We start from the raw sequence: 57,671 nt of genomic DNA, 5'->3' as shown, positions 1-57,671 counted from the left end.
GATTGCACTGTCTTCCGCAAGACCTGTGAGCCCCGCATACTTTCCAAATGCAACCGCCAATATCCCAGCACAAACAACTCCAATTGAAGTTCCTATTATAGCTACTGTTGTCTTACTGCTCTTTCCAACTATTATGTATAATGTGCCTATTATTGAAACTATCGAAATAATTATCGAAGTCAATAGCGGTGGATAACCTTTTAAAATTAGTGGTATGTAAACTCCAAGTATCATCCCCAGTGTAAAAATCAAAGATAATAAAGTTTTAATTCCACTTAGCCCACCGAACACACAAAGTAAAATTATAAATAGCGCTACTATAGCTATGACTTGTCTGTCTCTAACTTTCTCTTGAATTTGAACAGTATCTATTATGCCATCTTCTTCAGTAACTCTTAGTAGTAGCTTGTCTCCTTCTTTAAAGATATAGTTCCCAGGCATTATTCTTTCGATTGTGTGCTTTATAGTGAGTTCTTCACCGCTATATTTTCCATTTAGAAGTCTAACTCTTAAATGCTGATATCTTATATCCGCCTCTAGTGGAATATCTCTCTTTTCCCTTGTGTCGTCATACTCTATCTCTTCAACCTTTGCTTTCACAATCAGATAGTCCGTCTCGTTTATCTTGTCTTCATAGTACTTTCTCATTTCAGAATCAGAAGACAATTTCTCTGCGCTCACAAGATTTGGGGAAATCATTAAAATCATTAAAATTAAAATAAATTTTTTCATATAATCCTCTTTATTTAAAAAGAGAAAAGCCCATTAAGGGCCTTCCTCAAATAAATTATAAACTTAATTAAGCTGCTTTTTTAACTTCGCTATTTTGACCTACAGCTTTGATATAGTCTATAGCCTTTGGAGTTATCTTCTTAGATTCTTTAATCTTTTCAACTAATACATCTCTTATTGGCACATAAGTTTCATCTACGTTAGTTGCTTTGCTAAAGTCGTATCCGTCTCCACCTGTGAACATGAAGTCATTTGTAACTACTCTATAAGTTTTTTCCATTTCTATAGGGGTTCCATCAGTTAGAGTTATCTTAGTGATTTTTTCTCCATAAGGTTTTGCTGGGTCATATTCTACAACTAAACCACTGAATGCACCATCAGTTGTCTTAGGCATATCAATTCCGTGGTCAATTGCCTTGATTAGGTCTGCTCCCTTTAGATCCATTACAACTAAATAGTTGTCAAATGGCATAATTTCATATAAATCACCCATTGTTATTTGACCTTTTTCCATAGTTCTTCTAAGTCCGCCGCCATTTTGGATAGCTATTTGAGCTTTGCCTTTTTCTGCCATAACTTCACATGCCCAGTATCCTAAAAGTGTGTTTGAACCTTTTGTCTTTCTGTCGTGAGTGAATTCGGCAGTTGCTTCTCCAAGAAGTTCTCCCTTGATAGGTTTTAATTCTTCTTGAAGTTCTGTATAGAATTTTTCTGTTGCTGTATCTTTAATTATGTTGCTCTTAATTCTATTTCCTTCTAATACTTGAGTGTTGATGCTTACTTTCTTATCAGCTTCAACTTTAATGTCAACGTGTCCGATTGCTCTACCATAGCAATAAGCTTGTAGAATTGCTACGTCATTTACTTTACCGCTAACTGTTCTGTGAGAGTGAGCTGATAGAACAGCATTAAGTCCCTTAACTTCGTTAGCTAATTTAGCTGCACTACCTGTTATAGCTTTAGATTCTGAATTTTGATCTGAATCCAAGTGAGTTAATGCGATTATTATATCAGGAGTTCCTTCTTTTGCCTTACCAGCTTTTAGATAGTCAACCCATTCCTGAGCTGATTTTACTGGATCTCTAAATTCATATCCAGCGATATATTCTGCTTTAGTAAGAGTTGCAGTTTCAGGGTGAGCAAGTCCAATCACACCAATTTTCAAATTATTCTTTTCAATAATCATATATGGTTTAGCCCAATCAACTGGTTTATTTGTTTTCTTATCATAGATGTTTGATGCAAGATAAGTGAAGTTACCTTCCTTGCCCCAATTACCTATCTTGTCAGCTCCCCAGTCAAATTCGTGGTTTCCTACAGCTGATGCAGATATTCCCATACCTTTCATCATTGCAGTAACTGGTTTACCAATAGTTAAGTTTGAGTCACTAGTTCCTTGGTAGTTATCTCCACCTGATAATACTATTGTATTAGGGTGTTTTTCTTTAAATTCATTAACATAACCTACCATCTTAGCCATACCCATATTTCTCTTCTTTCCTGTAACTTCTTCACTTATATTTCCGTGGAAGTCATTAAAGTATAGAATATGGACTCCATCTTTATCAACTGTTCCGAATACAACTCCGATTTCCTTAGCTTTTTCTTCAGAAATTACATTAGTCTTTACTAAGTATTCCCCTAAAGTATATCCAGTGTTGTCATTCATCTTTTGGTTTAAAGCTCCCATTATATACTTAGCAGCTTCTTGTTTTGTTATCTTTGAGTTTATATCATCGTCTTTTGCCAATAATCCAATTTCTTTTGAAATCTTGTCAGCATCTTTATATGCCTTGTTTGCATCATAAGACAAGCCTCTTAAAATAAATGCGATAAATTCTTGCTTGCTTAAATTAGAATCTGGATCATAAGATTTTTCTGATTTACCCTTAGTTAAATTTAAATCATAACCTAATCCCGCATAACCTTTAAACCATTCAGGAACATCTGTAAAAGGATTTAATTTTACATTCTTTTCAGTTTCAGCTACCTTTTGAGAATATCCCAATGCTTTAAGAACCATTGTAAGTCCTTCTGCTCTTGTTAAATCACCCTTTAATTTAGCTTCTGTATTATCTTTATCAAGTAATTCCACTTTTTGAAGCTTTTCAACATCTGTTGGTTGCGCTGCAGCTGCGAAAACGCTTTGGAAACTTGATGTTAATAATAAAACAGACAGCAATAGTGATAATAACACTTTTTTACTATTTTTCATAAAACTCCTCCTTTGTTTTTATAGTTATATATTATCATTATTATCTCATAAAGTATACGTTTTCAGACAGTTTTCTCAAGATAATTTATCATAACAAGTGCAACATAAATAAACTCATAGCTAATCAGCTGTGTTAATATGTAAGTGACCAAACAAAACATATTAAAAGGAGTGATTAACTATGAGCTATAACCATCTTACCATAGAAGAAAGATCTTGTATTTACCAATTTTTAAATTTAGGAATGAGTATAAGGAAAATTGCACAAGCACTTAAAAGGTCACCTAGTACAATATCTAGAGAAATTAAAAGAAATTCATCTAAGATAAAAGTTAGTAGGGGAAGTTACACTAAGTACTTTCCGATAAAGGCAAATGATAAATATATTGATAGAAGAAAAGACTGCCATAGAAAAAGTAAATTTTCTAAAGATGTTATTGATTATTTAACTGTAAAGATTAACGAACATTGGTCCCCTGAACAAATATCAAATAGAAACACAAATGAGATTCATGAATTACCATCTACATCAACGATATATAGAATGATACACGCCAAAAAGCTGCCAAAAACTAGTATGAAAAATTTGAGAAGAAAAGCTAAATTTAAAAGGCCAGCAGAAAAAAGAGGAAAATTCAATGATAAAGGTAGAACAATTAAGAAAAGACCTAAAGAGATATACAGAAGGCAAGAATTAGGCCACTGGGAAGCAGATACAGTGGAATCAGGCAGATTAGATCATAAAAGGAAAAGTAGATGTTGTTTCGTAACTTTAGCAGAAAGAAAATCTAGATATTATATAGCAATCCTAGTTGAAAATAGAAAGTCGGAAAGCGTAACACCAGCAATAATAAATGCATTAAAAGATTATCCAAAAGAATTAGTAAAAACAATAACCTTTGATAGAGGTAAAGAATTTTCAGAATTTGAGAAAATAGAAAAAGAATTAGGATGCAAAACTTATTTTTGTGATCCCTATTGTGCATGGCAAAAAGGTACAAATGAAAATAGTAACGGACTTTTGAGGGAGTTTTATCCTAAGGGTATGGATTTATCAGAAGTGAATATTGATGAATTAAATTATAACTTAAGTTTAATGAATAATAGACCTAGAAAATGTATAAAATATAAAACACCTAAAGAAGAACTTTTTGGTCTCTTACCATAGGTGTTGCATTTGATTTGACAATTCGTCTCAACAAAAAATGGACAGTCAAACTGTCCACTTAATTTAGTATCTTTCTTTTAGCGCTTGTTGAATTTTTCTATCTGCATCTTTTTTAGCCATGGTATCTCTCTTATCATAAAGTTTCTTACCTTTGGCAACTGCCAATTCCATCTTCACTCTACCATTTTTTAAATATAGTTTTAATGGAACTAATGTATTACCCTTTATAGTCAATTCTTTTTCAAGTTTTCTGATTTCAGTTCTATTTAAAAGAAGTTTTCTCTTTCTCATAGGGTCTACATTAAAAATATTTCCCTGTTCATAAGGTGATATATGCATACCTTCAACAAACACTTCTCCACCAGATATAGAAGCATAGGAATCTTTTAAGTTGGCCTTGCCTTGTCTTAGAGACTTGACTTCAGTTCCCACAAGCACTATTCCAACTTCAAGAGTATCTTGGATAAAATAATCATGCCTTGCCTTTCTATTGCTGGCAATTGTGTTATCACTCATCTTCTCCACTCCTATCTTCTTTAGGAAGATTTATGTCAATGTCTTTAATATCTTCTGTCACTATAAAATCAACTGTACCCTTTAGAGTGTTAGCTCCCACAACTTTTATCATAACTCTGTCGCCTATGTCGTATACTTTTCCCGTATCTCTTCCTATGGCTTTAAAGTTGTCCGCATCATATTCAAAATAATCGTCCATATCTTGGTATGAAATCAAGCCTTCTATAGTGTTTTCAAGTTGTGCAAACATTCCAAAACTTGTGATTGAAGTTATAATTGCCGGATATTCTTCGCCTATTCTCTCTTCCATATACTCTGCAAATTTAACAGACTCTACAGTTCTCTCTGCATCTTGAGCAAGTCTTTCCATTGCAGATACATGGTCAGCTATTTCAGGCAACACAACTTCTAAATATCTAAGTCTGCCGTCTGTCAGCTTGCCCTTTATAACGTCTTTCATTATTCTGTGAATTGTCAAATCAGCATAACGTCTTATTGGCGATGTGAAATGTGAGTAGTACTTAGCCGCAAGTCCAAAGTGTATATCATTAAGTTCTGAATACTTAGCTTTCATAAGACTTCTAAGTGCTATTGTTGAAACGAAAAGTTCTTCATCTTTTCCCTTAACACTCTCTATTAAATTTTGGAAATCCTTAGATTCCATATTTTGTGTGTTTAATTTTAATCCCAAGTGTCTCAAAATCTTGTTTAAATTTTCAACTCTCTCTGCATCTGGTTTTTCATGTATACGGTATAAGAAAGGAATCTCCATCCAGAAATATTCTTCTGCCACAACTTCGTTTGTTATCAGCATAAATTCTTCTATTAATTTATCTGCTGTTCTTCTCTCTCTCTTTCTCACATCAACTGGTTTACCATTTTCATCTACGTCGATATATGCTTCAGGGAAGTCGAAATCAATTGAGCCTCTTTCCATTCTCTTTTTTCTAAGTTTTAAAGCAAGCTCATTCATCTTAGTTAAGTCTTCTTCTAAGCCCTTAATAGATTCGTGAACTACTCCATTTTCCAAAAAGTCACTTACATTTGTATATACAAGTCTCTTATTTGAATTTATAACTGTGTTCATGACTTTATGGCCTACTAATTTTGCATTTTTATCAAAGTCCATGTATACAGAAAATGCTAATCTGTCCACATTTTCATTTAGTGAACAAATCCCGTTTGAAAGTTCTTCGGGAAGCATAGGTATTACTTTATCTACTAAATAATAAGAGTTTCCTCTCTTGTAAGCTTCTTTATCTATTTCATCTGATTCTTTCACATAGTGGCTCACGTCAGCTATGTGAACCCAAAGTCTCAACTTACCATCTATTTCTTCAATTGAAATAGCATCGTCAAAGTCTTTTGAATCTGCTCCATCAATGGTAAAAGTAGTCAACTCTCTTAAGTCTTTTCTTCCAGCCATATCTTTTACAGTAACTTTTTGAGGTATTTCTCTTGCTGCTGATTTGACTGCTTTAGAAAATTCTGTAGGTATCTCCATATCACGTGCGATACTTAGTATATCCACACCTTTTTCGCCCTTATATCCTAAGATTTCTACAATCATTCCCTCTGGTTTTTTACCTTCTTCAGGCCATTTTTTTATTTTAACTACTACTTTTTGATTGTCCTGAGCTCCGCCTGTGTCTTTTTTGGCAATGTATATATCAAAAGCTATCTTGTCATCATCAGGCACAACAAATCCAAATGTTTCTTTCTTTTGAAAAGTTCCGACAACAGTCTTATTCCCTCTATCAATTATTTGTATTACTTTACCTTCAAGAGAATGTCCTGTTGAACCTTCTAAAACTTTAACCAAAACCTCGTCGCCATTTAATGCTGAAGATAAATTCTTTTGAGATATGAATACATCCTCGTCAGCTTGAAGTAAAAATCCAAATCCTCTTTCATTGCCTTGAATTTTACCTCTTCTATATTTTTGCCCATCTATAGGGATGTATTTTTGTCCGTCAAAAAACACTCTTCCATCTTTTTCCAATGTCTTCAAAATTTTGTCAAATGCAGATCTCTCTTGCTTTCCTATTTCAAATACCTTGTAAATTTTGTCCTTCGTCATCGGACTTGAGTCTTTTAACCTGTCGTATACTTTATCAATTATCATTATAATTTTGCTCCATATGTCGTCTTCTTTAGAAGATCTGAATCGTAAGAAGTTATATTCTTTGCCTTTTGATTAAACCTCTTATATGCCAATTCAATTAATTTATTTATCTCTTCAGTAAAGCTCATTCCGCTCACTTCAAATAAGTAAAAAGAAATTGAACCTGGAAGTGTATTTATTTCGTTTACATAGACTTTATCGTTGTCTAGTAAGAAATCTATTCTTGCAACTCCCATACCGTCTATAGCTCTAAAAGCTACTTTTGCATAGTTTTGAATTTGATTTTTTATATCTTCTGTTACATCTGCAGGTAGTTTTTTAGATTGATTTGCCATACCATCCATTTTTGAACCACCTTTAGAACCTGATATATATTTTTCATCAAACTTCAAAAAGTCTTTCCAACCGATAGGTTCTTCAAGTTCTGAAACTTGTAAATCATTTTGATATCCAAGCACTGCAGCATTTATCTCACGTGGATTGTCCACTGCTTTTTCAATTATTATCTTTCTGTCGTATGAAGCTGCAACTTTTATAGCTTCAATTAATTCTTCTCTGTTCTTTACTTTTGAAATTCCTATTGATGAACCCAAATTAGCTGGCTTTACAAATAAGTTATACCCTATCTCTTCTGCTTTACTAATTATCTCATCTTGATTTTCAAAATCCTCTCTGTAGAAATAGAAGTATGGTGTCATAGGTATTCCCTCAGATTCGAAAACTTTCTTCATGATTACCTTGTCCATTCCAACTGCAGCACTCATAACTCCACAGCCAACGTATGGAACTGCTGTTGTTTCAAGCATACCTTGGAAGCATCCATCTTCTCCATAAGTGCCGTGTAGAGCCGGGAATACACAGTCTACTTTTAAGTATCTTTCAAGAGATGTAGTTTCTTTTCCAAACAATCCACCCTTTTGAGTTACCTCTCTGTATAAGTATTGGTCATTCGGTTTAAAGAATACTTCAAAAGTTTCGCTAAAGTCACCTTGTTTAAATGTCTTGAAATTCTTTAAGCTCTCTCCGCACAAGAATTTTCCTTCTTTTGTAACATAAAGAGGTACGGCATTGTACTTCTTATCCATATTTTCTACAACTTGCATTCCTGTTATAACTGACACTTCATGTTCAACAGATCTTCCACCAAAAACTACTACTATATTTTCCATTTTTTCCTCCTAATCAGCTTTCACTATAATTGTCCGGTAAGTCATTTTCAAATAATACAATGTCTCCTGGCTTAGTTAATCTGCCCAGCACTTCAGTAGCTTTTGTCAACGATTCAACTACAAATGTGTTTTCTTTATTAAACCCGGATTTTTCCAGACCTCTTTGAATAGGTTTAGTTCTATTTGGCCCAACTAAAATTACATAGTCACAAACTTTTGCAATTTCAGATGCCACTTTTTCATTCTCTTCTTCTTCAATATCTCCAAGCTCGACCATACCCGGAGTTATAATTATCTTTCTTCCGCTCTTAAATTCATTTAAAACATCAAGCGCCGCTCTGAACCCAACAGGGTTGGAGTTAAAAGCATCGTCAATTACTATTACACCAGTTCCGCTGTCCACTATGTTTAGTCTGTGCTCAACCGGTTCAACCTTTTTAATTCCTCTGCTAAGTTGTTCTAAGCTAAGTCCAAGGACATATCCCGCACAAGCTGAAGCAAGTAGATTTGATATGTTGTGAACTCCCAAAAGTTTACTTTCGCACTCTATCTCTCCGACTTCTCTTATCCCAAGTATAAACTTAGAGCCATTTTCATCAACTGTTATATTCTTTGCATAGACATCTAATTTTTCTATATCTTTTATTCCATAGTTGATAGTTCTTATTTTTGTCTTATCAGATAGTGGCTTTACATAGTCGTTGTCATAATTGAATATAGCAACTCCGTCTTCAGGCAAATTTTCTATCAACTCATACTTTGTCTTTTGTATTGTCTCTATTGTTTTAAAAAGGTGCATGTGAGTAGGCCCGATTGCTGTTATTATTCCAATATCAGGTTGAACAAGCTTTGCAACCTCGTCTATCTCGCCCTTTTTCTTCGCTCCAAGCTCCGCAATAAACACTTCGTAGCTCTTGTCTAAGTCATTATTGATAACTTTTGAAAGACCCATAGGAGTATTGTAAGATGATGGAGTGTTTTTAACTCTAAGTCCCTCTGAAAGAACTGTATCAGAAATAAACTTTACAGAAGTCTTTCCAAAAGAACCTGTTATCCCCAAGACCTTTAGCCCGTCTTTTTTCAATTCTCTTATCTTTCCTTGGGCATTGGTATAAAATCCCATATTGATTTTTTCTTCCACAGGAACTTGCTTGTTGTTTGAAATTTCAAGCACCTTGTATTGGTAGTAATATAAAATAATATTAACTAAAACTAAGAAAGCAAAACCTAATATTGGATTTATTAGAAAAGCAACAAACCCGACAATTAATATAACCGCTATAAATATTATATTTGTAGCTTGGTGTCTCTTTAAAAGTCTCTTAGCTCTATCAGTCCAAACAAGTGGTGATTTAACTTCTGTTGCCTGTTCATATACAAACTTATTCATCTTAGCTTTGTTTTCAGCAACCCACTTTATATATTCTTCTGTCTCATATCCTTCAAGTTGAAGCATGTGAATTGGAAATTCACTTCTCTTTGTAATCAATTTATAATTTAATGCAGAAACCACTATCCCTATTACAAAGTATATAATCGTCCCTATCATCATATTTTCAAAAATATTCATAACTCTCCTATCCTAAAAATGATTTTAAAACTGCGCTAAACGTTCCATAATCATCTATATAGCTAAAATGACCGCCATCCAACACAACCAATCCAGAATCTTTTATCTTCTGTTCAAATATCTTTGCCATATAAAGTGGCGTTGCATCATCTGTCTCGCCCCAAACTAAAAGTGTAGGAGCTTCTATCTTTTCAAAATACTCTTCAGTCGACTCATTTACAACTTTCACAAAAGTCTTTCTCATTATTCCCTGAGACGCTTGATAGTCATCTGAACCGTATTTTTTATAGAACTTTTCAAGTCTCTCGTCCTTATCTCCACTTAAAAAAGTAGTATATATCTTTCTCAAAAGTTTAAAAGAGTATACCTTAAAATAATATTTTAAACTTCTCTTAGGTAGCACTCCCGAAGCATCTATCAAAACTAATTTTTCTACCATCTCCGGATGTTTAGCTGCGAAGATACTAAGAGTTTTCCCTCCAAAAGAATGTCCTATAAAAGTTGCTTTTTTTATATCCATAGCCTTTAAGAAACGCACCAAGAGCTCCTCATAGTCATGAGTGCCCCAAACTTCCCTCGGCTCTTCTGAATTTCCAAAGCCGGCTGAATCATAAGCGTATATATGGTACTGTTGACTTACTGCATTTATTATCGGAACTACAGATTCTATATTAGCCCCCCAACCATGTAATAGTACTAAAGGTTTTTCTCCTGCTCTTTCAAAATATGCCACCCTAGTTCCCAAATCTATATATTTTTTTTCCAAAATTATTCCTTCTCATTACTTAAAAATTTATCTTCTTTTATTATCGTTCCAGAATTAGAATCAGAAAAAGACTTAACATACTCATATTTGCTCTTAATTGCCTCAACCCTTGCTAAAACCATATCAATTTCTTCTATAATCTCTTCAAAAGCAAATTCAGCATCATATCCCTTTTCAACCCTATACTTTTGCTCCCCCAACTTTTTATAAAGTGAATTTAACTTGTTCTCTTCCTTTGCAAGTTCAACTCTTAGTTGAGTTTGGTCTTTTAGCTGTTTTGAGTTCTTTTCAATTTTACTCACTATTCTCTGTAGATTATCTTTTAAATCTGAAACATTTTCGCTAAGATCATTAAATAACATGATTCTCACCTCTACTCGATTAATTATACCAAAAAATACACACTGTGCACTTAACTATGCTTAAAAATATGTAAAAATAAGCTTTTTATAACTAAATATTCAGATTTAATTTTGAAATTTATAAAATTATTTCTCTCTGTACTTAATTTCCAAATAACTCACAATGGCAATTGAAAAAATTAGCAGCCTTCTTATTAAATAATTGATAATGCTATTTATAACAATCCCAAAATACTCAAAATAAAACATTGCAAAAATATATATTCCAATATGAATAATTACGTTTTTTATGATTATATTTGTCCTGTCCATAATCTCTCCTAACTTTATTCAATTATACCATTTCAATCATTTAATCTATCTTCTAAATACTTTTTGTTTAATATCTATTTCTCAGGGTAAATAAATTAAAAGAGGTGACTTATAAAATGGAAAATTTAAGATTATTTGTTGGAACAATATGTCCTTTTTGTAAAAGGGTTGAAAAATTTATAGAAGATAATAAAATTGAAGGCGTTGAATTTGTAAATATTGATGAAGATGTTCAAGCAAGAGACGAACTTATTGAAAAAGGTGGCAAAAAGCAAGTACCTGCTCTTGATTTAGGTGATAAAATTATGTACGAATCTCTCGACATAATGAACTACCTTAAAACAAAAGGAGAGTAAAATGAAAAATCTAAAACTATATTATAAACCAACATGCCCTTATTGCGTAAAAGTATTAAACTATATGGGCGAAAATAACATTGAAACTATCGAACTTTTAAACGTCGATGAAATTGATGGCCTTCGTGCAGAACTTAATGAACGAGGTGGCAAAACTCAAGTTCCCGCTCTTGATATTGACGGCAAAATCATGTATGAATCTGATGATATTGTTGAATATTTAAAGGCAAATTTTTAAGAGAGTGTAATTACACTCTCTTAATTTTTTGTTATTGTTGATTGTTTCTAATTTTTATTGTCGCTTCTAACTACATCTTCTCCAGTAGTTATTTCTATTTTCGTATCTATATTTTTTATCTGTTCAGACTCTTCTTTTAAGTACTTATCTATTAAAAACTTACCCTCATCAGTTACGCCCACTTCCCCAGATTTTATTTTATCCATATTTTCATCTATATACGATTTAAAATCATCAATTGTAACTTCTTCAAGTTCAGTTTTACCATTTACAAAATACTCTCCAACTACCTTATCATTCTCTATGTAGGTTAAAATTGGATTTGAAAAAAGTTTTAAATCCTCTTTTTCAAATGTATTGCTTGTCTTTTTACAGCCATAGATAAATATAAAACAACTAATGAGCAATATTAGTTTATATCTTTTCATTTTTAGCCTTTCGCATTAAATATTCCCATTTTACAATATACTTACTTTAGTAATTCATGTACATCGGTATCACTCCTTTTTCCTTTTATACCCACAAAAAACTATATATAACACTCTTTAAAAAATTTTTTACTCATATAATTCACAGACTAAAATTTTACCCTTACCTGTTACTTCCGCCTCCTCTCCTATGTATGCACTCATTTTAGAATATTCCTCTCCATTTACTCTCATTCCACTTTCATAGAAAAATATTAAATTTCTATCTTCAATTCTCGCTGTTCCATCTACATCTAAAGAATACATTTTATTAGTAAAATCTTCTCTCACTATTAAATTAAAATCTCTTACCTTAGAATATGAAATTACCTCATCTGAACCAGAAAACTTATATACTTCAAATGGTTTTAAAATAACCTCTTTCCCATTTACCACCATCTTCAAATCTCCATCAAGTGGTGTTATGTATCTTGTAAAGCCATTATATGGAGTAAAACTAGAGCTGTCTAATTCACAAGTTGCCGTTGAAATTCTTAAATCAAAATTCTTGTCTTTAACACTTGCTGTAACTGGAGTTATTAAAATTTCTGAAGTTTCTCCTCCAGACCAATTAGTAGTTTTAAATTCTTCTTTTGTTAGTTTCATAATACCTCCTAATTAATTTCATATTACCACAATAATCATACTCAAATAAATACTTTTATGATAAAATAGCAACCGAGGTGTTTTATGGAATCTATTTTATCAATTTCTATAATTGGAGTTGGTCTTGCAATGGATGCTTTTGCAGCAAGTATATGCAAGGGGCTTACTCTTACTAAAAGAGATTTTTCTAAGATAGTTAAAGTCGGAGTGTGTTTTGGATTTTTCCAAGCTATAATGCCCGTACTAGGCTTTCTTTTGGCCAGTACATTCGCCGATAAAATAAAGAGTTTAGACCACTGGATTGCATTCTTATTACTTTCATATATAGGTATCAATATGATTAAAGAGTCAAGAATTGTCACTTGCGATATTGAATCTGGGTTTGATTTTAAATCTTTAACCTTAATTGGAATCGCAACTTCCATTGACGCAATGGCTGTTGGAATAAGTTTTGCATTTTTAAATGTTGAAATCTATTCTGCATCTATACTTATAGGTCTTATAACTTTTATAATATCTATGCTTGGTGTAACTCTTGGGAATATTTTTGGAATTAAATATAAACAAGCTGCGGAATTTGCCGGCGGAATTATATTGATTGCAATGGGTATTAAAATCTTAATAGAGCATTTATTTTTCTTAAAATAAATACTTTAAAGGCGAGAATTTCTCGTCTTTTTTATTTTTATTTTTAGCCTTATTTCTAACTTCAGCTCAACTAAATAATACCTACACATTGTTTGATAAAATTTATTTTTCTTAATATATTCCATCTCTATTTTTGGGTATAAGTAATCGTAAAAAGGAGGTTCAAATGGACTACAATAAACAATTAGAACGTATTATAAATTATTTTAAAAATGGTGAAACCAAGCATGAAGATTATACTGTTGGTTTAGAATTTGAACATTTTGTTCTAAATAAAGATACTCTTGAGTCTATTTCTTACTATGGTGAAGATGGCTTAGGAGAAACCATGCATGAAATCTGCGATAGTTTAAATGCCAAACCTTATTATAACAACGAATCCATACTTGGTTGCGACACGGATAAGTTTTCCATTTCTATTGAACCTGGTGCTCAGTTTGAAATCAGCATAAAGTCTCAACTTTCAATAGAAAAGTTGTACCAAGACTATATCGAAACACTAAATCTTATTTTGCCAATTTTCGCTAAGAGAAATCAAATTTTAGTTCCTTTGGGATATAACCCTGTGTCTAAGATTGAAGATATAAAATTAATTCCTAAAATTAGATATAAGCATATGTTTGAACATTTTAATTCACTTAATAAAGAGAACAATATGGGTTGGAATATGATGAAAGGTACTTCTTCTGTGCAAGTTACTATAGACTATTCTGATGAAGCGGATTGCATAAGAAAATATTTCTTGGCAAGTGCCATAGCTCCAATTTTGTATGCGGCTTTTGACAATGCATATATTTTTGAAAAAGAACCTTATGCAAACTACAATGTCAGACAAAGAGTTTGGGAGAAAACCGACAAGTCTCGTTCAGGGCTATTGGATTTTGCCTTTGAGGATATGTCTTATGAAAGATATGCTAAATTCATTTTAGACACCACTCCTATATTTGTTGAAGAAAATGGCGAGATTATAAATGTAAATAAAAAGCTCTTTAAGGAACTTTTTGATCCTGAAAACGGAACTGACGATGAAATCTTCCATGCAATCTCAATAGTGTTCCCTGATGTGAGATTGAAAACTTATTTAGAATTCAGAATGATGGATGGAGTAAACTATCCGACTAACTTTGCCATAATCTCACTTATAAAAGGTCTTTTCTATTCAGAAGAAAGTTTGAGTGAGTTGGAAAAGATATTTAGAAGTACAACTTATGAAGAAGTTATGCAAACTAAATCAGACACTCTTCTACACGGTTTAAAAGCCAATTACAAGGGAATAACTATTTTAGACCATCTTAAAAAGCTATATGAATTAGCTTACAATGCTTTAGGTGATGAGGCTCACTTCCTCGCTCCTATAAAAGAAATCATAGATAGTGGCAAATCTCCTAAGGATGTCTTTGAAGATATTTACAAATCTGAAGGCCTTAGAAGTGCAATAGAATACAATAGGATTGATAAAAATGTTTAATAAAAAATATGCAGAAGAATATATCTCACTTGTAAAAAAAGATAGAGAAAAATATTATAAAGATTATTTAAAACTCCTTGATGATGTTGCTCATTCAAATGCAATATACAAGGAAAAACCTGTGCCAGTGACTTACCAAGGTCTATTTTATGACCAAGCTGATAGAGAAAGCTTTTCTCATCTCTCATCAGTGCTGATGAACATCACTCAAAAAGTAACTAAAGAGTATTTGAAAAATCCAGAGTATAGAAAACTCTTTGGTTTCTCTAAAGAGTTAGAGGAATTGATTTTACACGACCCTGGCTATGACATAACAGTTCCTATCGCAAGATATGATGTGTTTTACAATGGCCCTGATAAGTTTAAATTTATAGAATTCAATACCGATGGTTCAAGCGCCATGAACAAGGATAACACTGTTGGGGATATTTTAATCGACACTCTTGCCATGAAAGAGTTTAGAAAAAAATATGATATCGAATGTGTAGATATGTTCCGCCCTTGGATTGAAGAATCAACTAAAATCTATGAACAAATTCACAATAGAAAACCCAACATTGCAATTGTCGATTTCTTAGACATCGGTGCAACTTATGAATTTAAAAAATTTAGACAGCTATTCATAGAAGCTGGCTACAATTGTGAAATGTTTGATATAAGAGATTTAACTTATCGAGATGGCAAGTTGATGGGAGACAATTTTGAAATTGATATGGTCTACAGAAGAGCCGTGACCGTAGAATATATGAAGCACTATTCTGAAATGAAAGAATTCACTAATGCCTATATGGACAATGCTTTTATGATGATAGGTTCTTTTAGAAGCCAAATAATGCACACAAAATTAATTTTCAAAATCCTACTTGACCCATTCACTCAAAATATCTTGACTGATTATGAAAATAAATTTTTAGAGGAACATATTCCTTTTACAGATTATTTTAGCCAAGATGTCTATGCAGAAGTTTTAAACAACAAAGATGAATATATTATAAAGCCTGTAGATGACTATGCTAGCCATGGTGTATACGCTGGAAGAGGTTTCCCTGTTGAAGAATGGAAAAAACTCTTAGACGAAGCTTTAGTTTCTGACTATATTTACCAAAAATATTATGAAATGGATCCGCTACCTTTCTTGGAGTTTGACGACTCTGGAGAAATTAGCGTTGGAGGATTTACAGCTGTGCTTGGTATGTTCATATACAACGGAAAGTTTATAGCCCCTTACACTCGTATAGGTCAAAACTCTACCGTTGGCGGAGCTGACAAACACTATGTAGCACCAAATATGTTTATAAAAAATTAAATTAAAACCCAGGAGATTTTTCCCCTGGGCTTTTTTTATTAAAGGACTTTTAAAAGTTCTTTTTTATTTGTTAATTATAGTAATTGTGTTACAAATCCACCAACCACTATTAAAGGTAATCCTATAAATATAATCTGTGGTATACAAGTGTCTCTGATGTGGTCATGTTGCTTGTCTACACCAAGTCCGGCTGTAGGTCCTAAAGTTGTATCTGATGCTGGTGAACCCGCATCTCCACAAACTGCAGCTATTGTAACTAAAAGTATAGTTGCCTGTGGTGAGAAACCTAACTTCATTGCCAACGGAACGTAAATTGCTGATATTATAGGAACTGTACCAAATGATGTACCAATTCCAAGAGTAATTAATAAGCCAAGTAATATCATTATATACGCTGACACTAGTTTTGAACCGCCAAGCACTCCCGCAGCTGATTCAACTATCTTATCTATTGCACCCGAATTTGTAATTACATTTGCATATCCAGCTGCTAATAGCATTACAAATGCTATGAATCCCATCATGTGAATTCCGCCATCAAGCATGTCTTGAATTTCATTGAATTTAATAACTCCTGTTGCAACTATAAATACAAGTCCGCAAAGAGCTCCTAAAGGTAATGAATTAGTCATGATTTGCACAGCAACTGTAATCACACCAGCGATTAGAATAAGCCAATGGTTTTTGTCAGACTTTACTTCTTTGGATTCATCCGCTCCAACTACAACTCCTGAAACTGTGGCATACTCTCTGTCTCTTGAGAAGATAATTACACCCACTGTTACACCTATTCCCATTATAAGGGCTATAATCCAGTTAGTTGAGATTATCATATTTCCATTTATTGCAAGTCCTGCTTTTTTAAATGAAGTTATTATAAGATCGTGGAATATTGCTCCATATGCTATTGGAAGAGTTATATATGGTGCTTTAAGTCCAAATCCAAAACTTATGGCGAGCATTCTTCTATCAACTTTCATCTTGTTCATAAGACCAAGTAGTGGTGGAATTAATATAGGAATAAACGCTATGTGTATAGGTATAAAAGTTTCTGCCACTACTGCAAACAACATTACTATTATTGCTAATATAAATTTATTCCCTCTTATTAACTTACCAATTTGTCTAGCCATAACTTCAGCTGCTCCACTCTTATTAATACAATAAGCAAGAGCTCCAAGTAAAATGTAACTAAGGGCTGTATCAGAATTCGCTCCCATACCGCCAACTAAAAGCTTCATAGTTTCGCCAATCGGTATACCCGAGGTTACTCCGGCTACTATAGCCGCTACTATAAGTGAAAAAATACAGGAATCTTAACAAGACAGAGTCCTGCAAGTACTATTACAGATAGTACCACTGGGTTTAATAAAATCATCTTCTTTCTTTTCTCCTTTTTCTGTTCTTCGATTTATCAAGATAAATCGATACCGCTATATGTTTAATGTTTATTATATCTTTATTATACCCAGTTTTTTATACAAACTCTATTCTTATTGTTCTTTATGTGTTTTACTTTTTAATTTTTTATATGCTATCATAGTCTAAGGTGATGTTTTGGAAAATATAGTTTACTTTTTAACTGAGCAAATTCCAATTGAGCTTGCCGTATTTTTTATATCAATGGTGCCATTTATCGAAGTTAGAGGAGCTATTCCAATTGGTGTTGGACTTGGAATTCCACCAGTTGAAGTGCTTGCAATAACTTTTTTTGGTTCTATAATACCAATGCCATTTTTGATAAAATTTATAAGACCTTTATTCAATTGGTTAAAAAAGAAAAATTTACTTTTAAAGTTTGTGCATAAAATGGAGATGAAATCAGATTACAAATGGGAGCAAATTAAAAAATATGAAATTTTTGCGCTGTTTATATTTACAGCCTTACCTCTTCCTGGCACTGGCGTTTGGTCTGCCAGTTTGATGGCTTCTCTGATGAATCTACGCCTTAAAAACGCAATCCCTACCATTATATTGGGTAATGGTGTAACAACCATTTTAATAGCCGTTTTAAGCCATGTGATTATAAATTAAAAAGCTTTATTATAGATTTGAAATAAGTTTCTATAATAAATCTTTCTTTTTATCTATTTAATTTTTTACACTCATATAGATTGTATGTCCTAAAATTTTAATCTCCAGTCCATCTATATATCCTATTTTAGAATTTAAATCCAGAGTATGAAGCCTCGTCACCTCATAGATAGCTGCTCTATATCTAACGCTGCCTCCGTCTTTAAGATTAATTGGAATTGGAATTAACATTGCGAGCAAAAAAAGTTCTATAATAAATTTATTTAACTTCATTTACTTCATGAAGCGTTTTGTCAAGTATCTTTTTATATTTATGGACGTTCTTTCTATAAAGAATTTTAACTTTTAGACAAGACGAATTGTCAAATCAAATGCAACACCTATGGTAAGAGACCAAAAAGTTCTTCTTTAGGTGTTTTATATTTTATACATTTTCTAGGTCTATTATTCATTAAACTTAAGTTATAATTTAATTCATCAATATTCACTTCTGATAAATCCATACCCTTAGGATAAAACTCCCTCAAAAGTCCGTTACTATTTTCATTTGTACCTTTTTGCCATGCACAATAGGGATCACAAAAATAAGTTTTGCATCCTAATTCTTTTTCTATTTTCTCAAATTCTGAAAATTCTTTACCTCTATCAAAGGTTATTGTTTTTACTAATTCTTTTGGATAATCTTTTAATGCATTTATTATTGCTGGTGTTACGCTTTCCGACTTTCTATTTTCAACTAGGATTGCTATATAATATCTAGATTTTCTTTCTGCTAAAGTTACGAAACAACATCTACTTTTCCTTTTATGATCTAATCTGCCTGATTCCACTGTATCTGCTTCCCAGTGGCCTAATTCTTGCCTTCTGTATATCTCTTTAGGTCTTTTCTTAATTGTTCTACCTTTATCATTGAATTTTCCTCTTTTTTCTGCTGGCCTTTTAAATTTAGCTTTTCTTCTCAAATTTTTCATACTAGTTTTTGGCAGCTTTTTGGCGTGTATCATTCTATATATCGTTGATGTAGATGGTAATTCATGAATCTCATTTGTGTTTCTATTTGATATTTGTTCAGGGGACCAATGTTCGTTAATCTTTACAGTTAAATAATCAATAACATCTTTAGAAAATTTACTTTTTCTATGGCAGTCTTTTCTTCTATCAATATATTTATCATTTGCCTTTATCGGAAAGTACTTAGTGTAACTTCCCCTACTAACTTTTATCTTAGATGAATTTCTTTTAATTTCTCTAGATATTGTACTAGGTGACCTTTTAAGTGCTTGTGCAATTTTCCTTATACTCATTCCTAAATTTAAAAATTGGTAAATACAAGATCTTTCTTCTATGGTAAGATGGTTATAGCTCATAGTTAATCACTCCTTTTAATATGTTTTGTTTGGTCACTTACATATTAACACAGCTGATTAGCTATGAGTTTATTTATGTTGCACTTGTTATGATAAATTATCACAAGAAAAAAACAGTAAACCTTTTTTGATTTACTGTTTTCCTGTTAGCTTTATTAAAATTTATTAGTTAGCTATTGGGTTAGAAACTCAAATGTATAATTTTTGTTCTGTTTAACTTATCCGCAAAATACATATATATTCTTGTTTTTAATTTCAATCCCTTACAATGCTTTAATGCTCCATCAAAAAAGCCTGTAACTTCTACTAACCCTGTATTCGTGCAGCTTGCAAATTCTTTTGGGTCATCTACGCTAAAATACATTTGTGCGTCTTCATTTCCCGTTTGTTTTACATATTTATTAGCAAGCTCTAATCCCTTGTAATTTGTTGCGTCAAATATCAATTCTCCGTTAGGAATCAATGATTTCATGCCCTTAATCATATCTACAATTTTTTCTTTATGAAAATATTGATATACTCCTGCAACTACAATCATTGTCGGCAAAGAAGTATCTATTTCTTTTATCCAATCAAGAGTAAACATATCCACTGCTATCAATCTTTCATTATCGGCATTTCCTAATACTTTTTTTCTTAGTATTATGACATCCGGCAAATCGATTTGATAGAAATTAACTTTAACATTTTTTATGCGATTATATGCTGTTTCCAATCCTGCCCCTAAAAAGACAATATTACATTCATTGTTTTTTTCGATGAAACTAATAATTTTTTTGTCCATCGTTTGTTGTCTGCAAACACTTGCCATATAAAAATATTCAGTAGTATTACTTTCTATACTGTTTGTGGGTATATGTTGTTTTAAGGATAATGCTTTTTCATCATAGAAAAAATCAGGAAATTTTTCAGACGCATAAATTCTTGCTATAAGAGGAATATATAGAGTATCTGCAACACCGCTAAGCAACTCATTTTTGTTCATCTCCATTTTCCTCCTTTCTCATTTTATTTTGCAAGTTATGTGAAACTAATTATTTTCATAATACCACTTTCCCACTTAGTTGTATATCTCTAACTCATTCTGTTTTATCTGCGATAGTCGCTTTTCTTGTACCTGTAATTGCTCTATACAAACCTTAACTTTTTCTGCCTGTTCTACTTCTTCTCGTATTTCTAATATTTGACTGTATAGGTTCTTTTTCTCTTTCTTCAAAGTAGCAAGTTCTGATTTCCATTTGCTGATGGCTAAGGTCTTGCTTTCTGTAAATATACTTTCAAAGACTGCTCCTTTTTCATATATCCTTTTATCTCTCTTTTTTCTTTCTTCCTGTTTCTGCTGACTGATGAGCTTTTTTCTTTTGTTTTGTAACTGCTTCATTTCTTCATCTGCCACTAAAATTTTTTCATCTATATTTTTCATATTCCGTTTTCCTCTCTTTCTAAATTTGAGCAAATAAAAAACAGTAAACCGATTTGATTTACTGTTCCTGTGTTAGTTTTTATTAAATTGTTAATTCAGCAAGTTAGGATTTGTCTACTTTAATATTTTTATTCAATAATTTCACAAACGCTAAAAACATCATTAGATTCAATCAATATACTTTTTTCATCCTATTTAAATATTTTTGCCCCTATTGGATAAATGTTGCTCGTGAAATTTTCATCTTCATCATTTAAAGTTTTTGATAAAGAGCCTTTCGAGCCTTTGATTTCTCCTAAAAATTCCATATCACCTAATTTAACTGCTCCCAAATCTCTAACCCAACCATAAATTTCATCGTTTATTTTAACCATAGGTTTATAAGTTGCTTCTGTTCCAGCTTTTATATTATCGCTTTCACTAATCAACCCTATAATATTATTAAAGATTTCTTCTTTTAAATCCCAAATCCCCTGATATGGCTGTTCAACATAACTATTACCATTTTTCTGATATATATATGCTACACTTGGACTTTTTTCTGCACCTTTGTGATAAAATTTTACTATAATATAGTTTTCAATGTTCGTAGGTTGGTCATTTACACTCTTAGCATTAGTACCTTTTGAATTATCTTTTATATCACTAATCAGCTTTGATATTTCTTTTTCATCAATAATTTTGTTAGCAGTCTCAGAAGCATTACCCATGATTTCAATTTCTGGTATATTTTTAGCTTCTGGTAACACTATTTCTTTTTTATTTCCACAAGCAGTTAAAGCTAATATACAACTCAAAACTAAAACTATTCTAATATATTTTTTCAATTTTTGTCCTCCTCCCACTTCTATATTATTTAGTATAATAGCATATTTTAAGTATTTTTCCCACTGTCCAATTTCCTACTCACTCGCTACTATTTCCTCTTAGAATGAATTACCTTAAACAGTTTATCTTGAAAAGTTTTTTTGCTCTTTTTGTCAAAATATATCTCTGTTACAAAAGTCTTTCCATTTATCTTCTTTGTAAGAATCCCATCGGGCTTTTGATGTTGTAGTTGTTCTTCTGTCTGTATTTCTTTAATATCTATTTTTTCATTTTCTCGTTTCCTCCCTTTCTAATTTTGAGTAAAGAAAAACAGTAAACCTTTTTTTGATTTACTGTTCCTGTGTTGGTTTTTATTAAATTGTTAGTTCAACAAACTGGGGCGGTTAATTTCGTTGTTCAATAATTTTGGCGATAAACATCTCTAAAAATTCTTTTGAATTTCTCCATCCAGCACCATCATTTTCCCCAGAGAAATCAAACCCAGATATTTCAGTTAATGCTTTACTACAAACCCATTCATACATTCCAGCCTTTTCGCTTTTATATATTATTAGAAACAATGGTTTCATCGCCTTTTTACCCAATGATATGACATTATTATATTGTTTTGAACTCATCACATCGTCATACCATTGTCCTGTCAGCCAATAATTTTTATCCTTTTGCCCTTTTTCATCGATTTCTTTACATACATCTTGTAATTGTTGAGCTATATATGTGAGAGTCTCTTCATCTATGTTTTTTATCAGCAAATCTTCATTCACGCCATTTTTATTCACTTCTATCCAAACAACCTCTTCTTGTTCTTCTGAGTTTTTTTCAAAACTAATGGAATTATGATTTTCTGTTTTAGTTTCATCCTTATTATTGCTTGAGGTATTCAAATTATTGCAAGCTGAAAGAAACATCACAAAACAAACTATTACAATCATAAAAGTATAATGTTTAATGTGAATCATCTATATCCTCCACAAACTCTAATTCTGTTTGTTAATATTAACTTATATAATAGCCTTTTTAAGGCTTTTTTTCTACCCCAGATTTCCCACTTACTCGCTATTATTTTCCTTAGATTGTATTACCTTAAACAGCTTATCTTGAAATGTTTCCTTGCTCTTTTTGTCAAAATATATCTCTGTTACAAAGGTCTTTCCGTTTATCTTCTTTGTAAGAATCCCATCTGGTTTTTGGTGTTCTTCTGTCTGTATTTCTTTAATATCTGTTTTCTCATTTTCTGCCATTTAGTTCCTTCTCTCGACTTGCACAAAAAAAGATTTCCTGCGATTAGGAAACCTCTTTTGCTTGGGTGATATTTGATGTTAGTTGTTATTGTAGTTTCTTTTTTGCTCTATACTCTCTTGCTAATTTTGAACCTAAGAAAAGAACAGTAAGTCTTTTGTGGTTTACTGTTCTTTACATTTGTCTTTTTTATCGTTTTTTTATTTGAAGCTATTTTCTATTAAAAATTGCACTTGTCCTAATGGGATATTAAATATTATACCGTAAATAGACATTCCAAGTAGCAATATTGCAACAACTATGCCTATTTTATAAATACACTTGTTACTAACTTTAGATTTTTTTACTTTTATATTGATATAGCTATATACGAGAAACACCGTAAACATAAAAGTCAAAATATAATTTGGTAACATACTCATTATACTTTACCTTTTATTTGCAAAATTTATTCCAAAACTCAACCCAGTCACTGTGTTCTTCTCTTTGGTCAATGTAAGTGAATGTTTCTTCGTCATACCAATCGTGATTTACTATATCGTCAATAGTCTTAGGAACAAAAAAGTTGAAAAATTCTTTCTTGAATGAGTTTCCGTATTGTAGATAATAGGAACCTATCATCTTGGTGAAATTAGTTTTCTTTACATCTTGTGGTCTATAAAGAAGCGCTTCACCAACCTGAGTTAAATCAGGGCTTACCTCAAGAAAAACTAAACTTAAATCGCTTTTTTTATAGCCAAGTATAAAACTTCTGTACTTATAGGAAACAGTACGAAGTACCGCAAAATTAGCTCCACCTATATCTTCTGAATAAGCATAGATTATTTTATATTCGGAGCCATTATCTACTTTCCTATCAAAGATTTCTCTCATCAACGACTTGTTTCCATCACTTTTTGCTTTATCTAGTTCAACTTCTTTTTTTCCTCCAAACAGTCCGAATAGCGCCATTTTTTGTTCCTCCGTTCATTTTGTTTTTGAATATAATTGTATTTTATTGTACTACTTTTTAGTTATTTTTTCTATCACTTTTTATCGGGCATCAATTATTTTTTCGTTTTTCATATTGTAGTAGTGGTCAACCTATTTATTGTTTATTAATTCTTTTTAGAATGTGTCACATTAAACACTTTATCTTGAAAAGGTTCCGTGTTCTGTTTGTTAAGAGATATCACTGTTACAAATGTTTTCCCATTTATTTTTTGGTAAGAATGCCATCAGGCTTTAGGCATTTTGACTTTTCTTCCAGTTGTATTTTTTATTCACTGAACAACATATATTAAATTGTTCGTTTGATAAACAGAGATTTATTTAATTAGTTTTTAGTTTAGGTAATTCTGATTCATTTGCTTGTTCTGTAATAAGTTCTTTATTTAGATTAGACCAAAGCCATCCAATATTAGCTCTTGTAAAGTAATTTTCTTTCTCTAAGTTTGAACATAGTGTTCCGTTTTTAACACTAGATTCTGTATAAATCAGTTCATAACTTGTTCCATCAGAGAGGTTAAAACGAAAACTTAAAACCGAAGCATCAGCATTTTTATCAAGTTCTTTTTTTCACACTCTAATCCTTGGAATACATCATGTATATGCTGTATATCTTTTTTCTTTGTAACAATTTTCTTTCTCGCATTTTGTGGAACACCTTCATAATTAAACATTTCAATATTTTTGATATCAGAAGATTCAAATGGCAATTCTAAATTTTTTTTATCATCTTTCATACAACCGAAAAGATACAAAACACAAACAAACGTTAATACAATTATAGATAATCCTTTCATAAAATCACCTCGTTAACTTCAAATTTATGTATCTGTATTACTACTAATAGTATCCCATATTTATACTCTTTCTCACAGCTTTAAATAGGAACTCTTTCTTTTTGTTATCCTTTTTTCTTTTCCCTGTAACTGCTCTGTGTAGGTCTTAACTTTTTTTGTAAGAGTGTTGTAGGGGAGTCATATGCCCTACGATACGCTCGTGCTTTTTCTTTCTTTGCTTCTTCTATTTCTTCCCTCATCTGTAGCATTTCTTCTTTTGTCGGCTCTATCTGTTTTGTCAGTTCATTTTCAAATTTTCCGATATAGTTAAAATAAACCTCTATTCGCTGAACAACATATTTTGCTCTTTTTACATCTCTTTCATGGACTACGATTTTACTGATAAACTCATTGATAATGGTTGGGGTAAGTTCTTCAAAGTTGGAATAGCTTTCTGCAAGTCTGATAAATCTCTTTGCTCTTTTGTTTGCATTTTCACATTCGGATAAGCGTTCTTTGATTTCTTCTTTTTCTGCTTTTAAGGTGTAATATTCTTCTGCATACTTTCTTGATAACTGTTCATAGCGTTCTGTATCCATATTTCCAAGTGCATTATCCTCATAGAGCTTATTCATCACTCTTTCTATCTGTTCCATTCGGTCTGTGATTTGGGGCATACGCTTTTGATTTTTCTTAACTTCTTCGGTCTGCTCTTTATACAGACTCTCTTTTACAAGTTTCTCAAATTCTGCTTTGTTTTCCAAAGAATACTGTGCTATCTTTCGCAAGACTTCTGCGATATTTTCCATAACCTCATCAACATCAATGCGGTGTGGGGAGTTGCATTTGGGGTGCTTTGCTTTCCCTTTGGCATATTCACTGCAATAGGTTACATGCTGTACTCTTCCATTTTTGTGTATGGTGCGAATGTGCATTTTTGTTCCGCAATCTTTACAGTACATCAAGCCTGAAAGTGCGTGAATTTCTCCATCTCCATTTGGTCTTTTTACAGGTGCATTTTTTAACATACGCTCTACATTTTCAAAGGTAGTTCTATCTATTATCGGCTCATGGACATTTTCCGTTATTTGCCATTTGCTTTTATCTACATAATGGTTTCTCTTATCTCTGTAATGCTTTTCGGTCTTGAAGTTGACTACATCACCACAATACTCTTGTCTTTTCAGTATGCGTGTTATGGTTGCTTTGTTCCAGTTATATCTGTTTTCTTGGTTTAGTGGTTTGTTTTTTGCTGTTCCTCTGTTTTGCTGTTTCATATAAAAGGTTGGAGTTAGTATTTCTTTTTCTTTCAGGTAAACAGCTATCTGATTTCTGTTTTTCCCCTCCATAAATAGCCTAAAAATGAGTTTTACAACTTCGGCAGCTTCTTTATCGACGATCCAATAATCTTTGTTCTCAGGGTCTTTTATATAGCCGTATGGGGCTTCTGTTGCGACAGGCTTTCCGTCTGCTCCTTTGGTCTTTATTCCTGTCTTTACTTTCTTGCTGATGTCTCTTGCATACCACTCTGACTGTTGATAAAGGGGGCAAATTCCAATGTGTTTTGGTCAATGCTATCTATTCCATTATTGATAGCGATAAAGCGTACATTGTTTCTTCTAAATATCTCCATCGCATTTCCTACTTGAAGATAATCTCTTCCCCATCTTGTCATGTATTTCATGATGACAATACCGATTTTACCTTGTTCTACATCGCTTATCATCTGTGTGTAAGCGGAACGGTCAAAGAACCTACCGCTTTCGTCATCGTCGATATAGTGGCGAATGTTTATCAGCTTTTTATCTCTTGCATATCTTTCTAAAAATGCTTTTTGATTTACAATACTATTACTCTCGCCACCGTCTCTATCTTCGTCACCAACTGAAAGGCGGGAGTATAGTGCTGTGATTTTGTTATGATATTCTATCATGGTATTATCCTCCTTTTCTCGTGTCTATATATCACTCCTGTTCAGTTAATATTATGCAACCCACCTTACTTTAAACGATTCTGTTTAAAATTGCATTCTCTTTGACTCTTGATAAACTTTCATGGAAAGTTCTTCTTCATCTACTCCAACAAGCTCTCCCTTGTCTACCAATACCTTTCCATTTACAACTGTGTAATCCACAGGAGCTTTTATTCCAACAGTTCCAAGCATACTCTTTACATCAAATGTCGCTCCGGCTATTTCCAATCTGTTTTTATCTACTGCAAAGAAGTCTGCAGCCATACCTTCTGCTAAATAGCCTATGTCTTTTCTTCCAAGTAGCCTTGCACTTCCACGAGTTGCCATTTTTAAAATATCATATCCTGTTGGAGCTTTATCGTGGTATGTCAATCTGTGTAATAAATATGCAACTCTTATCTCTTCAAGCATACTTGAACCATCATTGCTTGCACTTCCATCTACTGCAAGCCCAAGTGGCACATCTAAATTTAGCATTTCCGGTACACGCGCCACACCTGAAGACAATTTCATATTTGAACAAGGGCAATGAGCCACACCTGTCTTAGTTTCCGTCAACACTTTTAGTTCTTCATTGTTAAAGTGTATGCCATGTGCAAACCAAACATCATCTCCAAGCCAGCCCAACTGTCTCATATATTCTAAAGGTCTAACCCCTCTTTGAGATAGTGTAAAATTCTCTTCATCCTTAGTTTCAGCAAGGTGAGTATGAAGTCTAACTCCCAAATCCCTCGCCAACTTTGCAGATTCTATCATCAAATCCGCTGTTACACTAAAAGGTGAACAAGGTGCCAACACAACTTGATTCATAGAATACTTCTCTGGATTGTGGAACTTTTTAACTATTCTTTCCGAATCTCTCATTATTGCATCTATACTTTGAACTACCGAATCCGGAGGTAGCCCCCCATCTTTTTTGCTAAGATCCATGCTCCCCCTTGAAGACACCATACGTATTCCCAAATCCTCGGCAGCTTCAAATTGTCTTTCTATAAAATTCTCGCTATTTTCCGGAAAAACATAGTGGTGATCAAATACAGTTGTGCAACCATATTTTGCAAGTTCAGAAAGCCCTGACATCGAACTGTAGTATATTGAATCTTCTGTTAGATTTTTCCAAATTTCATATAGTACATTAAGCCAATCAAATAACTCTAAATTTTGCACCTGCGGTAAATTTCTAGTTAAAATTTGGTACAAATGGTGATGTGTGTTGATAAGTCCTGGATAAACTATCAAATCTTTACCATCTACCACCACATCGGCACTATTTTCTTCACTATTTAAAGATTTTATAACCCCATCTTCCACAAACATATTCACATTTTCTAAAACTGCATCGCTATTGTTGCAAGTTACTATTTTATGTACATTTTTAAACAATAAAGTTCCCATAACACAACTCCCTTATCATAAAATATTTATACTTATCTTTATACTTTTCTTACCTAATTGCAAGCACAAAAAAAGAGACAACCTTTAAAGATTGTCTCTTTGGTGCCCAGAGCCGGAATCGAACCAGCGACACGAGGATTTTCAGTCCTCTGCTCTACCGACTGAGCTATCTGGGCAAATGGTTTGGGTATATTATATTTTAAAAATATAATGGTGGGCCTTCGGGGACTCGAACCCAGGACCTACCGGTTATGAGCCGGGCGCTCTAACCAACTGAGCTAAAGGCCCAAACCATTGGCGGAGAAGGAGGGATTTGAACCCTCGCGGCCCTTTCGAACCCTACTCCCTTAGCAGGGGAGCCTCTTCAGCCACTTGAGTACTTCTCCAATCCATCGTTATCGACGAACTACTTTATTTATTATAAGGGAGACCCCCTACCTTGTCAACACTTTTTCAAAACTTTTTTTAATTTAGTTTTTTATTATCGTTCCCTCATCATCTGGCGAGTTTGTATTTAGTATTCTTATAGTTATATTCTTGCTCTTAACCGGCTCTATTGCATCCTTCTGATACACTTGTGCCCCGGAGTTCACTATATCCACCAACTCTTGATAGTTCATGTTCCTTATAGTCTTTGCATCTTTATTTAACTTAGGATCTCCTGTCATTATACCATCAACGTCCGTCCAATTCTCATAAATTTCTGAATTTAATGCACTAGCTATTATAGAACCTGTATAGTCAGAACCCCCACGCTTAAATGTCCTTATGTTTCCAAACTCATCACTTCCATAAAATCCTGGCACCACAACTTTTGACTTACAACTTATCACCTCGACTATCTTTGAATAGCTCTTTTCATAGTCCACATTTCCATCTGCATTAAATACGATTAAATCCTTAGCGTCTACAAACTCATAATTCAAATAATCCGCCATTAACTTTGCATTTAGATATTCACCCCTACTAACTATAAATTCTTTCGATACAGAGGCTTTTATAGATTTAAAAACACAATCTATTTCATCAAAGCAGATTTCACTTTTAAGTTCTTTTGCTATATTATAAAATCTTTTCTTAACATCATTTAAATTACTTTTAAGTTCACTTCTCTTTTCTGCTAATTCTATTTCCATTTTCCTTATCAAATTAGATAAATCTCTTGTCTCTAAATTTAAATTTGCAATGTCTATTAGACTATCCGTAACCTTTGTGTCCTCTCTGTTCCTCTTACCGGGAGCAGAAACTACAACCACATCACTCTCACTCTTTAACTCAATTATATTTTTTACTTTTGAAAATTGACTTGCATCACTAAGTGACGAGCCACCAAACTTAGCAACTTTTTTATTTTTTATCTCCTCTATGTTATATGGTGTCTCTTGATACACGCAGTAATTCAACCAATTTGAAAAGAATAAATTTCCAGCAGCTTTCCAGCTCACCTTTATTCCCTTAGCTACATCATCTCCTCGGTAGTAATTTACAGGCAATTTTATATCCAAGTTCTTGTTTAAGTCTCTAACATATTCATCATTTAAGGTTTCTCTATCATATTCCCAATGCCCAAAATTAAAAATAAATCTATAGTCCTCACTAACTATAATTCCCACTCCAGCATCTTCTCTCTTTGCCAAAATTTTTAATTCACTTATATCTTTTACTTGTTCAGGTTTTACATAGGTATATCTTGACGTCGGCACACTGAATTCATCGTCAATTCCCTTTAAAATTTTGTCATCTATTTCCTTTTCAAATTCAAAAACCCCAAATATTTTTTCTTCTGACACATTATGTTTAATTCCATAGTAATGATAAAGAGCAGCTTGAGCTGACCAACATATAAACATAGTTGAAAATACATTTTCTTTTGCATAGTCCAAAATTTGTTTTAACTCATCCCAATAGATAATCTTTTCATACTCCAACTTTTCTACAGGAGCTCCGGTTATAATCATCGCATCGTATTTAGAATTTTTTATTTCATCAAATGTTTTATAAAATTTATTTAAGTGTTCAGCTTCAGTATTCTTAGGTTCATAAGAGCCCATTTTTATAAGATCTATATTTATTTGCAATGATGTATTAGACAACATCTTTATAAGTTGCAATTCAGTTTCCTTTTTCTTTGGCATTAAATTTACAATAGCAACTTTTAGAGGTCTTATATCTTGCGTAGATGCTCTTTGTTCATCCATCGTAAAAATCTTTTCTCTGCTAAGTACATCTTCTCCAATTAAATCTTTAGGTATTATTAACGGCATACTATCCCTCCAATATTTCAGTTCTACTTTAGATAATAAAAAAGAGCTCTCGTATAAGGACGAAAGCTCGTGTAACCACCTTAATTTTTTATTAGCTCACACTAATAAACTCAATAGGTATCTATCAATACCCTTTGCTGTAACGGGCAATCCCGTACTTGCCTAACTATTTAGCAAGTCCATAAGAAGGCCATGTTCCCGATTTCAAACTCCACTTCTTTCACCACAACGAAGCTCTCTTTGCTCATTCTCAAAAGGTACTCTTCTTCTTATTCGTTTAAATTTATTATTTGTTTTAAGTATGGTAGCATTTTATTTTTTTCGAGTCAACGATTTGGAAAATGGTTTTAATAGGCTCTATAATATCTGTTGGGGAGTAAATCCCTAACAGATATTTTTATGCAGACGAATTGTCAAATCAAATGCAACACCTATGGTAAGAGACCAAAAAGTTCTTCTTTAGGTGTTTTATATTTTATACATTTTCTAGGTCTATTATTCATTAAACTTAAGTTATAATTTAATTCATCAATATTCACTTCTGATAAATCCATACCCTTAGGATAAAACTCCCTCAAAAGTCCGTTACTATTTTCATTTGTACCTTTTTGCCATGCACAATAGGGATCACAAAAATAAGTTTTGCATCCTAATTCTTTTTCTATTTTCTCAAATTCTGAAAATTCTTTACCTCTATCAAAGGTTATTGTTTTTACTAATTCTTTTGGATAATCTTTTAATGCATTTATTATTGCTGGTGTTACGCTTTCCGACTTTCTATTTTCAACTAGGATTGCTATATAATATCTAGATTTTCTTTCTGCTAAAGTTACGAAACAACATCTACTTTTCCTTTTATGATCTAATCTGCCTGATTCCACTGTATCTGCTTCCCAGTGGCCTAATTCTTGCCTTCTGTATATCTCTTTAGGTCTTTTCTTAATTGTTCTACCTTTATCATTGAATTTTCCTCTTTTTTCTGCTGGCCTTTTAAATTTAGCTTTTCTTCTCAAATTTTTCATACTAGTTTTTGGCAGCTTTTTGGCGTGTATCATTCTATATATCGTTGATGTAGATGGTAATTCATGAATCTCATTTGTGTTTCTATTTGATATTTGTTCAGGGGACCAATGTTCGTTAATCTTTACAGTTAAATAATCAATAACATCTTTAGAAAATTTACTTTTTCTATGGCAGTCTTTTCTTCTATCAATATATTTATCATTTGCCCTTATCGGAAAGTACTTAGTGTAACTTCCCCTACTAACTTTTATCTTAGATGAATTTCTTTTAATTTCTCTAGATATTGTACTAGGTGACCTTTTAAGTGCTTGTGCAATTTTCCTTATACTCATTCCTAAATTTAAAAATTGGTAAATACAAGATCTTTCTTCTATGGTAAGATGGTTATAGCTCATAGTTAATCACTCCTTTTAATATGTTTTGTTTGGTCACTTACATATTAACACAGCTGATTAGCTATGAGTTTATTTATGTTGCACTTGTTATGATAAATTATCTGCAAAAAAATTGCACTTATACGCTTTTAGTCCTAAACTTTAAGTAATCAACAACAAAGCTTGGAGGTGCATATAAGTGCAAAATAATAATATCATGAATTTGTTTGGTTTTAAAGATGTAGTTTTTGATAGTGTTGATGAGAGTAATAATTTTGTTAATGTTCACGCTTCTGTTTCTAAGATGTCTATTTGTCCTCATTGTGGTTCTAAAAAGATTTGGGTTCATGATCATAGAATTCAAAAGATTAGGGATACTCACATCCGAGGTAAGAAATCTTTGATTTTCTTAAAGAAAACTAGATATGATTGTAAGTCTTGTGGTTCTCGTTTTGAGAGGAATCTTGATTTTATTGCCAAAGGTCATACTATGACCAATAGACTTGTTTTTGCTATTGTTTCTGAGTTTGATGAGGTGTATTCTATATCTTCTATTGCTAATAGGTATAATGTTTCTTCAAACACAGTATTAAGAATTTTAAATTGTTTAAGTGCTTCTAGAGATAGGCTATCAGAAGTATTATGTATAGACGAATTTAAAGGTGATAGTGGTAATAACAGGTATCAGACTTCTCTTCTTAATGGTGATACTCATAAAATTATTGATATTTTACCTTCAAGGGATAAAAGTTCTTTAGCTGAATATTTTAAAAGGATTCCTAGTATAGAAAAGAGAAATGTTAAATTTTTTGTAAGTGATATGTCTAAAGCATTTAAATCAGTTAAGAAATCATTCTTTAAAAACGCAATACATATCATAGATAGGTACCACTTCATAAGACAAGTATCCTGGGCATTAGAAAATGTTAGAAAGAGAATACAAAAGGATGTATCATCAAAGCTTAGGAAATATTTTAAAAGAAGTAAGAGTTTAATTACAAAACCTGCCTCTAAGCTAACTTCAGAACAAGCTAATGAAGTATCACTTATGATTGAACTTAACAAGGAATTAAAAGAAGCATACAAGTTAAAAGAATTGTTCTACTGTGTGCCCTGTGGGTACCAGTATGTACTTAGTCAGCCAAACAAAACTAGAGCTAAAAAAGCTTTAAGAGAATGGATAAAAAGAGCAGATGAATCAAAATTAAAAGAATTTAAATCTTGTATCACTTCTTTTAATAACTGGTTTGAAGAAATATGTAATTCATTTGATTACTCTTGGTCAAATGGACCTCTTGAAGGAACTCATGCAAAGATAAAAACATTAAAAAGAAATTGTTTTGGTATGAGAAATTTTGACTTGTTTAGAAAAAGAATTATGTTTTCATGTAAGTATAGATTAGGAAAACGGGAAAATTTGCAAAACCCCTAGGGGTTTTATTTGCTATGCTTATTTTTAGTTGTTTTTTGCTATTTTAGTTTTGATATCTTTATTAGCGTCTATGTGCCCATTTTTACATAAAGAAAGAGACTCGAGTTAACGAGTCTCCCCAATATTTGACATAGAGCCATAAAAAATACTTCCTAGAATTCTAGGAAGTATAATTATAAACTTAATTATTTAATGTCAAGAGCTACTTTTTCTTCTACAGCTTTAACTATAGATTCATTTACAAGAGCTTCTGTCATTTTTTCAAGTTCATCATAGATTTCGATGTCTTTATCATTTTCAATAAAGCTTACAGCTTTTCTTACTGCATCATAAGCTGCTTGAGTTCCAACACCAAGTTTGAATCCTTCTTCTTTTCTGAAGTCGATAGCTTGAACTGCTGCCATGATTTCAGTAGCAACGATACGTCTTGAGTTAGCAACGATATCTCTTGCTTTTCTTGCAGCTATTGTTCCCATAGATACGAAGTCTTCTTGGTTTTCACAAGATGGGATTGAGTCAACACTTGCTGGATGAGCTAATACTTTGTTTTCTGATGCAAGAGCTGCTGCTGCGTATTGAGTGATCATGAATCCTGAGTTTAGACCAGGGTATTTTACTAAGAATGAAGGGAAATCAGATAGTTGTGCGTTTACTAATCTTTCAACTCTTCTTTCAGATACGTTACCAATTTCAGATGCTCCAATTCCTAGGAAATCAAATGGTTGTGCCATTGGTTCTCCGTGGAAGTTACCACCAGAAATTACTTCTGTGTCAGAAATGATGATTGGGTTGTCAGTTGCTGCATTGATTTCGATTTCAACTTTTTCTTTTACATAAGCTATTGTATCTTTACTTGCTCCGTGGATTTGTGGGATACATCTTAATGTATAAGGGTCTTGTACTCTTATATCAGCTGTGTGAGTTAGGTAAGTTGAACCCTCAGTTAATGCTCTCATGTTTTTAGCTGTTGCTAAACATCCATTGTGAGGTCTGATTGTGTGAAGTTTTTCATAGAATGCATCTATAATACCTCTGTGAGCTTCTAATGAAAGTGCTCCAGCGATGTCTGATAATTTTAGAAGTTGGATTGCATCATGTGTTGCAAGAGCTCCGATAGCTGTAAGAACTGTTGTACCATTGATTAGTGCAAGACCTTCTTTTGCTTGAAGTGCTATAACTTCAACACCAGCTTTTTCCATAGCTTCTTTACCTGACATAAGTTCTCCATTGAAGTATGCTCTTCCAAGTCCAAGCATAGGAAGTACCATGTGAGCTAAAGGTGCTAAGTCTCCACTTGCTCCTAAAGAACCTTTTTCAGGAATATGAGGAACTACTCCCTTGTTTAACATATCAAGAATTGTGTGAACTGTTTCAAGTCTGATTCCAGAAACTCCCTTTACTAGTGAGTTGATTCTGATAAGCATGATAGCTTTAACTTCATCTTCTTTTAATGGTTCACCAAAACCACTTGAGTGAGTTCTGATTAAGTTTTCTTGAAGTTGAGAAGAATCTTCTTTAGAGATACTTACTTTACAAAGAGAACCGAAACCAGTTGTAACTCCGTAAACTACTCTTTCTTCTTCTACAATACCGTCAACTATTGCACGAGATGCTTTTACAGCTTCTTCTTGTTCAGGTGCTATTTCAACTTTAGCGCCGTGTCTTGCAACTGCTACTACTTCTTCAAGAGTTAAATCTCTACCATTTAAAATTACTTTTTCCATTTTTTCCTCCTAAAATACTTTATCTTATTAAAATAATACTTTCTTAATTTGATAAATTTGTTTATAAATTGATTAAGATGCAGTCCTCTTTTGAAAACTACATCTTAATTTCAATTATCCAAGTATAATTGTAGCTATAACCCCACCTATGATTAGGAATATGTCATAAGCTATGAATGTAGGAACACAAGTGTCCCAAATGTGATTGTGTTGTCCATCTGCATTAAGTCCTGATGTAGGTCCTAAAGTTGAGTCAGATGCTGGAGAACCTGCATCTCCTAGAGCTGCTGCTATACCAATTAAAAGTATAATTGAGCCAGTTGATAGCCCTATTTGAAGTCCCAAAGGAACATATATAGCTGTTACAATCGGAACAGTTCCGAATGATGTACCTATACCCATTGTAATTAATAAACCAACAAGTAACATAATAAATGCTGCTACTGCTTTTGAACCTGACATATAAACTGCTGCTGCGTCAACAAGTTCTTGAACTGCACCGCTTGTTCTTAGTACGTTTGCATAACCAGATGCAACTAACATTACGAATGCGATGAATCCCATCATGCCTATACCACCGTTAATTATGTCGTCTAAGTTTCTTAGTTTGATACAACCAGTTAAAAGCATTACTAGAAGTCCGCCAAGTGCTCCAAGTGGAAGTGATTCTGTAACTGCTGATATAACAGCTGTAACTACACATCCTGCAAGAGCTCCCCAAGATTCACGAGACATAACAGCTTCTCCTGTATCTTCTTCAGCTCCTACTATTGGAAGATCTTCATATTCACGTTCTTTTCTGTATAAGAATAGAACACAGAATATAAGACCAACTAACATTGAAAGACCGCCTATCCACATTACTCTCTTTGTATCTGAAACAGCAATTGGTAGACCAGCTTGAGTTATATTATCTACTAAGTTTTGGTGGAAAATTAAACCGAATCCAAGAGGTAATGTAATGTATGGTGCTTTAAGACCAAATGTAAGAGCACAAGCTATTGCACGTCTATCAATTTTAAGTTTATTGAATAGAGTTAGTAGTGGTGGAATTAATATAGGTATGAATGCAATGTGTACAGGTACTAAGTTTTGTGAAAAACATGAAATAACTGCTAATGCAAAAATTAAGAACATCTTCTTACCTGATAAAACCTTTGCAATCTTTTGAGATAAAATCTTTCCTAAACCACTTCTTGCAAGACCAACTGCAAAAGATCCAAGTAATATGTAACTAAGCGCTGTGGCTGAGTTACCACCCATTCCTCCGATCAATAAGTTCATTATTGATTCGTCGCCATTTACTAGTGGCATTCCAGCAGAAAATCCTGCTACCATTGCTGCTACTATGATTGATAAAAGTACGTTGAATTTTAGCAAGCAAAGAGCGCACATTACTAAAACTGATATAACTACGGGATTAAATAATATCATATAAGTTCCTCCTTTTTTTATTTACTCGTTTCCCATGGTGTAAGTATACTTGATATCCATCAATTAGATGTCAACGGATATAAACTTTGACCACTTATATTTTATCACTTTTCGTTTTATTCTGTTATAACGTTATAAGATATTCTTATGCAATCTATATGAAAATAAGCATTTTTTGTTTAAATCGTCTAATTAACGTCTGTAAAAACATTTTCCAAACCCATTTTTCTCGTTAAACTATAATTTTCTATATTTTTACTAATTATTTTTATTTATTTAATCCATCAAATTTCTTCATATTATACGCTAAATTTTTGTTTAACTTCATTTTACGTCTAAAAATTACTTTTTGTTAGTTATTTATTTGACTTAAATGTTTTCATAGAATAAAATTGACTTGAGAGGTGAAAAAATGGATAAAATCTACTTACAATTATTTGGAGTTCCTCAGTTTTATTTAAATGGAGAACAAATATTATTTCCTTATAGTAAGATAAACGCTCTAATTTACTATTTAATTTTAAATAAATTTATTACTAGAGATGAAATTGCAAATCTACTTTGGCCGGATGAAAACGAAAAAACAGCAAAAAAGAATCTCAGAAATGCTATCTATCAAGCAAAGAAATGCGTCGGAATTGATTTTATAATATCACCTAAAAAATCCGTTTTGGAAATAGATAAAAATTTAGATATTCAATGCGATGCAGACCTCTTTAACCAAAATCCAATAGAAAATTTAGACTTATATAAAGGTGAATTCCTACAAGGTTTTTTTATTAAAGAAGCTGAATCGTACGAATACTGGGTTACTAAAATGCGTAACTATTTCGAAGAAAAGTTCATTTCAACTTCTTATGATAAACTTGAAAAAGACATTGCAGAAGAAAAATATGAAAATGTCGAAAAAGAAATAAACAAATTGACTCAAATAGATGAATATGATGAGAGAAATTTTAGACTTCTTATGAAGTTCTATCAAAAAACAGGTCGAAACGGTAAAGTTATAGAAACCTATTACAACCTAACCAAGTTATTACAAGATGAACTTGGTGTTAGCCCAGATTTAGAAACCAAAGAGATATATGAAGAGTCAATTAAACGTATAAATTTGAATAATAAAAGACCTAAATCACACGACGAATATTTCTTCGGCAGATTTGATGAATTAGCTGCAATTCAAGAAAATTTAAAATCTTTAAACACCAAGACAGCTAAGTCCATAGTCTTGTATGGTGAAGCCGGAATCGGAAAGAGCGCTCTTAAGCGAAAGGCTTTTGAACAAATTGACGTAGATACTACTATAGTAGAATCTTTTTGTTATCAAGCTGAAGAAAATTATGCACTCCGCCCTATCGGAGTGATGATTGAAAAGATAGGCAAACTGTTAAAAGAATTTAAAATTCCTTTGCCTACTTTTTGGGATATTACAATTAAAAAATTATTCCCAGCATTTGAAGACTCAGCTAAAGACATAATTATATTAGAAAACAAGCATCCGCTAAATTTTGATTTACTTACACAAGTCATAGTAGAAGCAATAAAGAAAATTTCTGCAAAACAAAATCTAATACTAATCTTTGAAGATATTCAATGGATGGATCAAACATCTATTAAATTATTGACTTCTGTTATCTTAAGACTTAACAAAGAAGCTATGTTCTTTATGACATCAAGAAGGCAATTCAACAGAGATGTCGAAGATATGGTCAGCACTTTGATAAAATACGATCTACTTGAAAAAATAGAGTTAGATAGATTTTCAAGAGATGATACTGCAGAGTTCATTTCTAAAGCACTGCCTGAAGTATCTCTCGAAGATAAATTAATAGATAAAATATATTCCGAAACTGAAGGAAACTCTTTCTTCTTGTCCGAATATATCAATCTGCTAAAATCTTCTGATGCGCCAAATCTTATGACCCCCGAAATGATGGACTCAATGAAATCAAGATTTGCCTATCTTTCAAAACCGGAAAGAGATTTACTGGACATAGTCAGTTATTTCTATGACGAAGCTCCTCTTTCTCAAGTAACAGAGATAAGTGGTCAAGGTGAATTCGACATCATAGGACTTTTGGAAAATCTTGAAAATGCAAATATTCTAACTGAAAGAGAACATAAAGACGATACTGGCATTATGTTTACTCACTCAAAACTTAGAGAATATATCTACATGACTCAGGCTAATTCAAAGAAAAAAGTTATACACAAGCGAATTGGTCAACTCTTAGAAGCTAATTTAAAAAACGACAAGAGTCTATACACCTATTCAAAATTGGTTTACCACTATTCAAGTGCCGGAGAAAATTTAAAGAGTATAAAATATAAGTTAGAAACTCTAAATTACTATTTGAATTTCTCTCATGAATTGTTCCCTATCTTAAACGTTTCAGAATTAGACGAAGACGCCAAGATATATATTTCAAGAGATAAAATTCAAGAAATGTTTGATAAATTAGAAGAAAACTTTTCAAGCATTAAGAAAGCTGAAAGCGAAGAAGACGCTAAACAACTTGAAATTGAATTCTATTATATGAAGGGTCGCTACTTGATAAGAGATGGTTCTTACCAAGAAGGTCTTGAAGATATAAAATACGTCATAGAAAAAGCCAAAGAAATCGGAAACAAAGATTACATCTTAGATGGATACAAACAGATGATTTTCTACAATATTCAAACAAACAACTCAAAAGATATGCTTGAATATATTGAATCAGCTTTAGATTTGGCTGTAATATGCAACTACCACAAAGAAATCGGTATACTTTTAAGACTTAAAGGTCTTTACAATATGATGATAGGAAACACATTCCTTGCAGAAAAATTATTTACCGAATCTATAAATACATTCACCGTTACAGACGAAGTCGCAAATAGATATGCAATCAATATAGCAGCGGCTTACAACTATATTGGTGAAATTAGATTCCAAGATTTAGAATTCAAAGAAGCCATTGGCAAGTTTGAAAAAGCGATTGAACTTTCTAAAAACAAAAGTGCACTTTCATCCCTATCTATATTCTATATAAACAAGGGAAAAGCCCACTTTGCAAACAACGAACTGGAACTTGCAAAAGAGGAATTCAACAAAGCTTACACACTTTACGGCCAATTTGATTCCTTCTGGAAGAGACCTGTGCTCGACTCATATATGGCACTTTGCGAAGTTGAAGATAAAAATTATAAAAATGCTTCAGCACACCTTAGAAATGCATTTGAATTCGCAGCCACTATGGAAGACCCAAGAGCTCTCGGTACAGTTTACTTTGCCGGCTACAGAATTTTCAAAGAACTTGACCAAGATATCTTAAACGATGAATTTGTTGGACTGTTTACTGAAAAAGAAGAATTTTATAGAGAAAAAGCTATTGAAAATTTAGACGCAAATCGTGATAAATTTGAAATAAGTAATTTATAAAAAAGGGGGCTGTTGTAAAATAGCCCCTTTATAATTTTTGTATGCAATTTTTCATTATGCTAAGTGCCGAATCTTTGTCCTGTGTTGCCAAAAGTCCCATTGCTGATAAAATATATTCCCTATCTAAATATTGAATTGGCTTTTCCGGATAAAGAGAATCCTTTTTTGTTTCCAAAATAAATTTTGGATCCTCTGAATGAACTAATACTCCACCTGTTCCTATAATTGTGTTGAACTCAGATAAGTCTTTGCCACTTTGATAGTATATATATCTTCCATTTGAATATTCTTTTCTAAGTTTTCCAACGTGTCTTTCTATTGAGTGGTTTACACATGCTTTGGCAATTGATGCTTCAATTTTCTTGTCTTCTTCTGTCTTTGGAACCATCATTATGTCTTCGCTTCTCTTTTTACATTCAGCTAAGTAATCTGCTTCAAAATATCCTCTGAGTTCCTCTTCCCCAACTGACTCATACAAACTTATTGCAGAATATCTCATTCCAAGATCTCCCTCGACAGTTCTCTTGTCAAAAGCTTCTTTAAGTCCTTCAAATCTAACTTCATTGTTGGTTGGAAGACCATGTCCTATAGAATGGACATCTGTTGTCGCTCCCCCAACATCCACTAAAATTAAATTTCCAAGACCTGCTTCGTTTTCTGTCCCAACCGATAATAGTCTTGCCGCTTGAAGTACTGAATCTGGAGTTGGCATCAATACTTCTCCAACTTTTTCTCTATATTCAGACAATCCCTTAGCTAAAATTATCCTACGCATAAATATATCTCTGATAATTCTTCTTGTTGGGTCAGCATTTAATTCATTTACCGTTGGCATTACATTTTCTGTAGTGTATGTTTCAAAATCACAGAGAATTTCCGCTACTTCTTCAGCAACTTGTTCATTTCCTGCTATTACAATCGGCGCTTTTATATTTAAATTCGCAAGCATATTTGCATTGTGGATTATGTTAAATTTATTTCCATTGTTAGTCCCGCCTGAAAGCAAAATTATATCAGGGTCTAACTCTTCTATTTCTCTAACTTTTGATAAGTCCAACTCATAAGAAAAAGTTTTTAACATTCTTGCTCCCGCCCCAAGTGCTGATCTCTTAGCTGCTTCTGCTGTCAAATTTTTCCCAAGTCCTACAGCCACCATCTTAAGACCACCGGCTGCTGATGAACAAGTTATGGCTTTATCGTATTCCACTTTGCCAATTTTATTTTCCATTTTGCCAAGAGCATTTTTAAATCCATCCATCACAGATGTTTTTATAGTGGTTATGTCTTTTTCTTTAGCTATTATTTCTCTTTTTTCTGCATCCACGAGTGTTAGCTTTGTATATGTTGAACCTATATCTACAAGTAAATATTTCATACTTCACCTTTAAAAATCTTTAAACAAAAAGAGGGGATATACCCCTCTTATTTATTGCTTTTTATTATTCTATTGCAGCTTCTATTTTTTCAAGTAGAGGTGCTGTAGCTACTTCAACTTTTTCAAGAGCTTCAGCCATTTGCTTTTTAGTTTCTGCGATGAATTCTTCATCCTTGATTGAACCAAGGTTGATTTTTACATTGTAGAAAGCTCCTCTGATAGCAAGCTTTAAGTTTAATAGACCAACTCCTACGTCAGTGATTGCGTTAGAGTTTCCTTTTTCAACTAAAACTTCTGCATAGTCTAATATTTTAAGAGTTTTTAGACCTACGTTTAGAGGTACACTTGCTGCTTTTTTGTATTCTTCTTGAATAGTTTTTGATCTGATAGCTTTTTCTTCTTCAGTTTCTTTTGGAAGTTTGAATGCTGCCATAACGCCGTTGAAAGAATTTGAGTCTCTGTCAATGTCTTCTACAAAATCTAATTCAAGTTCTTTTAATTCTTCAGCGTATTTTTGCATTTCTTCATGAACTTCTTCATATTTTTTGCTCTTTACAGTTAAGTTAGCAACCATTCCTAGAAGAGCTGCTGCTTGTGCTGCTGCAAGAGCTGAAACTGATCCACCGCCTGGAGCTGGAGAATCTGAAGATGTTTCTGCTACGAATCCTGCTACTGTTAGTTCTTTTAACATGTTTCCTCCTTAGAATAGACCTTCCATTTTACCGTTTTCATCAACGTCCATCTTGTTAGCTGCTGGAACTTTTGGAAGACCAGGCATAACCATGATGTCACCAGTTTCACAAACGATGAATCCTGCACCTGCAGAAACTCTTACGTTTTGAACTGTGATTTCAAATCCTTCTGGTGCGTTTACTGCATTCTTATCATCTGAGAATGAGAATTGAGTTTTAGCCATACAGATTGGCATTTTGTCTAATCCAAGTTCTTCTAATTTCTTAACTTGTTTTTTAGCTGCTGCTGTAAGAGTAACTTTAGCTCCTCTGTAGATTTCTTTAACAATAGTGTTAAGTTTTTCAGGGATTGAAGCTTCTACATCATATAGGTAGTGGAAGTTGTTTTCTTGTTCACAAGCTCTAACAACTTTTTCAGCTAAGTCTAAAGTACCTTCTCCACCTTTTGCCCATCCGTCAGAAAGTGAAACTTCTACTCCGTATTCAGCACATTTTTCGATTAATTTATTAACTTCAGCTTCTGTATCGAATGCAAATTTGTTAACTGCAACAACTACAGGAAGACCGAATTTCTTTACGTTTTCAATATGACGTCCAAGATTTGCAAATCCTGCTTCTAACGCTTCTACATTTTCTTCTTTTAGGTTCTTCTTATCTACGCCACCGTGCATCTTAAGTGCTTTGATAGTAGCTACGATTACTACTGCATCTGGTTTAAGGTTACCAAGTCTACATTTGATATCGAAGAATTTTTCTGCTCCAAGGTCAGCACCGAAACCAGCTTCTGTTACAAGGTAATCAGAAAGTTTAAGTCCTAATTTTGTAGCGATTAATGAGTTACATCCGTGAGCGATGTTAGCGAATGGTCCACCGTGGATAAGAGCTGGAGTATGTTCAAGAGTTTGAACAATGTTTGGTTTAATAGCATCTTTAAGAAGCATAGCCATAGCTCCTTGAGCTTCTAATTGTCCTGCTGTTACAGGTTCTCCATCTAGGTTGTAAGCTACGATCATTCTAGCAAGTCTTTCTTTAAGGTCAGTTAAACCACTAGCTAAACAAAGAGCTGCCATGATTTCAGAAGCTACAGTAATCATGAAGTGATCTTCTCTTGTAAATCCGCAAGCTTTTCCACCCATTCCGATTACAATGTTTCTGATAGATCTATCATTCATGTCGATAACTCTCTTCCAAGTAATGTTTCTAGCGTCTATTCTTAGAGCATTACCTTGGTGAATGTGGTTGTCAATAAGAGCTGATAATAAGTTGTTAGCAGCTGTCATTGCGTGAAGGTCTCCAGTGAAGTGAAGGTTGATATCTTCCATAGGAACTACTTGTGAATATCCACCACCTGCTGCTCCACCTTTAACGCCAAATACAGGTCCTAGAGATGGTTCTCTTAGAGCTACAACTGAGTTTTTACCCATTTTGTTAAGTCCTTGAGAAAGACCAATTGATACAGTTGACTTTCCTTCTCCTGCTGGAGTTGGAGTTATAGCTGTTACAAGGACTAATTTACCATCTTCTTTTTTGTCTAATTCGTGAATAGCATCAAGAGATATTTTAGCTTTATATTTTCCATAAAGTTCTAAATCATCAGCTTTAAGACCAGCTCTTTCAGCTACGTCAACTATTGGTTCCATTTCAATGGAATTTGCTATCTCTATATCTGTTAAAAATTCTGTCATCTTTTTATTACTCCTCAATTAATAGTGTTTCTATAACTTGTTCAGCACTAAATTCTTCAACTTGCATGTAGTATGCTGCTGAATCTATTAGAGCTTGTAGTGGAACCATACCGATTATTTCTGTTCCGTATACAGTTACGCCATATCTCTTAGCTTCAGATTTTACCATTTCAAGCGCTTGGTAAATTCTTGTTTTTTCGAAGTTTACAAGGTTCATAGATACTTGAACTTGTCCTCTTTCTTCAAGTGGAAGTCCTATTGCCTTAGCAAATCTAAGTCCACCACCGATGTGTCTTACTTTTTTAGCAATTGCATCAGCAATTTCTACTTTATCTGTATTTAAGTTTACGTTAAATGCTACAAGGTGGAATCTTGCTCCAACTGCAGTAGCACCACTCTTTGCGTTCATTTCTTGTGGTCCAAAATCAGGTTTCCATTCTTCTTCTTTAATTTTTTCGAAGAATCCTTCATATTGTCCTTTACGAACTTTTGCAAGGTTTTGTCTTCCAGGAGTTGTAGCTGCATCTTCATATAGGTAAACTGGAATTCCTAGTTCTCCTATTGCCTTACCAACTTCTTTAGCATATTCTACACAGTCTTCTGTAGTAACTTCTGTAATTGGAACGAAAGGAACAACGTCAACAGCTCCCATTCTTGGGTGAGCTCCTTCGTGTTGAGTCATGTCTATAACTTCTTGAGCTACTTTTACAGATTCAATAACTGCTTTGATTACAGCTTCAGGTTCACCAATAACTTCAACAACTGTTCTGTTGTGATCCTTGTCTGCTTGGTAATCTACTAGCTTTACATTTTCTTTCGCTCTAAAACATTCTACGATTTTATCTACTTTTTCTAAGTCTCTTCCTTCTGAATAATTAGGAATACACATTACTCTTTTCATAATTTAGTCATACCTCCTAGACCTGTCTAGACTTCTTCTAGACTTTTACAATGCGAGTCTAACATTTTCCTATCTATAAAACGTCTAAAGATATTCTATTTTGAAAATTTATTTTGACTTATTTTTTAATTATGAATATATTTGGTCAACTGAGAACTCTTTTGAGATTCTTAAATAGAAATCAAGCACATCTCTTATCGCATAAACAGGCACTGGTCCTACCAATTCTGTATCTACTATATTTACATTGTATCTGCTTGCTTCTGATTTAATGGTTTCGAACACTCTGTGGATAGGAGTCTTTTCATAGTTAATCATATTCATGGAAACTTGAACTTGCTTCTTTTCTTCAAGGCTAAGTGCTATAGCTCTTACATAAGTGTATCCACCAGCAGCTGCTCTTACAGATTTTACTATTTCTTTTCCTATCTCAAGGTCTTCAGTATCTAAGTTGATGTTGAATGCAACTAATGGGAATCTCGCTCCTGTAACAGTTGCCCCAGCTTTTGGATTGAATTCTTTAGGTCCTTCATCTGGATACCATTCTTCATCTTTCATTCTTTCTTCTAAAGCTTCATATTGTCCTTTTCTAATCTTTGGTAGAGCTTTTCTATATTCTCTTTCTTGAGCATCTTCATAGAAGTAAACTGGCACTCCTAGGCTTCCTAAGTATTTTCCAAATTCTTTAGCTATTACTACAGCTTCTTCTGTTGTGATTTCTCTTACTGGAATAAAAGGAACTACGTCTACTGCACCTATTCTTGGATGTGAACCCTTGTGTTTTGTCATGTCGATTAATTCAACAGCTTTTGCAGCTAATTTTTTAGTTGCTTCTAAAACATTTTCCGGTTCACCTTTATAAGTGAAAACTGTTCTGTTGTGGTCTGCGTTAGAATCTATATCTATTACTTCTATTCCATCAACTGATAAAAAAGCTTCTTTTACTTTTTCTACAACGCTAAGGTCTGTACCTTCACTTATATTTACTTCTGCCATCAATACTTTGCTCATGATTCTCTCCTTTACTTTAATTCTCCAACAACTGCTTCTACTCTATCTAATAATTCGCCTGATTTAACTACTTCAAATGATTTGTCCATGTCAGGATAGAATATTCTATCATTTTCCATAAATGTTACATTTTCTCTAAGCACTTTGTAAGCTTCTCTTGCTCCTAAACCTAACTTATCAGCTGCTCCAAAGTCTGCTGCTTGTGCTGCACACATAAGCTCGATGCTAATTACATGTTGTGCATGGTCTACTATTTGTCTTGCTTTTCTAGCTCCAATAGTACCCATACTTACGTGGTCTTCTTGGTTTGCAGAAGTTGGAATTGAGTCAACAGATGCAGGGTGAGCTAATACTTTGTTTTCAGAAACTAAAGCTGCTGCTACATATTGAGGAATCATAAATCCATCATTTATTCCGCCGTGTTTTACTAAGAAAGCTGGTAGTCCGTGAGAAAGTGCAGGGTTTACCATTTTTTCTATTCTTCTTTCAGATACGTTAGCTATTTCAGACACTAATATTCCAAGAGTATCCATTGCTATAGCTATTGGTTGACCGTGGAAGTTTCCACCTGATATACAAGCTCCATTTTCTCCTGGGAAAATTAGTGGGTTATCTGTTACTGAGTTGATTTCAACTTCAACTGCTTTTTTTACATATTCAAAAGCTATTCTAGATGCCCCGTGAATTTGTGGTATACATCTTAAACTATAAGAATCTTGCATTCTAACTTCACCTTGTTTAGTTACGTTTTTAGATTCTGCTAAAAGTCTTCTCATATTTTCAGCTGTGTCTATTTGTCCTTGATGAGGTCTGATTAAATTTATTCTTTCATCAAATACATCTATTATTCCGCCCAATGCATCTACAGTTAGAGAACTTACGATGTCCGCTTGTTTAAGTAATTTTTCAGCATCATATGTAGCCATTACTGCATTACCCATTATAGCTTGAGTTCCGTTTATAAGAGCCAAACCTTCTTTAGCTTTTAAAGTAATTGGTTTTAATCCAGCTCTTCTCATAGCTTCCGCTCCGCTAAGAACTTCACCTTTATATTCTGCTTCGCCTTCACCTATCATAGGTAGAACCATGTGAGCTAGTGGACACAAGTCTCCAGAAGAACCTACAGAACCCTTAGATCTAACTATTGGATGAACTCCTTCATTCAACATATTTACCAAGCATTCTACAGTTGTCATTAAAACTCCGGAGAATCCCTTACAAATTGAGTTAGCTCTTAAAACCATCATAGCTCTTACGATTTCTGTGTCGAATGGATCGCCAACTCCACAAGCATCTGAATAAATTAAGTTCTTTTGTAATAAATCTAATTCTTCTTCTGATATAGACACTGTTGAGAATTTTCCAAATCCTGTATTGATTCCGTATATAGCTTGTCCACTTGCTAAAGCTGCTTCAACATATTCTCTTGATTTTAATATTTCTTGTTTTTGAGCTTCATCTATTTCAACTTTTGCACCGAATCTTGCAATTTGAACCACATCTTCTATCGTTAAATCATTCCCATTAATTTTTATTACTTTTCCCATTTTAAATCCTCCTTCAAATTAAGCATCTTTAATTATTTATAATTCGATTAAATAATATTACGTTTCTAATTTTTAATATATAAATAATATTTTATAGACTTTCTAAATCTTTTTTAAATCTTGCAATAACTTCTTCGTCTTTTATAAGTGGTAAATTAACTTCTACATTTTCTTTACCTGCTTTGATTCCCATCTTTGCAAATTCAACGCCAGCGTTTAAATCAGTTCCACAAGCTGGGTTTGAGTTTGTAAGAAGTCCTTCTCCTATTTCTAAAAGTCTCTTATTTAGTTTTGCATTTGACATAGGAACTTCAGCCGCTCTTATACCTGCATTTTGTATCGCTGCTTTTCTTGCAGTTTTTTCTTCGTCTGTTGCTTTTGGTAGCTTGTAAGCATTTACAATTAGCATATATGCTTCATTGTCATTAACTGCTCCCTGTAAGAATTTAGCTTTTAATTCTTTTAGTTCTGCTGCAAGTTCGTCATATTTTTCATCTGAATATCCATAATCTTTTCCTTTAGATAGATTTATTACCATTCCCATTAAACCGCATCCAAAAGCCCCCGCTATAGCTGATGATGATCCCCCACCTACTGTAAAGTCATTTTCATCTAAAATAAGTTCAATAATATCTTTATAGTCCATTTGATATCCTCCTAATTTTCAAAAACAATTTTTCCTTTTTTAATTACTTTATCAACTTCATTTACGCCTATCTTATAGATACAATTTTTATAGCTATCTGATTCAAGTATTTGAATATCTGCAAATTTACCTTCCTCAATTGAGCCATAATCTTTTTCTATCTTAAGAGCTTTAGCTCCACCAAGTGTCGCCGCTCTTATGGCTTCTTCCGGTGTCATTCCATGATTTCTACAAGCCATTGCCATTGCCAAAGGCATTGATTCTATCCAATTTCCCGGATTTAGATTTGTAGCTATAGCAATTGTTAGTCCCTTATCTATCATAGGTCTAGGATTAAAAGGTCTGTGGTGTTTAACAGAAAAATCTGTTCCCGGAATCAATATTCCAACAACTCCATTATCTCTTAAAACATCTATATCTTCATCTTCTAAATAATTTAAATGTCCTACATTAGCTGCCTTTAGTTCTGCCCCAACTCTCGCTCCACCAATTGCAGAATAGCATTCAGTATGTAGTGTAGGAAGCATTCCAAATTCTAGACCTGCTGATAAAATCTTCCTTGAGTCCTCCGCTGTATAATATCCATCATCACACCACACGTCACAAAACTCAGCTAAGTTTTCTTCTTTTACTACAGGCATAACCTCATCTATCATGTATTGGATATAGTTTTCTTTTCCCATTTCCACGTCAAAATAATGAGCTCCAAGGTATGTACTTAGTATTGTTTGAGGAGTATGTTTTTTTATTTCTTTTATAATCCTCAATTGTCTTAGCTCATTTTCTTTATCTATGCCATATCCAGACTTTATTTCAACTGTAGTTGTACCTGTTTTAAGCATTCTATTAAGTTTTTTTAATGAAGTTTGTAATAGCTCTTCATCTGTAGCATTCTTTGTTGAGTACATTGATGAAGCTAAGCCAACTAAACCAACTGCTTTTTTTACATCTTCAGCAGACATAGTCAAAGATGCAGCATACTCATCAACTCTACTCTTGCCAAATATCAAGTGTGTATGACTATCCACATATCCCGGCATAACTATTTTATTGCTACAATCTATAACTTCTATTTTAGAATCTACGTCTAATTTAGAGTAGTCAGCTATTCTTTTTATTCTTTCGTCTTCAATTAATATAGACTTATTAGAGATGATGCCGATTAAATCATCGGCATCTTCCCTAATTGTCAATATACTTTTGCAGTCTTTTAAAAGTAAGTTTTTCATTTTCTAGTCCTTAAATAAATAATGGCCAAATTATACCAACAATTAACAATGGAATATCGTAGCAAACAAATTGTGGAACGCATGTATCCCAAATGTGTTCGTGTTGACCGTCAGCATTTAGTCCGGCTGTTGGTCCAAGAGTTGTGTCAGAAGCTGGAGATCCTGCATCTCCTAAAGCTGCTGCAACTGCTATCATAAATATTATAGCGGCTGGAGAGAAACCGAGTTTTACAGCTAAAGGTACATATATAGCCGCTATAACTGGTACTGTACCAAAAGAAGTACCTATACCCATAGTTATTATTAAACCTAATGTTATCATTGTGAATGAACCAGCTAATTTTGAACCGCCTAATAGAGCAAATGCACTTTCTACTAAACTGTCTACTGCTCCACTCTCTCTGATTACTGTTGCATATCCTGATGCTATTAACATTACAAAGGCTATGAATCCCATTAACTTAATTCCGCCTTCTAACATTTCTTGTATGTCATTCCATTTTATAACTCTAGTAGCAATTAAAAGTGTAAGTGCTGCTAAAGCTCCTAATGGTAAAGACTCTGTCATAAGTTGAACAACTAAAGCAACAACTCCTGCTGCCAATGTCAACCAGTGTTTTGTCTCTACTACTATCGCTTTTTCTAATCCTTCGTTATTTTCTTCGTCTTTGTCTACATAAGTTCTGTCTTTAGAGAAGTAAATAAGTCCTAGCACCAATCCAACAAACATAGCTAAACCTGCCATCCAAGTTGATTTCCAAATGTCAGATAATCCAATATTAAGTCCCGCTGCATTAACTGAGTCCTTAATAATTCCATGGAATATTGCTCCGTATGCTATTGGAATAGTTATGTATGGTGCTTTTAATCCAAATCCAAAACATATTGCAAGCATTCTTCTATCCATCTTCATCTTGTTCATTAAAGATAGTAGCGGTGGAATTAAAATTGGTATAAAGGCAATATGTATAGGTATAATAGTCCCTGAAGCCATTGCTGTTAGAGTTATTATAATTGCCAATGTGAATTTATTTCCCTTTACTACTGATGCGATCTTTCTAGCTAATATATCAGCTGCTCCAGTCTTATTTATTGTGTATGCTAATGCTCCAAGTAGAATATAACTAAGAGCTGTGTTAGCGTTTCCACCCATACCACCAACAAATATTCCAATAGAGTCTGTCAAACTTATTCCCGCTGACAATCCTGCAATTAATGCAGATACCAATAGAGCCAATAAAACTGGCAGTTTAAGTAAACACAAAACAGATAGTACAATTACCGATATGATTACCGGATTCAACAAAATTTCCATACTTACCCTCCTTATTATAATTTGATTTGATTTATTTGTTTTAATTTATTCACAGTATAATAAAGCAGAATAGCCAAAGGCTATTCTACTTTTTGCTACAGTCTTATCTATACATTCCTTCTGGTCCAAATGTTACTTGGTCAGCTGATTTCCACCATAGTGGCACTTTAATTGAATCTGTAGTGTAAAGACCTTTTCCGTTTGCAACTGCTTTAGCTGTTTCATATCCAGCTTGAGCGTGACGTATTACACCAATACCAGAGTCAACTGTAAGAGCTGCTGCAAGTCTTCTGTCAGCTTCTTCAGTACCATCAGCTATCATAGTAACACCAGTGTGAACTGCTTCACCCATTGAGTAGTTACTTTGAATTGCTATCAAGTCACATCCTGCTGCACAGTTTAATAGACCGTTTAGATATGGCCAGTCAGAGATGTAATCTCCACCATCTGGCATGTTTTCAGATTCAAATGTTGGGTTAACGATTGAACCAGAGTCTAAGTTATCTCTTGAGAAAGCAACTGTACCTTTAATTCTTCCTTCTTTAATAGCTTGGTTAATTGCTAGACCGAATTTCTTTCTTTCACCAAATCCCATGTAGCAAACTCTTGCTGGCATACCTTCTATTGGTAAGTTCTTTCTTGCAAGTGTAATCCATCTTTCAACAAGTTTATCGCCTTTGCAAATTTCAAGTGCTATATCATCAGTTTCAATTAAGTCTTGAGGGTCACGAGATAGACAAGTCCATCTGAAAGGTCCTCTTCCTTCGCAGAATAGTGGTCTTAAGTATGCAGCTACGAATCCTTCGATCTTCATTGCTTCTTCTCTTGGGAATCCAGCATCCATACATTCTTTTCTAATAGATGTACCATATTCAAATACTTCTACGCCATCTGCTTTTAAAGCGATCATTGCTGCTAATTGACGTTTCATTGTTTCTCTTGCTAATTCAAGATATTTTTCTCTGTCATCAATTCTTAGTTGGTCAGCTTCTTCTGGAGTATATCCTGATGGGATATAAGAGATAGGATCATGGCATGGACACATTTCTGAACATATGTCAGGTCTGAAGTCGCTCTTTAGAACTTCTTCGTATGCATCTGCTGCATTGCCTACAAATCCAATTGAGATAGGTTCTTTTCTTGCTGCGTAATCTTTTGCCATTTCGATAGCTTCTGTCATTGATGGAGCAATTACATCAAGATAGTCTTTTTCAATTCTCTTTTCAAGAGTTTTCTTATTAGCATCTACTATTAAGCAAACTCCGCCATGCATCTTCATAGCCCATGTTTGGTTTGTTCCCATACCACCAACACCAGCTGTCATGTAAATCTTTCCTGATAAATCATCATTGAAAGCTTTGATTGCGATTGCTGATAGAGTTTCGAATGTTCCTTCGATAACACCTTGTGTTCCTATGTATTCCCATGGAGCTGCTGTGTATTGAGCGAATATAGTTAAGTTCTTGTCTTGTAAATCGTAGAATCTTTCCCAAGTAGCTTGCATGATGTTTGTAGTTGCCATTACTACTGTTGGAGATTCTTTATGTGTTTTAAATATTGCAACAGGCATACCTGATTGAACAACTAAAGTTTCGTCATCTTCTAAGTTCTTTAGTGCGTCAACTATTGCCCAGTAAGATTCCCAGTTTCTTGCTCCTTTACCATTACCACCGTAGATAACAAGTAGTTCAGGAATTTCAGCATTTTCCATATTAAACTCTAACATTCTAAGAATTGTTTCTTGTCTCCATCCTTTACATCTTAGAGTGTCAGTATCTTTTAATCCACCGCCTTGAGCAGTTACTTTGTAAAGTATCTCAGGGTTTTCTCTGTAATATAATCCGTGTTCTCCGTTCATTTTTGTATCCTCCTTAAATTTCAATTAATTTGTTTTACAAATTTGCTTTAGCTTGTAACCATATTATATAGACGCAACGTTAATATAACGTTTACATTAATTTCGATTTCAAAAATTTTTAAAAAATTTTTTCTTTAAAATAAATAACAGTTTATATCAAATAAAAAGAGATAATAACTCAGTTTTAAGCCATTATCTCTTGCGTTATTGCATATATAGTTTTTAATTTAAGCATTAATATTTTCAAGCATTATTTTTAACGCTAACTCACTATCTACTGTACTAAGTAGTCCCATTGCAGATAAAATATACCTTTTATCTATCAATACACCGGGATTTTTAGGTGTTAATTTATTTTTTTCCTCTATTATACATGACGAAATTATATTTTTATAGTTAACAGAATTTATTATAACTCCACCTGTACCTACAATATATTTTATATTTCTTAAATCTTTTCCGTTTTGAATAGTTATATCTTGACCATTCATATAGCCTCTTCTAGTAGTTCCGGCATGTCTTTTAACAGCTATAGAAACGCATTCAGAAGCAATTAATTCGTCAAATTTCTTTTCATCTTCACTCTCCGGTAAATAAGATGTCTGTGCGAATCTCTTTATGCATCTCTCTTCTGCATTAGGTTGACTTAATAATCTTTCACTTGCAGACTGGTAAACCCCAACAGCAGAATATCTCATCCCAAGATCTCCTTCAACAGTTCTCTTCTCCACCGTCTCTTCAAGTCCATCTTGTTTATAAGTCCTATCCACTATAGGATCAGAAATAGAATGTATATCAGTAGTCGCTCCTCCAACATCCACTACCATAAGTTCCCCAAGCCCTTTAGTCTCTTGTGTCCCCAACGATAATAGACTAGCTGCCTTTAATACAGCCGTAGGAGTTGGCATAAGTATCTCGCCAATATTTTCAGCTACCAAATCCATCCCCTTAGCTCTTATTATTAGAGCCATAAAAATTTCACGAATTACTTCTTTTGCTACATAAGGATTTATCTTATCTGTATCCGGCATAATGTTTTCAGTGTAAACAGCTTTTAACCCATATTCTTTAAATATTGCTTCAACTTCATCCCTTGCATAGGAGTTCCCCGCCACTATCACAGGTTTCTCAACCTTGTGCTGCGCTAGCTTCTGTGCATTTTTTAAAATATAAGATTTGTTTCCGCCTTCCGTCCCTCCGGAAAGTAAAATTATGTCGTGATTTATTTTTTTTATTTCCTCAACATCTTCATCCGTTAAATAGTAACTAAAACTGCCTACAATTCTTCCTCCTGCTCCCATGACCACTCTCTTTGTAGCCTCTACTGTGTAGCTTGGAGTTATTCCTATTGTTACAATTTTAAGACCTCCACCTGCTGAAGAACAGCATAAAGTCTTTACAATATTTATATCTTCGAAAGATAAATCTCTAAACATTTCACTTTTAGCTTTTTCATAACCTTCTATTACGGAAGTTTCTACAGTTGTATATGATTTTGATTTAGCTATTATTTCTGCTTTATTCTTAGATACAAGCGTCAACTTTGTAAAAGTGCTACCAAAGTCCACTAATAGATAACAATCCACTTTCCTCTCCTTAGTCAAATTTAATGTTAGCTTTTAAGTATTCTATCTCCGCTGCATCTCTATACTTATCCAAATATTTAATCGCATTATAATAGTATATGTCGTAAGACTCTACTAATATACTTTCCATATCTTTATCAAATCCTGCTTCATCTCTTTTTATTATGTAGCATATTATTGTCTGTATAAAGTATATGTATCCGATATCTCTAGAATTGTTTATAGTTTTAACTTCTTGCAATGCATTCTTCAATAATTTAGCTGATTCATTAAATCTTTCATCTAAGAAATTAACTAATGCCAAGTATGCCTCTAAAACAGGTTTTTTCCAATATGAGTCAAATCTCTTTATTATACTCTCAGCTTTGTAGAATAAATCTTTCATTGCAAACACTTCTCCCTTTAAGAAAAGTGTTTTGCCTGCATTTATATAGAAGATTGATAGGCAAGATGCTTCAGTATTTTCACACAATTCAATTGATTTTTCAAAATATTCCAGTGCCTCATCCAATTTTCCTTGAGTACGTCTTATTTCTCCAATGTAATTGTAATTTGCAGCTGTACTGATAGAATTTGTTCCTTCCAATATTCCTTCATATTCAAATGTGTCTATTGAATGCATAAACAATTCTTCTGCTTTTTCAAAATCTCCATTGTTCATGTGATAGACACCATACAATCTATAAAATATCCCAAGTTCTAAATTATCACCTATAGCTTTTGCAACTTCTATTCCGGCAATAAGGTGCTTTAACATAAGCTCTTGATTTATTATCTGGATTGAATAAATCGCCATTTGCTTATGTCCGTTAAGGGCTATTTTATAATCCTTCATCTGTTCTGCAAACTGGATAACTCTGTTCATGATTTTTACACCATTTACATAGTTTCCTTCTCTGATAAAATATCTTCCTTTACAGTACAAAAACAACAGCTCAGATTTTAAAATATCTTTCAAATCCTCTTTGCTATTTTCCTTTGCCTTTATCTCATTTATTTCTAACTCTATTCGCTCTATCAACTCTGTAACTTTTGCATTGTCTATATATAGTTTAACTTGTTTACTCAATTCACTATCATTCAAGCTCGGAAATATTTCATGAGTGAAGTTTAGGTAATAACTTAGCATATATATTTCATATTTTACTTTTTTAGCTTGATTTTTAGCTCTTTCAAAATGATATTTAAGCCTTACATATGTAGTTATAGTGTTATTACCTGTTACCAAATCTTTTTCTAACATCTGGCCTATTTCATTGTGCATAATCTCTTTTGAGTAATCATTTATACTATTATATACGTAGTCTTTATATGCAGAATAAGCGAAACTTATTTGAGTTGTGCCATTCCCCTCTCTCTGTTCCAATATATTTAATTTTATGAGTGAATTTATACAATCTATTACCTCAAAAGCGTTTAGATTTAAAACTTTTAATATTAAATCTACATTTACATTTTCATATAATACTGATGCTATTTCTAAAACCTTTCGTTCAGTGTCTTTAAGCATAGAAAATTTTTCAAAAAGAATTGCTTGAATTTTTGAATTTTCCAACACACCTTTTTGTTTGTTGTTATAGAGTTGTATATATTCATTTAAGAAAAATGCATTTCCTTTTGACTTAAAATATATATCGTCAATTTCAGCCTCATCTATTTTTTTATTTATAAGCTTTTTACAAATCAATCCAACTTCTTTTCTACTGAATTTGGACAGTTCTATATATTCAATTTTATTTATATCTTTTAATGTAAAGATTATATTTTCTTCGCAAATAGTATACTCACTAGATTTAGTAAGTAATAAGAACACACCTTTATTCTTTTTAAGCAATAAATTAGTCAAAAGCTTTATGCTCAAACTATCTGCCCATTGAATATCTTCTATAGTTAATATTACAGGACCACTTTCTGATAATTTATCAATTGCGTTAATAATTGCATTGTAAATTAGATTAGTGCTAAAGTTCTCTCTGTTTTCTAAAATTTTAGACTTAGGCTGATAGGCGTTTTTCCCAAGGAAGAAAAAATTATTTATAAGATCTTCCCAGAGCAAAGGTCTTTCAACTCCATTTGCATGGAATTCTTGCTCTATAGATGAAATTATCTTAACCCATGGCGAGTATGCAAAAACTTGTTCCACCTTAAGACAATCAGCTCCAAAAAATTTTATATCTGAATTGGCATTCATTATTTCTTTTTTCAGTACACTCTTTCCTATTCCTGCTTCTCCACAAACCAATACAGATTTAAAATCATCACCTCGTTTAAATGCATCTATTTGCTTTTGAATTACTTCCTTATCATAGTTTCTACCAAAAAATGCAGACTCATTAGTCTTCTTGTCCATTTTTTTCTCGTTAATTAAACTCAATGAATCCTTATATATTTTAGTAAGCTCTTCCGATGGTGAAACACCTAAGTCATTTTCTAACAATTCCTGTAGCTCATAATATCCGTTTATAATCTTGTCAATTCTTTCATTTAATTGATAGTATTTGAATAAATATAAATATGCTTCTTCATTATATTTATCAATTTTCAATAACTTTTTGGCATCTTGTTCCAATTCTTCAAACTTTTCGTTTTCAAAATCTTCTTCCATTTTTTTGATGATTACTTCTATAAAAGTCTCTCTGTAGTAATCTCTTGACTCAGTCATCCAGTTTTCAAATTCTATTACTTCTTTTAAATAAAACCCCTTTAAAAACTCACCTTTATACTTATCAATATTGCCTACAGGGTCCTTTTCAAATAATTCAACGTCAATGTTTATGTCTAAATCTTCATTAATAGTAATGATAGATTTATTTTTAGACACCAATATTTCATTTTTAAACAAATGTCTTATTTTATGCAGCGCATTTCTAAGGCTGGTTCTAGCTTTTTGTTCACTAGAATCACACCAAAGCATACCACTTAGTTCTTCTCTACTAACAGCCTTTTTAATCAATACATAATATAGTAGAGCGCTTACCTTATTTATAGGAAGAATTATTTCCTCTCCATCTTCATATACAATTGGCAACCCAAAAAAATTACAATCTATCAATTTGACCTCCTAAATTTTATTGGAGAAATCTCAATGTCTTTGTAACTACTGAATAAATGTCCTTTGCTTGAAATACTATCGCTAAATCTTGACTTATTGCCATTGGAGTCACTATAGAATCTATAAAATAACACTTTCCTTTAGTTGATCTTCCAACTTCTATAGATTTTTCCAATCCCTTTGGATAATCCTTTACTTCGTAATCTGTTAAATATACTAAAGCAAGCATTATGTCGTCATTCACTAGCCCAGTTTGTCCGCCGCAATTATAGTATTCCACAAAAAAGTCATGTATCTTCGTCAACATTTTTAAGTACGCTAGAGATGTCCAGTTAACCAAATATTCTCTATAATCTATTCCTTTTTTAAGTAAAGTTTCTTCATTAACATAGATAGGTAAAATAAATTTACCTTCTTCGTTAATTTGAGATTTGCCGAAATATTTGAAAGCCATTAAATCAACTTTTAACTTTTCAACAACCTCTTTTAAATCATTTGGCATGTAATTAAATAATTCACTTAGTTCTATTTTTTCTATGTATTCTGTTTCCTTAGGTTCTTCTGCAGTATAGTCGATTTTAATATTTCCGCTTAAATATTCTTCTGAATTGATTAAGCAAGTAATAATATTTCCTAATATGTCTTCAACTTCTATAGAACCTATCAGTCTTATAATTTGTTTGCCTTCCTTTTTTAATTTCTGTTCAAATGATATTTGTGTTATTTTATTACTTTTATATAAATCTATCAAATAGTTACTTAGATTATTAAATAGCACAAAATTCCAAAGATACAAATAATTATCTACATTCACTGACTTAAACTTTTCTGTTAATTCTTTTCTATTGTTTTCTAAAGCTAAATTGTACTCATCTAAAGATATTAACTTAGTTACCTTATCCTCTTCTTGTAGATAAACACTTTCTTCCTTAATATAAACTAACACATTCCCCATAAATTCACCTTCTAACATTTATTGTTACCGTTAATTTTATACGCTCTATGTTAATTTAACGTTAATCTGCTAATAGCTTTTAACTTAAAAAAATGGTAGACA

Annotated in this window: 48 protein-coding genes, 3 tRNA genes and 1 pseudogene (1 of these 52 running past the window's edge); 9 read left to right on the top strand and 43 right to left on the bottom strand. The window is 32.9% G+C overall.

Annotated elements, in window-relative coordinates; genetic code table 11:
* Positions 1-732, bottom strand: partial view of a YibE/F family protein gene (locus B8869_RS07955; protein WP_084231126.1) — the 5' portion only. Its footprint begins 420 nt before the window's first position; the window shows 732 of its 1,152 coding nt (coding positions 1-732); it begins with the start codon at positions 730-732; its stop codon lies off the left edge, out of view.
* Positions 733-799: 67 nt separating this feature from the next.
* Positions 800-2,947 (bottom strand): bifunctional metallophosphatase/5'-nucleotidase, encoded by a 2,148-nt coding sequence (locus B8869_RS07950; RefSeq protein WP_234989816.1) that lies wholly within the window; start codon positions 2,945-2,947, stop codon positions 800-802.
* 181 nt (positions 2,948-3,128) lie between these two features.
* On the opposite strand from B8869_RS07950, the gene B8869_RS07945 reads away from it, so the two are divergent.
* On the top strand, positions 3,129-4,115 hold the full coding sequence (locus B8869_RS07945; protein ID WP_084229742.1) for an IS30 family transposase: 987 nt from the start codon (positions 3,129-3,131) through the stop codon (positions 4,113-4,115).
* Positions 4,116-4,178: 63 nt separating this feature from the next.
* On the opposite strand, the gene smpB is transcribed toward B8869_RS07945, so the two are convergent.
* The 6 genes from smpB to B8869_RS07915 are packed head-to-tail and all read right to left on the bottom strand — an operon-like array spanning position 4,179 to position 10,623.
* Entirely contained in the window at positions 4,179-4,631 is a 453-nt protein-coding gene (gene smpB, locus B8869_RS07940) for an SsrA-binding protein SmpB (RefSeq protein ID WP_084231125.1), read from the bottom strand.
* Complete coding sequence (gene rnr / locus B8869_RS07935) at positions 4,624-6,756, bottom strand: ribonuclease R (protein ID WP_084231124.1); 2,133 nt, start codon at positions 6,754-6,756, stop codon at positions 4,624-4,626. The genes smpB and rnr overlap by 8 nt, the downstream gene beginning before the upstream one ends.
* Complete coding sequence (locus B8869_RS07930) at positions 6,756-7,925, bottom strand: D-alanine--D-alanine ligase family protein (RefSeq protein WP_084231123.1); 1,170 nt, start codon at positions 7,923-7,925, stop codon at positions 6,756-6,758. Before B8869_RS07930 ends, rnr begins: the two co-directional genes overlap by 1 nt.
* A 13-nt stretch (positions 7,926-7,938) precedes the next feature.
* Complete coding sequence (locus B8869_RS07925; RefSeq protein ID WP_084231122.1) at positions 7,939-9,495, bottom strand: UDP-N-acetylmuramoyl-tripeptide--D-alanyl-D-alanine ligase; 1,557 nt, start codon at positions 9,493-9,495, stop codon at positions 7,939-7,941.
* 7 nt (positions 9,496-9,502) lie between these two features.
* The gene (locus B8869_RS07920) at positions 9,503-10,261 is read right to left on the bottom strand and encodes an alpha/beta fold hydrolase (protein ID WP_084231121.1); all 759 of its coding nucleotides are present in this window, start codon (positions 10,259-10,261) and stop codon (positions 9,503-9,505) included.
* Between the two features lie 2 nt (positions 10,262-10,263).
* Positions 10,264-10,623, bottom strand: coding sequence for a hypothetical protein (locus tag B8869_RS07915; RefSeq protein WP_084231120.1), 360 nt, complete (start codon positions 10,621-10,623; stop codon positions 10,264-10,266).
* 428 nt (positions 10,624-11,051) lie between these two features.
* Here B8869_RS07915 and B8869_RS07905 point away from each other — a divergent pair, with 428 nt between their 5' ends.
* Together B8869_RS07905 and B8869_RS07900 are read left to right on the top strand one after the other, a co-directional pair.
* Complete coding sequence (locus B8869_RS07905) at positions 11,052-11,291, top strand: glutaredoxin family protein (protein WP_084231118.1); 240 nt, start codon at positions 11,052-11,054, stop codon at positions 11,289-11,291.
* Between the two features lies 1 nt (position 11,292).
* Entirely contained in the window at positions 11,293-11,529 is a 237-nt protein-coding gene (locus B8869_RS07900; protein ID WP_084231117.1) for a glutaredoxin family protein, read from the top strand.
* Between the two features lie 47 nt (positions 11,530-11,576).
* On the opposite strand, the gene B8869_RS07895 is transcribed toward B8869_RS07900, so the two are convergent.
* Positions 11,577-11,957: a hypothetical protein gene (locus B8869_RS07895; protein WP_084231116.1), complete on the bottom strand. Its 381-nt coding sequence runs from the start codon at positions 11,955-11,957 to the stop codon at positions 11,577-11,579.
* A 129-nt stretch (positions 11,958-12,086) separates the two neighbouring features.
* Complete coding sequence (locus B8869_RS07890; RefSeq protein ID WP_084231115.1) at positions 12,087-12,602, bottom strand: HutD family protein; 516 nt, start codon at positions 12,600-12,602, stop codon at positions 12,087-12,089.
* An 84-nt stretch (positions 12,603-12,686) separates the two neighbouring features.
* On the opposite strand from B8869_RS07890, the gene B8869_RS07885 reads away from it, so the two are divergent.
* From B8869_RS07885 to B8869_RS07875, 3 genes are all read left to right on the top strand, one after another.
* Positions 12,687-13,250 carry a manganese efflux pump MntP gene (locus B8869_RS07885; RefSeq protein ID WP_084231114.1) on the top strand — a complete coding sequence of 188 codons (564 nt, stop codon included), beginning with the start codon at positions 12,687-12,689 and terminating at the stop codon, positions 13,248-13,250.
* 166 nt (positions 13,251-13,416) lie between these two features.
* A complete protein-coding gene (locus B8869_RS07880; RefSeq protein WP_084231113.1) occupies positions 13,417-14,718 on the top strand; it encodes a glutamate-cysteine ligase family protein in 1,302 nt (433 codons plus the stop codon).
* Positions 14,711-16,024, top strand: coding sequence for a glutathionylspermidine synthase (locus B8869_RS07875; protein WP_084231112.1), 1,314 nt, complete (start codon positions 14,711-14,713; stop codon positions 16,022-16,024). The genes B8869_RS07880 and B8869_RS07875 overlap by 8 nt, the downstream gene beginning before the upstream one ends.
* Before the next feature lie 74 nt (positions 16,025-16,098).
* On the opposite strand, the gene B8869_RS07870 is transcribed toward B8869_RS07875, so the two are convergent.
* Positions 16,099-17,277 carry a Na+/H+ antiporter NhaC family protein gene (locus B8869_RS07870; RefSeq protein WP_234989828.1) on the bottom strand — a complete coding sequence of 393 codons (1,179 nt, stop codon included), beginning with the start codon at positions 17,275-17,277 and terminating at the stop codon, positions 16,099-16,101.
* A gap of 304 nt (positions 17,278-17,581) precedes the next feature.
* On the opposite strand from B8869_RS07870, the gene B8869_RS07865 reads away from it, so the two are divergent.
* Positions 17,582-18,058: a COG2426 family protein gene (locus B8869_RS07865; RefSeq protein WP_084231111.1), complete on the top strand. Its 477-nt coding sequence runs from the start codon at positions 17,582-17,584 to the stop codon at positions 18,056-18,058.
* Positions 18,059-18,115: 57 nt separating this feature from the next.
* On the opposite strand, the gene B8869_RS07860 is transcribed toward B8869_RS07865, so the two are convergent.
* The 17 genes and pseudogenes from B8869_RS07860 to B8869_RS07775 form a co-directional block, all read right to left on the bottom strand.
* Positions 18,116-18,331 carry a hypothetical protein gene (locus B8869_RS07860; protein ID WP_084231110.1) on the bottom strand — a complete coding sequence of 72 codons (216 nt, stop codon included), beginning with the start codon at positions 18,329-18,331 and terminating at the stop codon, positions 18,116-18,118.
* 107 nt (positions 18,332-18,438) lie between these two features.
* A complete protein-coding gene (locus B8869_RS07855; RefSeq protein ID WP_084229742.1) occupies positions 18,439-19,425 on the bottom strand; it encodes an IS30 family transposase in 987 nt (328 codons plus the stop codon).
* Between the two features lie 181 nt (positions 19,426-19,606).
* Positions 19,607-20,410 carry a class I SAM-dependent methyltransferase gene (locus B8869_RS07850; protein ID WP_084231337.1) on the bottom strand — a complete coding sequence of 268 codons (804 nt, stop codon included), beginning with the start codon at positions 20,408-20,410 and terminating at the stop codon, positions 19,607-19,609.
* A 75-nt stretch (positions 20,411-20,485) separates the two neighbouring features.
* On the bottom strand, positions 20,486-20,848 hold the full coding sequence (locus B8869_RS07845; protein ID WP_084231109.1) for a hypothetical protein: 363 nt from the start codon (positions 20,846-20,848) through the stop codon (positions 20,486-20,488).
* Positions 20,849-21,039: 191 nt separating this feature from the next.
* Positions 21,040-21,675: a DUF5301 domain-containing protein gene (locus B8869_RS07840; RefSeq protein ID WP_084231108.1), complete on the bottom strand. Its 636-nt coding sequence runs from the start codon at positions 21,673-21,675 to the stop codon at positions 21,040-21,042.
* Between the two features lie 89 nt (positions 21,676-21,764).
* Positions 21,765-21,866 carry a hypothetical protein gene (locus B8869_RS12505; protein WP_412458532.1) on the bottom strand — a complete coding sequence of 34 codons (102 nt, stop codon included), beginning with the start codon at positions 21,864-21,866 and terminating at the stop codon, positions 21,765-21,767.
* Positions 21,867-22,059: 193 nt separating this feature from the next.
* A complete protein-coding gene (locus B8869_RS07830) occupies positions 22,060-22,635 on the bottom strand; it encodes a hypothetical protein (protein WP_084231107.1) in 576 nt (191 codons plus the stop codon).
* A 90-nt stretch (positions 22,636-22,725) separates the two neighbouring features.
* Positions 22,726-22,917 (bottom strand): transposon-encoded TnpW family protein, encoded by a 192-nt coding sequence (locus tag B8869_RS07825; RefSeq protein WP_084231106.1) that lies wholly within the window; start codon positions 22,915-22,917, stop codon positions 22,726-22,728.
* 433 nt (positions 22,918-23,350) lie between these two features.
* Positions 23,351-23,866: a hypothetical protein gene (locus B8869_RS07815; RefSeq protein WP_084231104.1), complete on the bottom strand. Its 516-nt coding sequence runs from the start codon at positions 23,864-23,866 to the stop codon at positions 23,351-23,353.
* A 566-nt stretch (positions 23,867-24,432) separates the two neighbouring features.
* A complete protein-coding gene (locus B8869_RS07810; protein WP_084231103.1) occupies positions 24,433-24,699 on the bottom strand; it encodes a hypothetical protein in 267 nt (88 codons plus the stop codon).
* Between the two features lie 175 nt (positions 24,700-24,874).
* A pseudogene (locus B8869_RS07805) lies at positions 24,875-26,611 on the bottom strand (recombinase family protein); the annotation flags it as partial.
* Positions 26,612-26,695: 84 nt separating this feature from the next.
* A complete protein-coding gene (locus tag B8869_RS07800; RefSeq protein WP_084231102.1) occupies positions 26,696-28,045 on the bottom strand; it encodes an 8-oxoguanine deaminase in 1,350 nt (449 codons plus the stop codon).
* A 100-nt stretch (positions 28,046-28,145) separates the two neighbouring features.
* Positions 28,146-28,221, bottom strand: a tRNA-Phe gene (locus B8869_RS07795).
* Positions 28,222-28,256: 35 nt separating this feature from the next.
* Positions 28,257-28,333, bottom strand: a tRNA-Ile gene (locus B8869_RS07790).
* Positions 28,334-28,340: 7 nt separating this feature from the next.
* Positions 28,341-28,431 (bottom strand) — tRNA-Ser (locus tag B8869_RS07785).
* Positions 28,432-28,515: 84 nt separating this feature from the next.
* Positions 28,516-30,309, bottom strand: a complete 1,794-nt coding sequence (locus B8869_RS07780; RefSeq protein ID WP_084231101.1) for a homoserine O-acetyltransferase/O-succinyltransferase family protein — start codon at positions 30,307-30,309, stop codon at positions 28,516-28,518.
* A 431-nt stretch (positions 30,310-30,740) separates the two neighbouring features.
* Positions 30,741-31,727 (bottom strand): IS30 family transposase, encoded by a 987-nt coding sequence (locus B8869_RS07775; RefSeq protein ID WP_084231100.1) that lies wholly within the window; start codon positions 31,725-31,727, stop codon positions 30,741-30,743.
* Between the two features lie 178 nt (positions 31,728-31,905).
* On the opposite strand from B8869_RS07775, the gene B8869_RS07770 reads away from it, so the two are divergent.
* Positions 31,906-33,138 (top strand): ISL3 family transposase, encoded by a 1,233-nt coding sequence (locus tag B8869_RS07770; protein ID WP_234989815.1) that lies wholly within the window; start codon positions 31,906-31,908, stop codon positions 33,136-33,138.
* 185 nt (positions 33,139-33,323) lie between these two features.
* On the opposite strand, the gene hutH (B8869_RS07765) is transcribed toward B8869_RS07770, so the two are convergent.
* Together hutH (B8869_RS07765) and B8869_RS07760 are read right to left on the bottom strand one after the other, a co-directional pair.
* Positions 33,324-34,862, bottom strand: a complete 1,539-nt coding sequence (gene hutH / locus B8869_RS07765; protein WP_084231098.1) for a histidine ammonia-lyase — start codon at positions 34,860-34,862, stop codon at positions 33,324-33,326.
* A 114-nt stretch (positions 34,863-34,976) separates the two neighbouring features.
* Positions 34,977-36,296, bottom strand: coding sequence for a Na+/H+ antiporter family protein (locus B8869_RS07760; protein WP_084231097.1), 1,320 nt, complete (start codon positions 36,294-36,296; stop codon positions 34,977-34,979).
* Positions 36,297-36,708: 412 nt separating this feature from the next.
* On the opposite strand from B8869_RS07760, the gene B8869_RS07755 reads away from it, so the two are divergent.
* Positions 36,709-39,717: a BTAD domain-containing putative transcriptional regulator gene (locus tag B8869_RS07755; RefSeq protein ID WP_084231096.1), complete on the top strand. Its 3,009-nt coding sequence runs from the start codon at positions 36,709-36,711 to the stop codon at positions 39,715-39,717.
* A gap of 28 nt (positions 39,718-39,745) precedes the next feature.
* Here the strand turns inward: B8869_RS07755 and glmL (B8869_RS07750) are convergent, their stop codons facing one another.
* The 13 genes from glmL (B8869_RS07750) to B8869_RS07690 all read right to left on the bottom strand — a co-directional run bounded on the left by glmL (B8869_RS07750) (position 39,746) and on the right by B8869_RS07690 (position 57,569).
* Positions 39,746-41,092, bottom strand: coding sequence for a methylaspartate mutase accessory protein GlmL (glmL, locus tag B8869_RS07750; RefSeq protein WP_084231095.1), 1,347 nt, complete (start codon positions 41,090-41,092; stop codon positions 39,746-39,748).
* Between the two features lie 64 nt (positions 41,093-41,156).
* On the bottom strand, positions 41,157-41,783 hold the full coding sequence (locus B8869_RS07745; RefSeq protein ID WP_084231094.1) for a cyclodeaminase/cyclohydrolase family protein: 627 nt from the start codon (positions 41,781-41,783) through the stop codon (positions 41,157-41,159).
* Positions 41,784-41,792: 9 nt separating this feature from the next.
* Positions 41,793-43,469 (bottom strand): formate--tetrahydrofolate ligase, encoded by a 1,677-nt coding sequence (locus B8869_RS07740; RefSeq protein WP_084231093.1) that lies wholly within the window; start codon positions 43,467-43,469, stop codon positions 41,793-41,795.
* Positions 43,470-43,476: 7 nt separating this feature from the next.
* Positions 43,477-44,370: a glutamate formimidoyltransferase gene (ftcD, locus tag B8869_RS07735; protein WP_004822050.1), complete on the bottom strand. Its 894-nt coding sequence runs from the start codon at positions 44,368-44,370 to the stop codon at positions 43,477-43,479.
* A gap of 129 nt (positions 44,371-44,499) precedes the next feature.
* Positions 44,500-45,381, bottom strand: coding sequence for a glutamate formimidoyltransferase (gene ftcD, locus B8869_RS07730; protein WP_084231092.1), 882 nt, complete (start codon positions 45,379-45,381; stop codon positions 44,500-44,502).
* An 11-nt stretch (positions 45,382-45,392) separates the two neighbouring features.
* Entirely contained in the window at positions 45,393-46,928 is a 1,536-nt protein-coding gene (gene hutH / locus B8869_RS07725; RefSeq protein ID WP_084231091.1) for a histidine ammonia-lyase, read from the bottom strand.
* A 91-nt stretch (positions 46,929-47,019) separates the two neighbouring features.
* The gene (locus B8869_RS07720; protein ID WP_084231090.1) at positions 47,020-47,574 is read right to left on the bottom strand and encodes a cyclodeaminase/cyclohydrolase family protein; all 555 of its coding nucleotides are present in this window, start codon (positions 47,572-47,574) and stop codon (positions 47,020-47,022) included.
* 11 nt (positions 47,575-47,585) lie between these two features.
* Entirely contained in the window at positions 47,586-48,803 is a 1,218-nt protein-coding gene (gene hutI / locus B8869_RS07715) for an imidazolonepropionase (RefSeq protein ID WP_084231089.1), read from the bottom strand.
* 10 nt (positions 48,804-48,813) lie between these two features.
* A complete protein-coding gene (locus tag B8869_RS07710; protein ID WP_084231088.1) occupies positions 48,814-50,118 on the bottom strand; it encodes an SLC13 family permease in 1,305 nt (434 codons plus the stop codon).
* A gap of 103 nt (positions 50,119-50,221) precedes the next feature.
* Complete coding sequence (locus B8869_RS07705) at positions 50,222-51,976, bottom strand: urocanate hydratase (protein ID WP_084231087.1); 1,755 nt, start codon at positions 51,974-51,976, stop codon at positions 50,222-50,224.
* A gap of 227 nt (positions 51,977-52,203) precedes the next feature.
* On the bottom strand, positions 52,204-53,562 hold the full coding sequence (glmL, locus tag B8869_RS07700) for a methylaspartate mutase accessory protein GlmL (protein ID WP_234989814.1): 1,359 nt from the start codon (positions 53,560-53,562) through the stop codon (positions 52,204-52,206).
* Between the two features lie 10 nt (positions 53,563-53,572).
* On the bottom strand, positions 53,573-56,614 hold the full coding sequence (locus B8869_RS07695; RefSeq protein ID WP_084231085.1) for a tetratricopeptide repeat protein: 3,042 nt from the start codon (positions 56,612-56,614) through the stop codon (positions 53,573-53,575).
* Positions 56,615-56,630: 16 nt separating this feature from the next.
* Complete coding sequence (locus B8869_RS07690; RefSeq protein WP_084231084.1) at positions 56,631-57,569, bottom strand: hypothetical protein; 939 nt, start codon at positions 57,567-57,569, stop codon at positions 56,631-56,633.
* Positions 57,570-57,671: the final 102 nt, after the last annotated feature.

The organism is Peptoniphilus asaccharolyticus DSM 20463 (assembly GCF_900176115.1).
Taxonomy (GTDB): Bacteria; Bacillota; Clostridia; order Tissierellales; family Peptoniphilaceae; genus Peptoniphilus; species Peptoniphilus asaccharolyticus.
This window is presented reverse-complemented; position numbering and strand designations above follow the sequence as displayed.

Coding starts and splice junctions, on each gene's coding strand:
- B8869_RS07950 (WP_234989816.1), bottom strand. CDS start 2,947: ATGAAAAATAGTAAAAAAGTGTTATTATCACTATTGCTGTCTGTTTTA.
- B8869_RS07945 (WP_084229742.1), top strand. CDS start 3,129: ATGAGCTATAACCATCTTACCATAGAAGAAAGATCTTGTATTTACCAA.
- smpB (WP_084231125.1), bottom strand. CDS start 4,631: ATGAGTGATAACACAATTGCCAGCAATAGAAAGGCAAGGCATGATTAT.
- rnr (WP_084231124.1), bottom strand. CDS start 6,756: ATGATAATTGATAAAGTATACGACAGGTTAAAAGACTCAAGTCCGATG.
- B8869_RS07930 (WP_084231123.1), bottom strand. CDS start 7,925: ATGGAAAATATAGTAGTAGTTTTTGGTGGAAGATCTGTTGAACATGAA.
- B8869_RS07925 (WP_084231122.1), bottom strand. CDS start 9,495: ATGAATATTTTTGAAAATATGATGATAGGGACGATTATATACTTTGTA.
- B8869_RS07915 (WP_084231120.1), bottom strand. CDS start 10,623: ATGTTATTTAATGATCTTAGCGAAAATGTTTCAGATTTAAAAGATAAT.
- B8869_RS07905 (WP_084231118.1), top strand. CDS start 11,052: ATGGAAAATTTAAGATTATTTGTTGGAACAATATGTCCTTTTTGTAAA.
- B8869_RS07900 (WP_084231117.1), top strand. CDS start 11,293: ATGAAAAATCTAAAACTATATTATAAACCAACATGCCCTTATTGCGTA.
- B8869_RS07895 (WP_084231116.1), bottom strand. CDS start 11,957: ATGAAAAGATATAAACTAATATTGCTCATTAGTTGTTTTATATTTATC.
- B8869_RS07890 (WP_084231115.1), bottom strand. CDS start 12,602: ATGAAACTAACAAAAGAAGAATTTAAAACTACTAATTGGTCTGGAGGA.
- B8869_RS07885 (WP_084231114.1), top strand. CDS start 12,687: ATGGAATCTATTTTATCAATTTCTATAATTGGAGTTGGTCTTGCAATG.
- B8869_RS07880 (WP_084231113.1), top strand. CDS start 13,417: ATGGACTACAATAAACAATTAGAACGTATTATAAATTATTTTAAAAAT.
- B8869_RS07875 (WP_084231112.1), top strand. CDS start 14,711: ATGTTTAATAAAAAATATGCAGAAGAATATATCTCACTTGTAAAAAAA.
- B8869_RS07860 (WP_084231110.1), bottom strand. CDS start 18,331: ATGAAGTTAAATAAATTTATTATAGAACTTTTTTTGCTCGCAATGTTA.
- B8869_RS07855 (WP_084229742.1), bottom strand. CDS start 19,425: ATGAGCTATAACCATCTTACCATAGAAGAAAGATCTTGTATTTACCAA.
- B8869_RS07850 (WP_084231337.1), bottom strand. CDS start 20,410: ATGAACAAAAATGAGTTGCTTAGCGGTGTTGCAGATACTCTATATATT.
- B8869_RS07845 (WP_084231109.1), bottom strand. CDS start 20,848: ATGAAAAATATAGATGAAAAAATTTTAGTGGCAGATGAAGAAATGAAG.
- B8869_RS07830 (WP_084231107.1), bottom strand. CDS start 22,635: ATGATTCACATTAAACATTATACTTTTATGATTGTAATAGTTTGTTTT.
- B8869_RS07825 (WP_084231106.1), bottom strand. CDS start 22,917: ATGGCAGAAAATGAGAAAACAGATATTAAAGAAATACAGACAGAAGAA.
- B8869_RS07815 (WP_084231104.1), bottom strand. CDS start 23,866: ATGGCGCTATTCGGACTGTTTGGAGGAAAAAAAGAAGTTGAACTAGAT.
- B8869_RS07810 (WP_084231103.1), bottom strand. CDS start 24,699: ATGAAAGGATTATCTATAATTGTATTAACGTTTGTTTGTGTTTTGTAT.
- B8869_RS07800 (WP_084231102.1), bottom strand. CDS start 28,045: ATGGGAACTTTATTGTTTAAAAATGTACATAAAATAGTAACTTGCAAC.
- B8869_RS07780 (WP_084231101.1), bottom strand. CDS start 30,309: ATGCCGTTAATAATACCTAAAGATTTAATTGGAGAAGATGTACTTAGC.
- B8869_RS07775 (WP_084231100.1), bottom strand. CDS start 31,727: ATGAGCTATAACCATCTTACCATAGAAGAAAGATCTTGTATTTACCAA.
- hutH (WP_084231098.1), bottom strand. CDS start 34,862: ATGGAAAAAGTAATTTTAAATGGTAGAGATTTAACTCTTGAAGAAGTA.
- B8869_RS07760 (WP_084231097.1), bottom strand. CDS start 36,296: ATGATATTATTTAATCCCGTAGTTATATCAGTTTTAGTAATGTGCGCT.
- B8869_RS07755 (WP_084231096.1), top strand. CDS start 36,709: ATGGATAAAATCTACTTACAATTATTTGGAGTTCCTCAGTTTTATTTA.
- glmL (WP_084231095.1), bottom strand. CDS start 41,092: ATGAAATATTTACTTGTAGATATAGGTTCAACATATACAAAGCTAACA.
- B8869_RS07745 (WP_084231094.1), bottom strand. CDS start 41,783: ATGTTAAAAGAACTAACAGTAGCAGGATTCGTAGCAGAAACATCTTCA.
- B8869_RS07740 (WP_084231093.1), bottom strand. CDS start 43,469: ATGACAGAATTTTTAACAGATATAGAGATAGCAAATTCCATTGAAATG.
- ftcD (WP_004822050.1), bottom strand. CDS start 44,370: ATGAAAAGAGTAATGTGTATTCCTAATTATTCAGAAGGAAGAGACTTA.
- ftcD (WP_084231092.1), bottom strand. CDS start 45,381: ATGAGCAAAGTATTGATGGCAGAAGTAAATATAAGTGAAGGTACAGAC.
- hutH (WP_084231091.1), bottom strand. CDS start 46,928: ATGGGAAAAGTAATAAAAATTAATGGGAATGATTTAACGATAGAAGAT.
- B8869_RS07720 (WP_084231090.1), bottom strand. CDS start 47,574: ATGGACTATAAAGATATTATTGAACTTATTTTAGATGAAAATGACTTT.
- hutI (WP_084231089.1), bottom strand. CDS start 48,803: ATGAAAAACTTACTTTTAAAAGACTGCAAAAGTATATTGACAATTAGG.
- B8869_RS07710 (WP_084231088.1), bottom strand. CDS start 50,118: ATGGAAATTTTGTTGAATCCGGTAATCATATCGGTAATTGTACTATCT.
- B8869_RS07705 (WP_084231087.1), bottom strand. CDS start 51,976: ATGAACGGAGAACACGGATTATATTACAGAGAAAACCCTGAGATACTT.
- B8869_RS07690 (WP_084231084.1), bottom strand. CDS start 57,569: ATGGGGAATGTGTTAGTTTATATTAAGGAAGAAAGTGTTTATCTACAA.